52 protein-coding genes, 2 tRNA genes, 1 rRNA gene and 1 riboswitch (1 of these 56 only partly in view) are annotated in these 56149 nt (G+C 64.2%); of the genes, 32 read left to right on the top strand and 23 right to left on the bottom strand.

Features of this window, described 5'->3' with window-relative positions; translation table 11 throughout:
* The 7 genes from AC0L23_RS09045 to AC0L23_RS09015 form a co-directional block, all read right to left on the bottom strand.
* Positions 1 to 103: the 5' end (the start) of a peptidyl-alpha-hydroxyglycine alpha-amidating lyase family protein gene (locus AC0L23_RS09045; protein ID WP_018453226.1), read on the bottom strand. 875 nt of this gene lie to the left of the window's left edge; the window shows 103 of its 978 coding nt (coding positions 1-103); its start codon is at positions 101 to 103; the stop codon falls past the left edge of the window.
* 52 nt (positions 104 to 155) lie between these two features.
* Complete coding sequence (locus AC0L23_RS09040; protein ID WP_085385480.1) at positions 156 to 1943, bottom strand: flavin-containing monooxygenase; 1788 nt, start codon at positions 1941 to 1943, stop codon at positions 156 to 158.
* 253 nt (positions 1944 to 2196) lie between these two features.
* Positions 2197 to 2826, bottom strand: coding sequence for a general stress protein (locus AC0L23_RS09035; RefSeq protein WP_018453227.1), 630 nt, complete (start codon positions 2824 to 2826; stop codon positions 2197 to 2199).
* A gap of 12 nt (positions 2827 to 2838) precedes the next feature.
* Positions 2839 to 3159: a hypothetical protein gene (locus AC0L23_RS09030; protein ID WP_026232489.1), complete on the bottom strand. Its 321-nt coding sequence runs from the start codon at positions 3157 to 3159 to the stop codon at positions 2839 to 2841.
* Positions 3160 to 3338: 179 nt separating this feature from the next.
* On the bottom strand, positions 3339 to 4847 hold the full coding sequence (locus tag AC0L23_RS09025) for an acyl-CoA synthetase (protein WP_085350753.1): 1509 nt from the start codon (positions 4845 to 4847) through the stop codon (positions 3339 to 3341).
* Between the two features lie 22 nt (positions 4848 to 4869).
* Positions 4870 to 6054: an ABC transporter substrate-binding protein gene (locus AC0L23_RS09020; protein WP_085350752.1), complete on the bottom strand. Its 1185-nt coding sequence runs from the start codon at positions 6052 to 6054 to the stop codon at positions 4870 to 4872.
* Positions 6055 to 6087: 33 nt separating this feature from the next.
* Entirely contained in the window at positions 6088 to 7062 is a 975-nt protein-coding gene (locus tag AC0L23_RS09015; RefSeq protein WP_018453231.1) for an NAD(P)H-dependent flavin oxidoreductase, read from the bottom strand.
* 177 nt (positions 7063 to 7239) lie between these two features.
* On the opposite strand from AC0L23_RS09015, the gene AC0L23_RS09010 reads away from it, so the two are divergent.
* Positions 7240 to 8127, top strand: a complete 888-nt coding sequence (locus tag AC0L23_RS09010; RefSeq protein ID WP_018453232.1) for a LysR family transcriptional regulator — start codon at positions 7240 to 7242, stop codon at positions 8125 to 8127.
* Between the two features lie 98 nt (positions 8128 to 8225).
* Here AC0L23_RS09010 and AC0L23_RS09005 read toward each other — a convergent pair whose 3' ends face one another.
* A complete protein-coding gene (locus AC0L23_RS09005) occupies positions 8226 to 8879 on the bottom strand; it encodes a DNA-3-methyladenine glycosylase family protein (protein ID WP_085361089.1) in 654 nt (217 codons plus the stop codon).
* 223 nt (positions 8880 to 9102) lie between these two features.
* Here AC0L23_RS09005 and gluQRS point away from each other — a divergent pair, with 223 nt between their 5' ends.
* Complete coding sequence (gluQRS, locus tag AC0L23_RS09000; RefSeq protein ID WP_085361180.1) at positions 9103 to 9975, top strand: tRNA glutamyl-Q(34) synthetase GluQRS; 873 nt, start codon at positions 9103 to 9105, stop codon at positions 9973 to 9975.
* A 104-nt stretch (positions 9976 to 10079) separates the two neighbouring features.
* Complete coding sequence (locus tag AC0L23_RS08995; RefSeq protein ID WP_085361088.1) at positions 10080 to 11381, top strand: ATP-binding protein; 1302 nt, start codon at positions 10080 to 10082, stop codon at positions 11379 to 11381.
* Here the strand turns inward: AC0L23_RS08995 and AC0L23_RS08990 are convergent.
* Positions 11308 to 12201: a YihY/virulence factor BrkB family protein gene (locus tag AC0L23_RS08990; RefSeq protein ID WP_026232492.1), complete on the bottom strand. Its 894-nt coding sequence runs from the start codon at positions 12199 to 12201 to the stop codon at positions 11308 to 11310. The genes AC0L23_RS08995 and AC0L23_RS08990 overlap by 74 nt on opposite strands.
* 204 nt (positions 12202 to 12405) lie before the next feature.
* On the opposite strand from AC0L23_RS08990, the gene AC0L23_RS08985 reads away from it, so the two are divergent.
* The 6 genes from AC0L23_RS08985 to AC0L23_RS08960 all read left to right on the top strand — a co-directional run bounded on the left by AC0L23_RS08985 (position 12406) and on the right by AC0L23_RS08960 (position 16409).
* Entirely contained in the window at positions 12406 to 12600 is a 195-nt protein-coding gene (locus AC0L23_RS08985) for a twin transmembrane helix small protein (protein WP_018453237.1), read from the top strand.
* 1 nt (position 12601) lies between these two features.
* A complete protein-coding gene (locus AC0L23_RS08980) occupies positions 12602 to 13174 on the top strand; it encodes a cob(I)yrinic acid a,c-diamide adenosyltransferase (RefSeq protein ID WP_085350747.1) in 573 nt (190 codons plus the stop codon).
* Positions 13175 to 13298: 124 nt separating this feature from the next.
* Entirely contained in the window at positions 13299 to 14048 is a 750-nt protein-coding gene (locus tag AC0L23_RS08975; protein WP_085350746.1) for an electron transfer flavoprotein subunit beta/FixA family protein, read from the top strand.
* A complete protein-coding gene (locus AC0L23_RS08970) occupies positions 14048 to 14992 on the top strand; it encodes an electron transfer flavoprotein subunit alpha/FixB family protein (protein ID WP_473356816.1) in 945 nt (314 codons plus the stop codon). The genes AC0L23_RS08975 and AC0L23_RS08970 overlap by 1 nt, the downstream gene beginning before the upstream one ends.
* 192 nt (positions 14993 to 15184) lie before the next feature.
* The gene (locus tag AC0L23_RS08965; RefSeq protein WP_085361189.1) at positions 15185 to 16066 is read left to right on the top strand and encodes a 3-hydroxybutyryl-CoA dehydrogenase; all 882 of its coding nucleotides are present in this window, start codon (positions 15185 to 15187) and stop codon (positions 16064 to 16066) included.
* A gap of 148 nt (positions 16067 to 16214) precedes the next feature.
* Positions 16215 to 16409, top strand: a complete 195-nt coding sequence (locus AC0L23_RS08960; RefSeq protein WP_007615312.1) for a hypothetical protein — start codon at positions 16215 to 16217, stop codon at positions 16407 to 16409.
* A gap of 11 nt (positions 16410 to 16420) precedes the next feature.
* On the opposite strand, the gene tlpA is transcribed toward AC0L23_RS08960, so the two are convergent.
* Positions 16421 to 17110 carry a thiol:disulfide interchange protein TlpA gene (tlpA, locus tag AC0L23_RS08955; protein ID WP_026232493.1) on the bottom strand — a complete coding sequence of 230 codons (690 nt, stop codon included), beginning with the start codon at positions 17108 to 17110 and terminating at the stop codon, positions 16421 to 16423.
* A gap of 106 nt (positions 17111 to 17216) precedes the next feature.
* On the opposite strand from tlpA, the gene argH reads away from it, so the two are divergent.
* From argH to lysA, 3 genes are all read left to right on the top strand, one after another.
* Positions 17217 to 18614, top strand: a complete 1398-nt coding sequence (gene argH / locus AC0L23_RS08950; RefSeq protein ID WP_018453243.1) for an argininosuccinate lyase — start codon at positions 17217 to 17219, stop codon at positions 18612 to 18614.
* A 94-nt stretch (positions 18615 to 18708) separates the two neighbouring features.
* A complete protein-coding gene (gene lptM / locus AC0L23_RS08945) occupies positions 18709 to 18999 on the top strand; it encodes an LPS translocon maturation chaperone LptM (protein ID WP_007615309.1) in 291 nt (96 codons plus the stop codon).
* A gap of 23 nt (positions 19000 to 19022) precedes the next feature.
* Positions 19023 to 20288 carry a diaminopimelate decarboxylase gene (lysA, locus tag AC0L23_RS08940; protein ID WP_085361190.1) on the top strand — a complete coding sequence of 422 codons (1266 nt, stop codon included), beginning with the start codon at positions 19023 to 19025 and terminating at the stop codon, positions 20286 to 20288.
* Between the two features lie 56 nt (positions 20289 to 20344).
* Here the strand turns inward: lysA and AC0L23_RS08935 are convergent, their stop codons facing one another.
* Positions 20345 to 20863, bottom strand: coding sequence for an SRPBCC family protein (locus tag AC0L23_RS08935; RefSeq protein ID WP_026232494.1), 519 nt, complete (start codon positions 20861 to 20863; stop codon positions 20345 to 20347).
* Between the two features lie 182 nt (positions 20864 to 21045).
* On the opposite strand from AC0L23_RS08935, the gene AC0L23_RS08930 reads away from it, so the two are divergent.
* Together AC0L23_RS08930 and AC0L23_RS08925 are read left to right on the top strand one after the other, a co-directional pair.
* Positions 21046 to 21744, top strand: a complete 699-nt coding sequence (locus AC0L23_RS08930) for a winged helix-turn-helix transcriptional regulator (RefSeq protein ID WP_018453247.1) — start codon at positions 21046 to 21048, stop codon at positions 21742 to 21744.
* 131 nt (positions 21745 to 21875) lie between these two features.
* Positions 21876 to 22202: a DUF1330 domain-containing protein gene (locus AC0L23_RS08925; RefSeq protein WP_018453248.1), complete on the top strand. Its 327-nt coding sequence runs from the start codon at positions 21876 to 21878 to the stop codon at positions 22200 to 22202.
* Between the two features lie 400 nt (positions 22203 to 22602).
* Here the strand turns inward: AC0L23_RS08925 and AC0L23_RS08920 are convergent, their stop codons facing one another.
* Positions 22603 to 23499: an NAD(P)-dependent oxidoreductase gene (locus AC0L23_RS08920; RefSeq protein ID WP_085361192.1), complete on the bottom strand. Its 897-nt coding sequence runs from the start codon at positions 23497 to 23499 to the stop codon at positions 22603 to 22605.
* Positions 23500 to 23630: 131 nt separating this feature from the next.
* Positions 23631 to 24014 carry a carboxymuconolactone decarboxylase family protein gene (locus tag AC0L23_RS08915; protein WP_027514149.1) on the bottom strand — a complete coding sequence of 128 codons (384 nt, stop codon included), beginning with the start codon at positions 24012 to 24014 and terminating at the stop codon, positions 23631 to 23633.
* Between the two features lie 166 nt (positions 24015 to 24180).
* On the opposite strand from AC0L23_RS08915, the gene AC0L23_RS08910 reads away from it, so the two are divergent.
* Positions 24181 to 26115 carry a TIGR02302 family protein gene (locus tag AC0L23_RS08910; RefSeq protein WP_085361193.1) on the top strand — a complete coding sequence of 645 codons (1935 nt, stop codon included), beginning with the start codon at positions 24181 to 24183 and terminating at the stop codon, positions 26113 to 26115.
* Entirely contained in the window at positions 26103 to 27263 is a 1161-nt protein-coding gene (locus tag AC0L23_RS08905) for a DUF4175 family protein (protein WP_085361194.1), read from the top strand. The genes AC0L23_RS08910 and AC0L23_RS08905 overlap by 13 nt, the downstream gene beginning before the upstream one ends.
* A 136-nt stretch (positions 27264 to 27399) precedes the next feature.
* Here the strand turns inward: AC0L23_RS08905 and AC0L23_RS08900 are convergent, their stop codons facing one another.
* Together AC0L23_RS08900 and AC0L23_RS08895 are read right to left on the bottom strand one after the other, a co-directional pair.
* Positions 27400 to 27774 (bottom strand): response regulator, encoded by a 375-nt coding sequence (locus tag AC0L23_RS08900; protein ID WP_018453253.1) that lies wholly within the window; start codon positions 27772 to 27774, stop codon positions 27400 to 27402.
* Positions 27775 to 27833: 59 nt separating this feature from the next.
* A complete protein-coding gene (locus tag AC0L23_RS08895) occupies positions 27834 to 28715 on the bottom strand; it encodes an MJ0042-type zinc finger domain-containing protein (RefSeq protein WP_085385492.1) in 882 nt (293 codons plus the stop codon).
* Between the two features lie 191 nt (positions 28716 to 28906).
* Here AC0L23_RS08895 and ftsE point away from each other — a divergent pair, with 191 nt between their 5' ends.
* From ftsE to AC0L23_RS08875, 4 genes are all read left to right on the top strand, one after another.
* Positions 28907 to 29566, top strand: a complete 660-nt coding sequence (ftsE, locus tag AC0L23_RS08890; protein ID WP_008135325.1) for a cell division ATP-binding protein FtsE — start codon at positions 28907 to 28909, stop codon at positions 29564 to 29566.
* On the top strand, positions 29559 to 30527 hold the full coding sequence (locus tag AC0L23_RS08885) for a cell division protein FtsX (protein WP_007597308.1): 969 nt from the start codon (positions 29559 to 29561) through the stop codon (positions 30525 to 30527). The genes ftsE and AC0L23_RS08885 overlap by 8 nt, the downstream gene beginning before the upstream one ends.
* A 277-nt stretch (positions 30528 to 30804) precedes the next feature.
* The gene (locus AC0L23_RS08880) at positions 30805 to 31509 is read left to right on the top strand and encodes a YdcF family protein (protein ID WP_085361196.1); all 705 of its coding nucleotides are present in this window, start codon (positions 30805 to 30807) and stop codon (positions 31507 to 31509) included.
* A 33-nt stretch (positions 31510 to 31542) separates the two neighbouring features.
* Positions 31543 to 32316 carry a lysophospholipid acyltransferase family protein gene (locus AC0L23_RS08875; RefSeq protein ID WP_085361285.1) on the top strand — a complete coding sequence of 258 codons (774 nt, stop codon included), beginning with the start codon at positions 31543 to 31545 and terminating at the stop codon, positions 32314 to 32316.
* Here the strand turns inward: AC0L23_RS08875 and AC0L23_RS08870 are convergent.
* Positions 32313 to 32921, bottom strand: a complete 609-nt coding sequence (locus AC0L23_RS08870; protein ID WP_085385490.1) for a gamma-glutamylcyclotransferase — start codon at positions 32919 to 32921, stop codon at positions 32313 to 32315. The two genes, AC0L23_RS08875 and AC0L23_RS08870, sit on opposite strands and share 4 nt — an antisense overlap.
* Before the next feature lie 110 nt (positions 32922 to 33031).
* Here AC0L23_RS08870 and AC0L23_RS08865 point away from each other — a divergent pair, with 110 nt between their 5' ends.
* The 5 genes from AC0L23_RS08865 to AC0L23_RS08845 all read left to right on the top strand — a co-directional run bounded on the left by AC0L23_RS08865 (position 33032) and on the right by AC0L23_RS08845 (position 37875).
* Positions 33032 to 34216, top strand: coding sequence for a DUF2125 domain-containing protein (locus AC0L23_RS08865; protein ID WP_085361198.1), 1185 nt, complete (start codon positions 33032 to 33034; stop codon positions 34214 to 34216).
* A gap of 243 nt (positions 34217 to 34459) precedes the next feature.
* Entirely contained in the window at positions 34460 to 35803 is a 1344-nt protein-coding gene (locus tag AC0L23_RS08860; RefSeq protein ID WP_085361199.1) for a GDSL-type esterase/lipase family protein, read from the top strand.
* A 190-nt stretch (positions 35804 to 35993) separates the two neighbouring features.
* A complete protein-coding gene (locus tag AC0L23_RS08855; protein WP_085361200.1) occupies positions 35994 to 36221 on the top strand; it encodes a hypothetical protein in 228 nt (75 codons plus the stop codon).
* Positions 36222 to 36520: 299 nt separating this feature from the next.
* Positions 36521 to 37216 carry a hypothetical protein gene (locus tag AC0L23_RS08850; RefSeq protein WP_240543318.1) on the top strand — a complete coding sequence of 232 codons (696 nt, stop codon included), beginning with the start codon at positions 36521 to 36523 and terminating at the stop codon, positions 37214 to 37216.
* Positions 37217 to 37221: 5 nt separating this feature from the next.
* On the top strand, positions 37222 to 37875 hold the full coding sequence (locus AC0L23_RS08845; protein WP_240543319.1) for a hypothetical protein: 654 nt from the start codon (positions 37222 to 37224) through the stop codon (positions 37873 to 37875).
* Positions 37876 to 37989: 114 nt separating this feature from the next.
* Here the strand turns inward: AC0L23_RS08845 and AC0L23_RS08840 are convergent, their stop codons facing one another.
* Genes AC0L23_RS08840 through AC0L23_RS08830 form a run of 3 tightly spaced genes read right to left on the bottom strand, consistent with a single transcriptional unit; the run spans position 37990 to position 40902 of the window.
* On the bottom strand, positions 37990 to 38928 hold the full coding sequence (locus AC0L23_RS08840; RefSeq protein ID WP_018453262.1) for a prephenate/arogenate dehydrogenase family protein: 939 nt from the start codon (positions 38926 to 38928) through the stop codon (positions 37990 to 37992).
* Positions 38925 to 40019, bottom strand: coding sequence for a histidinol-phosphate transaminase (gene hisC, locus AC0L23_RS08835; protein ID WP_085361286.1), 1095 nt, complete (start codon positions 40017 to 40019; stop codon positions 38925 to 38927). Before hisC ends, AC0L23_RS08840 begins: the two co-directional genes overlap by 4 nt.
* Positions 40020 to 40053: 34 nt before the next feature.
* Positions 40054 to 40902 (bottom strand): chorismate mutase, encoded by an 849-nt coding sequence (locus tag AC0L23_RS08830; RefSeq protein WP_085361201.1) that lies wholly within the window; start codon positions 40900 to 40902, stop codon positions 40054 to 40056.
* Between the two features lie 204 nt (positions 40903 to 41106).
* A riboswitch (SAM riboswitch) is annotated at positions 41107 to 41186 on the top strand.
* A gap of 90 nt (positions 41187 to 41276) precedes the next feature.
* Here AC0L23_RS08830 and metX point away from each other — a divergent pair.
* Both metX and metW read left to right on the top strand, forming a co-directional pair.
* Complete coding sequence (metX, locus tag AC0L23_RS08825) at positions 41277 to 42479, top strand: homoserine O-acetyltransferase MetX (protein ID WP_085361202.1); 1203 nt, start codon at positions 41277 to 41279, stop codon at positions 42477 to 42479.
* A gap of 15 nt (positions 42480 to 42494) precedes the next feature.
* Positions 42495 to 43157, top strand: a complete 663-nt coding sequence (metW, locus tag AC0L23_RS08820) for a methionine biosynthesis protein MetW (RefSeq protein WP_085361203.1) — start codon at positions 42495 to 42497, stop codon at positions 43155 to 43157.
* Positions 43158 to 43208: 51 nt separating this feature from the next.
* On the opposite strand, the gene AC0L23_RS08815 is transcribed toward metW, so the two are convergent.
* Positions 43209 to 44072 carry an alpha/beta fold hydrolase gene (locus AC0L23_RS08815; RefSeq protein ID WP_085361204.1) on the bottom strand — a complete coding sequence of 288 codons (864 nt, stop codon included), beginning with the start codon at positions 44070 to 44072 and terminating at the stop codon, positions 43209 to 43211.
* Between the two features lie 199 nt (positions 44073 to 44271).
* On the opposite strand from AC0L23_RS08815, the gene AC0L23_RS08810 reads away from it, so the two are divergent.
* Positions 44272 to 45111: a TIGR02594 family protein gene (locus AC0L23_RS08810; RefSeq protein ID WP_018453268.1), complete on the top strand. Its 840-nt coding sequence runs from the start codon at positions 44272 to 44274 to the stop codon at positions 45109 to 45111.
* Between the two features lie 112 nt (positions 45112 to 45223).
* On the opposite strand, the gene AC0L23_RS08805 is transcribed toward AC0L23_RS08810, so the two are convergent.
* Positions 45224 to 46012: an MOSC domain-containing protein gene (locus AC0L23_RS08805; RefSeq protein WP_085361205.1), complete on the bottom strand. Its 789-nt coding sequence runs from the start codon at positions 46010 to 46012 to the stop codon at positions 45224 to 45226.
* A gap of 257 nt (positions 46013 to 46269) precedes the next feature.
* Between AC0L23_RS08805 and clpB the strand changes: the two genes are divergently transcribed.
* On the top strand, positions 46270 to 48909 hold the full coding sequence (gene clpB, locus AC0L23_RS08800; protein ID WP_018453270.1) for an ATP-dependent chaperone ClpB: 2640 nt from the start codon (positions 46270 to 46272) through the stop codon (positions 48907 to 48909).
* 100 nt (positions 48910 to 49009) lie between these two features.
* Here the strand turns inward: clpB and AC0L23_RS08795 are convergent, their stop codons facing one another.
* On the bottom strand, positions 49010 to 50629 hold the full coding sequence (locus AC0L23_RS08795; RefSeq protein ID WP_085350725.1) for an NHL repeat-containing protein: 1620 nt from the start codon (positions 50627 to 50629) through the stop codon (positions 49010 to 49012).
* A 159-nt stretch (positions 50630 to 50788) separates the two neighbouring features.
* A complete protein-coding gene (locus AC0L23_RS08790) occupies positions 50789 to 52852 on the bottom strand; it encodes a M23 family metallopeptidase (RefSeq protein WP_085385476.1) in 2064 nt (687 codons plus the stop codon).
* Between the two features lie 1029 nt (positions 52853 to 53881).
* Here AC0L23_RS08790 and AC0L23_RS08785 point away from each other — a divergent pair.
* From AC0L23_RS08785 to AC0L23_RS08775, 3 genes are all read left to right on the top strand, one after another.
* Positions 53882 to 55370, top strand: a 16S ribosomal RNA gene (locus tag AC0L23_RS08785).
* A 188-nt stretch (positions 55371 to 55558) separates the two neighbouring features.
* Positions 55559 to 55635 (top strand) — tRNA-Ile (locus tag AC0L23_RS08780).
* A 33-nt stretch (positions 55636 to 55668) separates the two neighbouring features.
* A tRNA-Ala gene (locus tag AC0L23_RS08775) sits at positions 55669 to 55744 on the top strand.
* Positions 55745 to 56149 lie beyond the last annotated feature (405 nt).

Below are 56149 nucleotides of genomic sequence, written 5' to 3'. Positions count from 1 at the left end.
CCGCGACCGAGGCGACGTCGGTGAGCTGCCATCCGTCCGGCAGCTTTGCGAAGTTTTCAACGACGCGGTAGCGGTGCTCGCCGGTGCCGAGAATGGCTGGCATGAATTCTCCTCTTGTTCGTTATCGTGGTGCGACACTGCTTCTACGGTGTTGTTCAAGCGGTGCTCGCCGCTGCCGCTCCAGTCTGCCCCAAAATCCCTTCCTCGATCGCCTTGATCTGCAGCGCCAGATATTTCGAGTTGATCCGGCATTGCGCGAGGCTGCCGGCGATGAACCAGAGGCCGGGCTGCCTGGTGCGCGTATACATGTTACGCAGCTCGAGGCCGTCGCCAAAGCCCCAGATCGGGCCGACCCGGTCGGCGACGGCGTCGCCGAACAGTTTCTGCACCAGATATTCCTGTGTCTTGTAACCGGTCGAGAGCACGATCAGGTCGGCCGAAAGGGTTGTGCCGTCCTTCATGCGAACGCCCTCGGTGACGAAGCTCTCGATGTCGGAAAACTGCCTGAGCTTGATCGCGCCCTCGATGACGAGGTTGGAGCAGCCGACATTGAAATAATAGCCGCCGCCACGGGTGAGATATTTGAACTGCCAGCCGGTGCCGGCCTCGCCGAAATCGAGCTTGAAGCCGACGCGCCGCAACCCGTCGAGCAGTTCCTTGTCGAGCTCCTTCGACTGCTCCGTCAGCATCACATGGGTCTTTTTCGCGAGCGGTGTCGGCATCGAGGTCGCGATCAGATCGTTGTCCTCGAGCGTGCCCTCATTGTAGGTCGCATAAGCGAGTTGGGCCGACGGCTCGATATTGGTGACGAGCGTAGGTGAACGCTGCACCAGCGTCACTTCGGCACCACTGGAGTGAAGATCCTGCGCGATGTCGTGGCCGCTATTGCCGGTGCCGATGACGATGGCGCGTTTGCCTGTCCAGGTCTCGCCGTCCTCGTAGCGGCTCGAATGCAGCAGCGTGCCCTTGAAGTTATCCAGGGTCGGAATGACAGGCACATTGGCGATGCCGCTGACGCCGGTTGCCATCACCACATGGCGCGGGTGCATGATACGCTCACTGCCGTCGGTGTGCCGCAGTGTGACGGTCCAGTGGTCTTTCGCATCGTCGTAGGCGCCGCCCTCGAATTCGGTGCCGGTCCAGAAGTTCAGCTCCATCGCCTCGACGTAAGCTTCGAACCAGTTGGCGAGCTTGTCCTTGGGGATATAGGTCGGCCAGCTCGGCGGAAACGGCATGTAGGGCAAATGATTGACCTGCACCTGGTTATGCAGGGTCAGCGCGTGGTAGCGCTTGCGCCAATTGTCCCCGATCCGCGCCTCGCGATCGACGATCAGGGTGTCGATGTTCAACTGTTTCAGCCGCGCCGCGATCGCGAGCCCGGCCTGGCCGCCGCCGACCACCAGCACGGCGGGATCGCGATCGGCGTAGTCGCGCGAGCCGTTGCGCAAGTCCAGCCAGTTCGGTCCACGGAAGTCGCGCGAATAGGCCTGGCCGCGCGGCCGCGAGGTGCCGAGCTGCTCCTCGAAGCCCTTGAGCTCGTCGAGCGCGGTGAGGAGCGTCCACGCTTTCAGGCGGTCGCCGTCGGTGGCGTCGGGCACAAGCCTGACGGTGCCGCTGCCGCGCCCCAGTGCGGTTTCGAAATTGAAGATCACCTCGATAGTGTTGGTCCCGGCACGCGTCACCCAGCGCGGTGGCGCTCGGTTCGGCGCAATCTTGAAGCTGCCCGGCGCAGCCTTTGCCGCGAGCGTTGTCAGCTCCCGCTTGATCGAGTCGCCGCCGCCGATCGTTTGCAGGTTCCAGCTTAGTGCCAGCACATCGCGCCAATAGCTGTCGGCGAGGAAAAGACGATCCAGCGCAGCGCTATCGGCTGCGCCCAGCGTTAGCTCGACCTCATCGAGCCAGGCTTGCGCGGATGCGACAATGTCCTTGGTCCTGTCCAGTATGCGCGACCTCGTGCCGTCTCCGCGGCGTTTCCTCTACGGTCGAAAGCTATACTGTTTCGCAGACGGCCAATAGCCGATTACCCGAGCAGTGAGAACATGTGGCCCTGCTTCAGCGGAATGCGCTCGTTGAGAGAGACCTGCGGCACCCTCGTGGTGTTCGAGGAGGGGCACGCGAAAGAGGCTCCACCTTGGTGGAGCCTCCCTCGCGCTCTTGGGATTCACAGCCGCTGGCGTGGCGGCGAGCGGAACATCCCTACCTCACCCGCGTGCCGGCGCCGTACAGCTCACGCTCACGGCCGACATCGTCGGGTGACAACGGCGGGCTTGCGGCATCGAAGCCGTTCCAGCCGGATTTTTGCCAGGCGGCGCTCCGTTCCTGCAGGTTCACGGCCTTCTCGTGCAGAAGGGCATCGAGACGTGTGCTGTCCTGGTCGGGTACCCGCGCCGATACCAGCGTTCCGCCGCGACGGACGCCCTCCGCGTAGCGCGACGCATCATCCTTGGAGACGCCGGCTTCGGTCAGCGCGCCAACGATGCCGCCCGTCGCCGCGCCGGCCGCGGCACCAACTGCGGTCGAAGCCAGCCATCCGGCGGCAACCACCGGTCCGAGTCCCGGAATGGCCAGCAGGCCGAGTCCGGCAAGCAGGCCGGCCGCGCTTCCGAGGCCTGCGCCGATGCCGGCACCCGTGCCGGCACCTTCGGCGCGATCGTCGACGCCGTCGCGATCACGGTCAACCTTGCCGGTGGAGGAGCCGTACCAGTTATCGGAATTGTTCGCGACGATGCTGATGTCGGAGTGCGGCACGCCCGCGGCCTCCAGACGCCTGACCGCACGTTCCGCATCCGAATAGGTGTCATAGAGTCGAGAAATAGTGGTCGTCATGTTTCATCCTCCTTACTTGGCGGGGTTCACGTTGCCCTGGAAATCGACGCTCACGTCCGCCTTGGTCCCGGCCTTGTCGGCCTTGCCGCGCCAGACGCCGTTGTCGTCCTTTTGCAGTCCGGAAACATTGGAATAACCCGCGCCCTCGATCTTCGACTTCGCCTGGCCCTCGGTGAAGCTGTTGCGGCCCGCGACCGGTGCGTTGGAGTTGTTGTGATCAGAGCTGTTGACGGCGTTGTTGCCCGGCCCGCTCTGCGCAGGCTGTGACTGTGCACTGACAGGCGCTGATCCGAGCAGCAGCAGAGCTGCGGCGAGCATGGTGAGACGAGACATTTTTTATTCTCCGGCTGTTGATTGTGCCGGTCGACAACAGGCGAGATTCGAATTGGTTGCTCTTCCATTTGCGACGGAAGCGCGCGTCTTCAATCTGCCGAATATTGGAGAGGCGCAGGAACGATTGCCACTCGTTCCCGTTTATGCGGTCCGGCACTCTCGGACGGCGTTGCCTGTCCTCACATCGTCCAATAGGGCTCCCGCAGCTTGCGCTTGAAAATCTTTCCCGTGGCCTCGCGCGGCAGCGCGTCACGGAATTCGACGTCCTTTGGCACCTTGAAATTGGCAAGCCGCCCGCGCAGGAACGATCGGACGGCGTCGGCCGAGAGCTCGGCATCCGATTCAGGCTCGACAAAGGCGCACAGCCGTTCGCCGAATTCCGCGTCGGGGATGCCGAACACGGCACAGTCGCGCACGCCGGGCATTCCGATCAGCACGTTCTCGATCTCGGCGGGATAGATGTTGACGCCGCCGGAGATCACCATGTCGCGCTTGCGATCGCACAGGAACAGATAGCCGTCCGCGTCGAGGTAACCGACGTCGCCGACGCTGACCAGGCCGTCACGGCCGGCTTCGGCCCTTGCCTGCGACCTGCCGTGATAGTCGAAATCGGGCACTGACGTCTGGCGCATGTAGATTTCGCCGACTTCGTTTGCACCGCACGGGCTGCCGTCATCGCGGAAGATCCTGACGATGCCGCCTTCGATGGGGCGGCCGACCGTGCCAGGCTTCTTCAGTGCTTCCTCGGCCGAGTGCCACACCGGGATCCCGGTCTCGGTGGAGCCGAAATATTCGTTGATGACCGGTCCCCACCAGTCGATCATGGCGCGCTTGACGTCCGGCGGGCAGGGGGCGGCGCCGTGCACGACGAAACGCAGCGACGACAGGTCGTAGCGCTGCCTGACCGCTTCGGGCAACCGCAGCAGCCGGACGAACATGGTCGGTACCATGTGAATGTGCGTGACGCGGTGGCGCTCGATCAGCGCCAGCAGCTCCTCGGCATCGAACCGCGCCTGGAGGATGATGGTGCAAGCGCTGCGGAACGCCAGCATGCCGTAGGAATGCGGCGCCGAGTGATACATCGGGCCGTTGATCAGCACGATTTGGTCTTCCCGCGGCTTGATGCCATAGGCGATCCCGCCCACGCGTTCGGAGGCGGCCGCCTGTTCGGGCTGCATCGGCATGCGCCGCACGCCCTTCGGCATGCCCGTGGTGCCGGATGTATAAATCATCGCTGCGGCCCGCCGCGGCGGCTCCTGCGCTTGCGGATGGTCGTCGCGCCAGCGGTCCCAATCGGTCAGTCCCACCGGGATCTCGGTCAGTTCCCCAGGGATCGAAAAGGTCGCTGCGAGTTCGGGCGGCGTCGCGACGACCAGGAGAAGGACATCCGCCGGTACGCCGTCACGGATCTGCGGCAGCAAATCCGCGTGGCAGACCAGGATCTTCGCCCCGCTGTCGGCCAGGATGTAACGGACCTCCTCGGCCTTCAAATGCCAGTTGATCGGCACCACCGGACTGCCCAGCGCGGCCGAGGCCGCAACCACCTCGAACAGAGCGAAATCGTTGCGCAGCATCATCGCGACCGGCGCGGCCTCGGCAAGCCCCAGGGCGCGGAAGCCGCTCATCGCCCGCCTGATCCGAGCCCGGATGTCGTCATAGCTGATCTGGCGTTCGCCGCTGATGATCATGGCGTCTCCTCATCCCGCTCGTCTAGCGATCATCCAGCACGTCGCCGAAGCCGACCCAGCTCTTGCCATTGAAGCGCCGGAGCTGAAGCTGCTGGAACGGCAGATAGTCGTCGGGGCCGGTCGTAACCGCCATTCCCGGCAGCAGCAGCGGCAGCTTCACATCCTTCAACGAGGCCGCCTGGCGCATGATGTTGTCGCGGCTGATATCATCCTTGCACCCCTTCAGCACCGTCATCAGCAGCGTGGCATAGTGATAGCCCGCGGCGTAGTTGGAGTTGGAGAGGTCCGCGGCCGGCATGTAGCGCTTCATGAAGGCGAAGTATTCCTTCACGCCGGGATCGTCGACCCATTGCGGGTCCATCGTGTCCTTCTGATTGCTCGACGAGATCAGGCCGACCGCGTTGTCGAGCCCTGCCGGTTCCAGGAAAGAGATCGACGACGCCGAGGTCGGCACGAAGAACAGCTCCGGCTTCCAGCCGATCTCGGCCACGCCCTTGACCATTTGCGAGGTGAACTTGCCGAGCACGACGCCGAACAGCACGTTGGCGCCCGAGGCCTTCAAGGTCGAGAGTTGCGAGCTGATCGTCGGCGCGCTGGTCTCGTAGCTCGCTTCCGCGATGATCATGCTTGCGGCCTTAGGCCCGAGCGCTCGCTTGAAGCCGGCGACATAGTCGCGGCCGAAATCGTCGTTCTGCGAGAGGATCGCGATCCTGGCGTCGGGCTTGGCCTGCAAAATGTATTTGGCATAGACCACGCCCTCGGATTCGTAGGCCGCCATGCCCGGCATGGTCCACGGGTTCTTCTGCGGATCGGCCCATTTGGTGGCGCCGGAGAGCACGAACAGCTGCGGCACTTTCTTGGCGTTGAGATAGCGCTGCACGGCGCTGTTGGTGGCGGTGCCGAGCGAGCCGAACATCATCAGCACCTCTTCTTGCTCCACCAGCTTGCGGGTCTGCTCGACGGTCTTCGGCGGCGAATAGGCGTCGTCCAGCGTGATGAACTTGACCTTGCGGCCGTTGATGCCGCCTTCGGCATTGACCTTCTCGAAGAACGCTTCCTGCGTCCGTCCGATCGCGCCGAAGCCGGAGGCCGGGCCGCTGTAGGGCAGGGTCTGCCCGATGCGGATCTCGTCGCTGCCTTCGGCATGGGCGCTGCCGCCGGCCAGCATCAGCAACGACATCCCGATCAGTGCGGCTGCCAGCTTCATGGTGTCCTCCCGTTTTATTGTCGGTCCGAGACGTCAGGCGCTGACGCGCATCAGGAAATCCTGTCGGGCCTGGTCGAATTCCCGTTTCATCCGGTCGACGAGCTCGGCGACCGGCGGCGCGTCGGCGATCTGGCCGATACCCTGGCCCGAGCCCCAGATGTCGCGCCACGCCTTGGACTTCATGTTGCCGCCGGAGCCGAAATTCATCTTCGTCTTGTCGGCCGCCGGCAGATTGTCCGGATCGAGCCCGGCCGCGGCGATCGAAGGCCCGAGATAGTTGCCGTGCACGCCGGTGAAGAGGTTGGTGTAGACGATGTCATGCGCGGTGTGCTGCGTCAGCGCCGACTTGTAGGCTTCGTCAGCGTTGGCTTCCTTCGTCGCGATGAAGCGCGTGCCCATATAGGCGAGGTCGGCGCCCAGCGTCAGCGCGGAGGCGATCGCGAAGCCGTCGCTGATTGCGCCCGACAGCAGGATCGCACCGTCGAACCATTGTTTGACCTCGCGTACCAGTGCGAAAGGCGAGAGCGTTCCTGCATGTCCTCCAGCGCCGGCGCAGACCAGGATCAGACCGTCGACGCCCTGCTCGGCGGCCTTGCGCGCGTGCTTGACGTTGATGACGTCGTGGAACACGAGGCCGCCGTACGAGTGTGCGGCCTCGACGAGCTCGGCGGGCGGTCGCAGCGAGGTGATGATGATGGGCGCCCTGTGCTTCACACAGGTCTCCATGTCCTTCATCAGCCGGTCGTTGGAGGCGTGGCAGATCTGGTTGACGGCGTAGGGTGCGACCTTCTTGCCGGGATTGCGCGACTTGTATTCGCCGAGTTCGTCCTCGATGCGGCTCAGCCATTCGTCGAGCTTTTCCACCGGACGGGCATTGAGTGCCGGAAACGAGCCGACCACGCCGGCCTTGCACTGGGCGATCACCAGCTCAGGGCCGGAGACGAGGAAGAGCGGCGAGCCGACCACGGGCAGCTCGAGCGAATCCTTCAAGAGAGCGGGCAGCGCCATGATGTCCTCCCGGAAACGCAGCCCGCCGGCAGGCGGATGACGAGGCGTTTCCTTCTTTGATTGTCGCGGGCGAGTTGCCGCCCATGTTTCATTTGACGTCATTATAGGGGTTGGAGTGGGGCCTCTTATCGTTCAATATTGAACGGACGACTATTCAGATTTGAACAGAGGCCGCTCATGGACTGGGACCTTTGCAAGACCTTCCTCGCGGTCGCCGATACCGGCAGCTTCACCGGCGCGGCGCGCCGGCTGCACAGCAGCCATCCCACCGTCAGCCGCAAGATTGCGGCGCTGGAAGCCCAGCTCGGCACCAGGCTGGTGGCGCGTGCCGCCGACGGCCTTGCGCTGACGGCGGATGGACGGACGCTGCGCGAGCACGCCGAGGTAATGGCGGCGGCCGCGCTGCGGGCGGAGACGGCAGTCTCGGCCGGAGGGCATAAGGCGCGCGGGACCGTCAAGCTATCGATCGGCGCAACGCTGGCCTCGCATTGGCTGATGCCGCGCCTGCCTGCGTTCCTGCGCGCGCACGATCACGTCCAGCTCGAGATCATCACCCATCCGTTTCCGGCGAGCGTGCGCCGGCGCGAGGCGGACGTGGTGTTGCGGCCCTTCGACAGCGGCGAGGAAAATCTGGTCGGCCGCAAGATCGGCCGTCTCGGCACGGGATTCTACGCCTCGCGCGGCTACGCCGGCGGGCGGTCCTTGCCGGAACGGCGCGGCGAGTGGAAGGGGCACAGCGTCATCGGTTTCGCCGATCAGACCTCCAATCTCCAGCTTGCGCGCTGGAGCGACGTCGTCACGCGTCAGGCCTGGGTGGTGATGCGCTGCTCGTCCCAGGGCGACATGCTGGCGGCGGTCCGCGCCGGACTCGGAATCTCCGCCCTGTCGTGCTTTGTCGCGGAAAGCTATCCCGATCTTGTGCGTGTCGCGCCGCAGAAGCTCGCCAGCGTGGCGGACCTGTGGCTGCTCGCCCATCCCGACCTCGTCGAACTGCCGGCGGTGCGGGCCGTCATCGACTTCGTCGCCGATTGCGCCCGGACCGATCGCGTCGGGCTGCGGGGCTAGAGCGTGTTCGAGCGAAGTGGACACCGGTTCGCGTCAAGAAAACGCGTCAAAACAAAACACTAGAGCCCCGTTCCGATTCCATCGGAACGGAACTAGCTCTAGGTTGATCCCGCGATGACGCCTTCGCGTTTTTTCACCGCGCGATAATAGCTCCACCACAGATGTGCCGCCGCTCCGCGCAGGGGGCGCCAGGGTTCGGCGAGCGGCGCCATCTGCTTCTCCGTTGGCCGCGCCTGCAAGCCGAGCCCGATGCGGATGCCTTCCTGCACGGCGAGGTCGCCGGCCGGCCAGGCGTCGCCATGGCCGAGGCAGAACAGCAGATAGACGTCCGCGGTCCAGGGTCCGATGCCGGGCAGTGCGATCAACGTGTGATGCGCGGCATCAGCGTCTTCTTCCGCGAGCACGTCGAGGTTCAGCCGTTCTGCGGTGATCTCGCGCGCGAGATGTTTCAGCGTCTTGATCTTGGCGGCGGACAGGCCGAGCCGCCCCAGCCGGTCGGTGCGGGCGCGGCGGACAGCCTCGTGGTCGAACGGATCGAACGCGGCGGACAACCGTCCCCAGATCGCCGCGGCGCTCGCAGTCGAGAGCTGTTGCCCGCAGACGATGTGGGCAAGCCCCGCAAAACCCGGCTCGCGCCGCCGCAACGCCGGCATGCCGGCAGTCGCCAGCACTGGCTTCAGGCGCGGATCGCGCTTGACCAGCGCGTGGACGGCCTCTTCGAGATCGGATTGGGTTTCGAGGTGGATGGTCATGGCAATCGTCAACTCTCTCCGGCGTCATGGCCGGGCTTCCGCCCGGCCATCCACGTCTTTCCAACGTGCATCATTGTTAGCACGGCTGGTGATCATCGCATTCTCGGGGACCTTGACACGATCGGTGCGCCGCTCCGAAGAACGTGGATGGCCGGGACACAGGCGAGCGGAAGCGACGCCATCCGTCTAGACGGCTATGCCCGGCCATGATGAGTTCCGAAGCATGTCGCCACCCGTTTTCCGATTTGCCCCCAGCCCGAATGGCTACCTGCATCTCGGCCACGCTTATTCCGCGCTGCTCAATTCCGACCGCGCGCGCGAGACCGGTGGGCGGCTGTTGCTGCGGATCGAGGACATCGACGCGACGCGTTGCCGGCCGGAATATGAGACAGCGATCTACGAAGACCTCGCCTGGCTCGGCATCGCCTGGGAGACGCCGGTGCGGCGGCAGTCGGAGCATCTCGATGCGTATCGGACGGCGCTGGACAGGCTCTCGGCGCTCGGCCTGGTCTATCCAGCCTTCGAAAGCCGCGCCGAGATCGCAAGGCTGGTTAAGGCGCGTGAAGCGGATGGGCCGTGGCCGCGCGATCCCGACGGCGTGCCGCTCTATCCCGGCGCCGCCAGATCGCTGTCCGCGGACGAGCGCGACCGCCTCATCGACACCGGTGCGCCTTACGCGCTTCGGCTCGACATGGCAGCCGCCTGCCGCCGCGCTGTGGGCCTGAGCTGGAACGAACTGGGCGAGGGGCCGGATGGTGAGCGTGGCGTCGTCCCGGCGCGGCCAGAAGCCTGGGGCGACGTCATTGTGGCCCGCAAGAAGACGCCGACGAGCTACCATCTGTCCGTTGTTGTCGACGATGCGCTCCAGGACATCAGCGAGATCGTGCGGGGCCAGGACCTGTTCCACGCCACTTCGGTCCACCGTCTGCTTCAGGTTCTGCTCCACCTGCCCGAACCCGTCTACCGCCACCATGGGCTACTTCGCGACGAGCGCGGCCGGAAGCTGTCGAAATCAACCAGCTCGACCGGCCTTCGTGAACTGCGCGCCGGCGGCGCCACGCCGGCCGGTATCCGCCGGTTGGTGGGATTAGGTTAAGTTTCTCTGGGGGTTAGCCAAACGGCGCCGTGACTCCGGGTGTTCCGCCGTGCCATGCTCGGCTGACAGCGCGGGGTTCGAAGGGGATACTTCGAAGGGGAGTTATGGCGGCGAAAACGCGCGCAGCGCGCACTACGCGGACGTCCAAGCGAGTGGCTCGGAAGCGCTCCGGGCCGACCGCCCGGTTGCGCAAGCGCAGCACCAAGCGGGTCGAGCCGGACGTCGTCCAGGCCGCGCTTGCCGCCTTTGCCCATGAGGTCCGCACCCCCCTGACCGGCATTCTCGCGATCAGCGACTTGCTCGCGACTTCGGATCTCGGCGAACGGGAAAGACGCTGGGCCGACACGATCAAGGCCGGTGCCGAGCATCTGGCGAACCTTGCCACCCTGTTCGTCGATGCCGCCAGAACCGGCAAGGGGACCGGCAAGGGCATCGGAGGTGGAAGCTCGCTGCGGCAGGATTTGTTCGACCTGCGGACCCTCGCCCGCAACGCCGGCGATTCGCTGGCCGGTCGCGCCGCGGCCAAGGGTCTCCAGGCCGAGGTCGATATCTCGGAGAAGCTGCCGGGGCTGGTGGTCGGTGATCCCGTCCGCCTGCGCGCCGCGCTCGAGAACCTGATCGACAATGCCGTGAAATTCACCGAGCACGGCGGCGTGGCGCTCACGGTCGCGCCTTGGCGTTCCGTCAAGAGCAAGGACAAGACCAAGAGCAAAGGCAAAGCAAAGGGCAAAGGCAGCGTCGGTGTCGCCTTCGCGGTGTCCGACAGCGGCATCGGCCTCACCATGGCCGAGATCAAACGGCTGTTCCGACCGTTTACCCAAGCCAATGTCACCATTGCCTCGCGCTTCGGCGGCGCCGGACTGGGCCTGTCGTCGGTGAAGCAACTGGCGCGCGCGATGGGCGGCGACATCACGGTCGCGCCTCGGCCCGGCGGTGGCGCCACCTTCACATTGACGGTGTCGGTGTGTGCCACGGGATCGGGCAAGTCCCGCAAGTCGAAGGGCGAAGCCGAGATGGATGCGGTTCCGGCGCTGCGCTTGCTCAGCGTCGAGGACAATCCGTTCGGCCGCGTTGTGCTCAACACCATCCTGACCGAACTCGGTCATCATGCCGAGTTCATCGGGCGCGGCGAGGACGCGGTGAACCGGCTCGCGCAGGGCGCCTTCGACGCGGTGCTGATGGATATGGTGCTGCCGGGCATCAATGGCGTCGAGGCGATCAGGCGGATCCGCACCATGGCGACGCCGCTGGCTCAGATCCCCATCATCGGGGTGTCAGGTCGGGGCGAAGATGAAGTCGCCTCACGCGAGGCCGGCGCCGACGCCTTTCTGGTCAAGCCTGTGTCTCCGCGGGCGCTAGCGACTGCGCTGCTTGCAGCGACACGCCGTGAGGAAGCCGCGACTTGATGATCGCGGCGTTGAGCTCGCCGCCGTAAACGAAGATCGCGGCGATGAAATACAGGAACACCAGCGCGATGATCACCGAGGCGAGCCCCGCATACATCGTCACGTAATTATTGGCGAAGCGCGCCAGATATTGCCCGAACACGATGCCCGAGATCAGCGACGCCACGATGGTGAAGACGATGCCGGGCAGGATCTGGAGGAACCGGCGCCGTCCCGCCGGCAGCCAGGTATGCAGGATCATCAGCGCCACCACCAACGCGCCAACGGTGATGCCGTAGCGCAGCCAGGTGAGGATCCTCTCGTTGGATTCAACGAACAGCGGGATGTGCGCACGCGCGGCCTCGATGAGCAGCGGCCCGAGCACGATCAGGAATGCCATGGCGAGCGCGGTGAAGGCCGCAATCAGCGTGTAGGCGATCGATTCCAGCCGTAGCCAGTACCAGGGCCGCATCTCCACGACCGCATAGGCGCGGTTCAGTGCGACCCGCAGCGCCTCGACGCCGTTGGAGGCGAAGTAGACCGACAGCACCGCGCCGATGGTGAATAGGCCGGTGCGGGTCGTGGTCAGCACGTCGTGGACTTCCCCCGAGATCGAATCCGCGACCTGCTTGGGCCAGACCTGGAGCATGAGGCTCGCAGCCTGATCGGCGAGTTCCTTGGAGCCGAAGAAGCCGGCGAGCGATGTCAGGACGATCAGGAACGGGAATAGCGCCATCAGCGTCGACAGCGCGATGTGGCTCGCGATCGCCCAGCCGTCATCGGCGAGGAACGTGTAGAACGCGTCCATTACGACAAGGTAGATGGTGCGGATTGCCTTCACGCACCACCTGCACTGCTGTTGCTGCTTCCGCTTCCCGCGCGCGGGAAACGCATTCCGACCTCTCCCCGCAGGCGGGGATAGGTCAAGAGGATAGGCAATTGGCGCAAATCCAGATTCATCCAGCTAGCTTCTGATATTATTGGCTTAAAAGCCAGATCGGGAACGCCATGGCGGACCGGCGCGGAGGGTGTTATTTACCCTCGAATGGCATCTCTCCTGAGTACTTTCATCCTGCCGATTGCGGTCGGCGCCGTGGCGTTGGTGCTGCTGCTCGGTCTCATCAACATGATGCGCGGCGGCTCGCCCAACACCTCGCAGAAGCTGATGCGCTGGCGCGTGCTGCTTCAGTTCGTGGCGATCGTCATCGCGATGGCCGCCGTGTGGGCGATGGGGCGTTAACATGGTCGTGCTCAACCGCATCTATACGAAAACCGGTGACGACGGCACGACAGCGCTCGGCTCGGGCGAGCGCCGGCCGAAATACGATCTGCGCATCGAGGCCTATGGGACGGTCGACGAGACCAATGCTGCGATCGGCGTGGTCCGGCTTCACACCGGGGATGCGCCCGAGCTCGACGCGATGCTTGGCCGCATCCAGAACGATCTGTTCGACCTCGGCGCGGACCTCGCGGTGCCCGAACGTGAGGGCAAGGCGGAGCGGCTGCGGGTGGTGGCAAGCCAGGTCGAGCGGCTCGAGCGCGACATCGACGCGCTCAACGACAAGCTGGCACCCCTGACCTCCTTCGTGCTGCCGGGCGGCACGCCAGCCGCGGCCTACCTCCATGTCGCCCGTACGATTTGCCGCAGAGCGGAACGCGTGATGGTGGAACTGGCGGCCCGGCCGGACGAACCTGTTGGTGCCGCTGGCATCCAGTATATGAACCGCCTGTCGGACTTCCTGTTCGTGGCCAGCCGCGCGGCCAACGATGACGGCGCCGGCGACGTGCTCTGGGTTCCGGGCCAGAATCGCTGACCCATTGGGCCGCGCATTTCTGGGCGCCAAAATTAGACCCCTTCGCGCGTTGACCGGGCCGGATCAGGCCTTTAGGTTCCGCGCCAGTTGATAAACCCCTCCCAGATTGAGTGAAAGAGGATCGATGAAGGTCTTGGTGCCGGTAAAGCGGGTGGTCGATTACAACGTCAAGGTCCGCGTCAAGAGCGATGGATCGGGTGTTGAACTCGCCAACGTCAAAATGTCGATGAACCCGTTCGACGAAATTGCGGTCGAAGAAGCGCTGCGCCTGAAGGAAGCCGGCAAGGCGACCGAAGTCGTGGTGGTCTCGATCGGACCGGCGCAGGCGTCGGAAACGATCCGCACCGGTCTCGCCATGGGCGCCGATCGCGGCATCCTGGTGAAGGCCGAGGGTGCGGTCGAGCCGCTCGCGGTCGCCAAGATCCTGAAGAAGATTGCGGACGAAGAGCAGCCGGGCCTCATCATTCTCGGCAAGCAGGCGATCGACGACGACAGCAATCAGACCGGCCAGATGCTGGCCGCGCTGCTCGGCTGGTCGCAGGCGACCTTCGCCTCGAAGCTCGAGGTCGAAGGCAGCGACTTCAAGGTCACCCGCGAAGTCGACGGCGGCTTGCAGACCGTGAAGCTGAAGGGACCGGCGATCGTCACCACCGATCTCCGTCTCAACGAGCCGCGCTACGCCTCGCTGCCGAACATCATGAAGGCCAAAAAGAAGCCGATTGCGGACAAGACTGCCGCCGATTATGGCATCGATCTCACCGCGCGCCTCGAGGTTCTCAAGACGACCGAGCCGGCGGGCCGCAAGGCGGGCGTCAAGGTCAAGGACGTCGCCGAGCTGGTGTCGAAACTCAAGAACGAAGCCGGGGTGCTCTGATGACGACGCTTCTGATTGCCGAACACGACAATGCGTCGCTCAAGGATGCGACCAACAAGGCCCTGACCGCGGCGGCCGCGCGCGGCGCGGACGTCGAGGTTCTGGTGGCCGGCGAGAACGCCAAGGCCGCGGCGGACGCCGCCGCAAAGCTCGCCGGTGTGAAGAAGGTGCTACTCGCCGACGGCGCGCTTTACGCGCACGATCTGGCCGAGCCACTGGCCGCGCTGATCGTCTCGCTGGCGCCGTCCTATGACGCCATCGTCGCGCCCGCGACCTCGCGCTTCAAGAACGTGATGCCGCGCGTCGCGGCCCTGCTCGACGTCATGCAGGTCTCGGAGATCACCAAGGTGATCGCCCCCGACACCTATGAGCGCCCGATCTACGCCGGCAACGCCATCCAGACGGTGAAGTCGAAGGACGCCAAGAAGGTCATCACGGTGCGCACCTCCACCTTCGCCGCAGCGGGTGAAGGCGGCAGCGCGTCGGTCGAGAGCGTCGCGGCGGCGGCCGATCCGGGCCTGTCGTCCTTTGTCGGCGAGGAGGTCGCGAAGAGTGACCGTCCCGAGCTGACCTCGGCCAAGATCATCGTCTCCGGTGGCCGCGCCATGCAGAGCCGCGAGAACTTCGCAAAGTACATCGAGCCGCTCGCCGATAAACTTGGCGCCGGTGTCGGCGCTTCGCGTGCGGCGGTGGATGCGGGCTATGCGCCGAACGACTGGCAGGTCGGCCAGACCGGCAAGGTCGTGGCCCCCGAGCTCTATGTCGCGGTCGGCATTTCCGGCGCGATCCAGCATCTGGCCGGCATGAAGGACTCCAAAGTGATCGTCGCGATCAACAAGGACGAGGACGCGCCGATCTTCCAGGTCGCTGATTACGGCCTGGTCGCCGACCTCTACCAAGCGGTTCCGGAGCTGACGGCCGAACTCGGCAAGCTCGGCAAGTAAAACGCGCTAAACACCGGCCGGAGCTATAAACTCCGGCCGGTGTTGCTTTTTGAGGCGTTTTCTTTGGCGCGGGACACGCCTTCGAAGCGATCCAATCTAGGTTTCGAGGCCGGGTTCTGATTAAATCAGACCTCCCGGCTCAGGGGGATAGGCAGGCGCGGTTGATAGCGCGCCGTTCCGGTGGATGACATTATGGCGGCAGTAATCAAGAAGGTCGGCGTGATCGGCGCGGGGCAGATGGGCAATGGCATCGCGCATGTCGCTGCGTTGGCCGGCTTCGACGTGGTGCTCAACGATATTTCGACCGACCGCCTCAAGTCAGGCATGGCCACGATCAACGGCAATTTGACGCGCCAGGTCTCCAAGAAGGCCGTCAGCGAGGACGACAAAGCCAAGGCGATGGCGCGTATCGTAGCCGGCGAGAGGCTGGACGATCTCGCGGACTGCGATCTCGTGATCGAGACCGCCGTCGAGAAGGAAGAGGTCAAGCGCAAGATTTTTCACGATCTCTGCGCTGTGTTGAAGCCCGAGGCGATCGTCGCTTCCGATACTTCCTCGATCTCGATCACGCGGCTGGCCGCCGCCACTGACCGGCCCGAACGCTTCATCGGCATTCACTTTATGAATCCGGTGCCGTTGATGGAACTGGTGGAGTTGATCCGCGGCATCGCCACCGACGACCAGACCTTCGAGGCGTCAAAGGAATTCGTAGGCAAGCTCGGCAAACAGGTCGCGGTCTCCGAGGATTTCCCGGCCTTCATCGTCAACCGCATCCTGCTGCCGATGATCAACGAGGCGATTTACACGCTGTACGAAGGCGTGGGCAACGTCGAGGCGATCGACGCGGCGATGAAGCTCGGCGCGCACCATCCGATGGGCCCGCTGGAGCTCGCTGATTTCATCGGCCTCGATACCTGCCTGTCGATCATGCAGGTGCTGCATGAGGGCCTCGCCGACTCCAAGTACCGCCCGTGCCCGCTGCTGGTGAAATACGTCGAGGCGGGCTGGCTCGGTCGCAAGACCCAGCGCGGTTTTTACGACTACCGCGGCGCCAAGCCGATTCCGACGAGATAAGGGGTTTCGTGCCGGGACATTGCGCAGCGCGTTAGCGATACGCAGCAGAGCCGGGACACGGAGAAAGCCTACCTTACGGCGACTCGCGACAATTCATGTCCCGTTAACCGCCCGCCTCTAGGTTACCGCCGGTACGAGGGTTTGCGTAATGGACATGATGGCGATGGTCAGCAGCATGCTGGCCTCTCAGCAAGGCGCGCTGCAGTCGAATATCTCGGCGACGCTGATGAAGCAGAACGCGGATGCGGAGAAATCCACCGTCCTGACGCTGCTCGGCGCCGGACAGCCCTCGCTTGCCAATGTCGGCGCTGGCGTCGGCAGCAACCTCAACGTCACCGCCTAAAACATCATCAATTAGAACGACGCTGCGGCTTTGCCCGTCGCAGCCCGGATCAGCTTGAGCGCATCCTCGCTCGCCCATTCCGCCGGCCCCGCGATCGTCGCGATCTCGCAGCCTTGAGGATCGACCAGCACCGAGGTGGGCATGCCCAAGGCCCGGCCTATCGCCTTAAGATCCTGAAAAACCTTGGCTTTCTGATCGCTGAAATAGCCGAGCCTGATGAGATTGGCCTCTTTCAGAAACGTCTTGGGCTTCTCGGGGTCGCGGGTGTCGATATTGATCGCCACCACCTCGAAATTCGGGCCCGAAAGTTTGCCCTGGAGCTCGTCCAACGCCGGCATTTCCTTGCGGCAGGGCACGCACCAGGTGGCCCAGAGGTTCACCAGCAGCGTCTTGCCGCGGAAATCCGACAGCTTCTTCGGCCTGCCGTCGGCGTCCTCGAAGGCCAGGTCCGGCAGCTTTAGCGGTGCGGTCGCCATGGTCAGCGCCGCCACCTCGCCATGGGCAAGCGGCGCGATCTTCTGTGCGGTGTTCACCGCGGCCCGGCAGGCGGGATCGCCGGAGGGGGCCCGGCCCAGGCCCAGCCCGTACAGCGCGGCAAAGCCAGCCAGGCCCCCGACCACCACGGTGGCGATGACCACGGGGATACGGCGCGTGGCCGACCGTGCTGTCCTTTGGTCGAGCCTGTCGTTGGGGTCGAGCATATCGTTTGTCATCCGGTCGCAGATATGGCTATCAGAGGCCTCTTAATACGGCTGGCAGCCGTCAGCAAACGTGCGGCGGCCACAGGCAAGGCGTGAGCAGGGGATCATGAGCAACAAGATGTGGGGCGGCCGGTTCTCGGAACGTCCCGACGAGATCATGGAAGAGATCAACGTCTCCATCGACGTCGATCGTCACCTCTTTGCCCAGGACATTGCCGCGTCCAAGGCCCACGCCGCGATGCTGGCCGCGCAGGGCATCATCACGGACTCTGATGCGAAAAATATCGGCAAGGGTCTAGACACGATTTTGTCAGAGATCGGCAAGGGCGCCTTTGAATTCAAGCGCGCGCTCGAGGACATTCACATGAATGTCGAGAGCCGCCTGTCCGAGCTGATCGGCCCTGCCGCCGGCCGCTTGCACACCGCGCGCTCGCGTAACGACCAGGTCGCGACCGATTTCCGTCTCTATGTCCGCGATGTCCTCGATGAGACCGACGCCTCGCTCGCCGCGTTCCAGCAGGCGCTGGTCGAGCGCGCGCTGGAGCACGCCGGAACGGTCATGCCGGGCTTCACGCATCTGCAGACCGCGCAGCCGGTGACCTTCGGCCACCATCTGCTCGCCTATGTCGAGATGGCCGCGCGCGATCGCGGCCGTTTCCAGGACGCGCGCAAGCGGCTGAATGAGTCCCCGCTCGGAGCTGCAGCGCTCGCCGGTACCTCGTTCCCGATCGACCGTCACGCCACGGCGAAGGCGCTCGGTTTTGACCGTCCGATGGCGAACTCGCTCGATGCGGTCTCCGATCGCGACTTCGTGCTGGAGACGCTGTCGGCGGCCTCGATCTGCGCCGTGCACATGTCGCGCTTTGCCGAGGAGATCGTGATCTGGACCTCGCCGCTGGTCGGCATGATCCGCCTCAGCGACAAGTTCACCACGGGATCCTCGATCATGCCGCAGAAGCGCAATCCTGACGCCGCCGAGCTGGTGCGCGCCAAGACCGGCCGCGTCATCGGCGCGCTCAATGGGCTGCTGATCGTCATGAAGGGCCTGCCGCTCGCCTATCAAAAGGACATGCAAGAGGACAAGCAGGGCGCCATGGAAGGCTTCGCCGCGCTGTCGCTCGCGATCCGCGCCATGACCGGCATGGTCCGAGATCTCGTGCCTGATGAAGCGAAGATGAAGCTTGCTGCAGGCGAGGGCTACGCCACCGCGACCGATCTTGCCGACTGGCTGGTGCGGACGCTGAAGATGCCGTTCCGCGAGGCCCATCACGTCACCGGCCGCATCGTCGCGAAAGCCGCCGAGGGCGGCGTGGCGCTGCACGAGCTGCCGCTGAGGGAGATGCAGGCAATCGAAGCGAAGATCACGAAAGACGTGCTTGGCGTGCTCTCGGTCGAATCGTCGGTGAAGAGCCGGACCAGTTTCGGCGGTACCGCGCCGAAGAACGTGGCATCGCAGGCCAAGGCCTGGCTGAAGCGGCTGGAAAAAGAGCGAAAATTGGGCTGAGGGGCAAAATTTCGCTTATGTTTCATGGTCATCCGGGTCTCGCCAGAGCGCGCCAATCTCTGTATGGTGCGCCGCGCGTAGTGGGGATTTCGTCGTGACGTCAAAGTTTCGCCCGGCCGGCTCGGGGTGGGCCATCATTGTCTTGAGCCTGACGGCGCTCGCGCTTGCCGGCTGTGGCCGCAAGGGCCCGCTGGATCTGCCGCCGACCGCCTCCAGCGCGTCAACGGCCAACGTCGCGCCGCCGACCGATACCGAGACCGAAGCCCAGAAGACGCCGAGCGTGTTCAACCCCACCTATGGCGCGGACGCCGCACCGGCGGCGACCAAGGGCAGGAAGAAACCGTTTATCCTCGACCCGCTCCTGGACGAAAGACCCAGCCGATAGGCTGGGGCAACTGAGCCAACGCCATGAATCATTTTGACTATCGCAACGGCGTGCTGCACGCCGAGGCGGTGAACCTGTCCGAGCTGGCTGCAACCGTCGGCACGCCGTTCTATTGCTATTCGACCGCGACGCTCGAGCGGCACTATCGCGTTTTCACTGACGCCTTCGCGGGCGAGAAGGTGCTGGTCTGCTACGCCATGAAGGCAAATTCCAACCAGTCGGTGCTGCGCACGCTGGCCAGGCTCGGCGCCGGCGCGGACGTGGTGTCCGGCGGCGAATTGAAGCGCGCGCTGGCCGCCGGCATTCCAGCAAGCAAGATCCTGTTCTCCGGCGTCGGCAAGACGGAAGCCGAGCTGCGCGCTGCGCTGGCGGCCGACATCCTCTGCCTCAATGTCGAATCCGAGCCCGAGCTCGAGCTGCTGTCGCGCCTTGCGACCGAGACCGGGAAGACCGCGCGGATCTCGATCCGTGTCAATCCTGACGTCGATGCCGGCACGCATGCGAAGATTTCGACCGGCAAGTCCGAGAACAAGTTCGGCATCCCGATCGCGCATGCCCGCGAGGTCTATGCCCGCGCCGCGAAGCTGCCGGGCATCGAGGTCACAGGCACCGACGTGCATATCGGCAGCCAGATCACCGACCTCTCCAAGATGGAGATCGCGTTCCGCATCCTCTCCGAATTCGTGCAGACGCTGCGTGCCGACGGCCACAACATCTCGCATGTCGATTTCGGCGGCGGTCTCGGCATTCCCTATTACATGGACCGCGAGGCGCCGCCGGCGCCCGACGCCTATGCCGCGATGGTCAAGCGCGTCAGCCACAATCTCGGCTGCACGCTGATGTTCGAACCGGGCCGCCTGATCGTCGGCAATGCCGGCATCCTGGTCGCCAAGGTGATCTATGTGAAGCACGGTGACGGCAAGAATTTCGTCATCATCGACGCCGCCATGAACGATCTGATCCGCCCGACGCTGTACGAGGCCCATCACGACATTCTGCCGGTGACGCAGCCTGCGACGGGGGCCGCGACCATCATGGCCGACGTCGTCGGCCCGGTCTGCGAGACCGGCGACTATCTCGCACTCGATCGCACGCTACCGACGCCAAAGCCCGGCGACCTCATCGCCATCATGACCGCCGGCGCCTACGGCGCAGTGCAGGCCGGCACCTACAATACGCGGCCGCTGGTGCCCGAAGTGCTGGTGAAGGGCGACCAGTACGCGGTCGTGCGTCCGCGCATCGAGGTCGAGCAATTGATCGCGATGGATACGCCGGCGCCGTGGCTATGAGGCTGTGATTGTCCACGATGAGCGCAGCTAGCGCTGCGCCCATCGCTGCATTGACCCTACTTCTTGAACCGGTCCCTGATTGCGGCGAGGCCGGAATCATAGACGCCGCCGAGGGCATCGACCGCTTCCTTCTCCCGCCCCGGGTCGGGCGTGTAGATGCCGGTCCATGTCACCACCGATGCGCCTTCACCCTTTGCCGTGACCTTGATGGTCGACTTGTACTGGCTCACCGGCAGTGGGCTCGACAGGAACGCGTAGGAATAGCTGTAGTCTTTGTCGTTCCGCGCAGTCTGCGTCTCCACGAACGAGGCCTTGCCGTCCCTGGTGACGAGCGTCCGGGTTGGCGGCGACTTGCCGTCCGCAATGCACTGCCCCACCGGCGGCAGCCAATCCTTGATCGCGCAGAACGGCCCGATGACGGACCACACCTCGGCCGCAGCACTGCTGACCTCGATGCTCCTCGTCAGATTGGCTGCGGACGCCGGCATGACGCCGACGCCCAGGCCGAGGGTGCAAATCGCGGCGCTGCGAACCGAAACGAGCAATCTGGAAGCCGTTGAATCGTATTTCTTCATGGTAATCTCCTGTGTCCGGCGGGCCGCGATTGCGGCGGCCGGCTTGCCAATGCCGGTCGAATAGACGCTCACCACGGTCCGCGGCCAGTTCAGAGAATGAATCGCTGCTGATACAGAAACTGAACTAGGAAGCCGCGCGCCGCGGCCCTAAGGTTGCGCCTTCGCTTGTCACGGAGGCCCGCATGACCATCGGCAGCTACAGGCAGTTCTGTCCGGTCGCGATGGCGGCCGAGATATTGTGCACGCGCTGGACCGTCGTGCTGCTACGTGAACTCGTCGCCGGCTCGACCCGGTTCAACGAGTTGCGCCGCGGCGTTCCCCGCATGTCGCCTGCGCTGCTTTCCCAGCGCCTCAAGGAACTCGAAGCTGCAGGCATCATCATCCGCCAGCCGTCGGCTTCCGAGCGCGGCGTGATCGAGTATCAGCTGACCGCTTCCGGACGCGAACTCGGCCCCATCGTCGAGGCGTTCGGCATCTGGGGCCAGCGCCGCATCGAGTCGGATCTGTCGCTTCAGCATCTCGATGTCCAGCTGTTGATGTGGGACATGCGGCGGAATTTGAACACGACGCCGATGCCGACCCGCCGCAGCGTGCTGCAGTTCGCGTATCCGGAATTACCTTCGACGCAGCGATTGTGGTGGCTGATCGTCGATCCCGACGACAGTGTCGACCTCTGCTCGATTGATCCCGGTTTCGATGTTGACCTTTACGTGTCGGTTGATCTGCGCACCATGACGGCGATCTGGATGGGACTCGATTCCGTGCGGGCGGCCGCCGCAAGCCGGCGGATGCTGCTCACCGGCGATCGGCAGCTTGCCGCGGCCATGCAAAGTTGGCTCGGCCTTAGCCCGTTCGCCAAGGAACGCAAGCTGGCGAGCTGATCCAGGGCGGCGCAATTCAGTATTTGTATCGCCCCGCTACAGTTCCCGTACTGGCAAGTCCGCGCCGTGTTCTGGCACCAAGTGATGCCCGCCCTTCAACGCGGAGCTGAACTCGAGCCAGGAGACACGACATGACAGCGTATCTGATCGCGGACATCAAAGTGACTGACGGAAAGTGGGTGCCGGACTACGCCGCGTCCGTCCACGAGCTGGTGCACAAGCATGGCGGCAAGTATCTTTCCCGCAGCGGCAATGTGAAAACTCTTGAAGGTGCCCCTCTCGACACATCGCTGATCGCGATCATGTCTTTTCCCACGGCGAAAGCGGCGGAGTCCTTCGTTACTGATCCCGCCTACGGCCGATTCGCGGCAGCGCGCAGGGGCGGCAGCGAGAGCCGCTTCCAGTTGATCGACGATACGGACTTGGCCGGCACGATCCCCTATCTCGCCAAGGCTTGAACTGCGTCTTCGTCAAAAACCCGGCCGCAGGCGCAGACGTGCCCGGCCAACACAGGAGATCGAATGAACGATTCACTCGCCGGCGCCGGCCTGCTTCGCATGCTTTTCGTAGCTTGCAGCGTGGCCTTCGTGCTCGGACTCTCCGGCGTCGCGTCGGCCCGGGTCACACGGTGCGACATTACGTGGGTCAGCTGCAACAATACCTCTGCGAAATGCTCGAGCGAGAGACGGTGCATGCGCAGGTGCGACGAGAAGTATATCAAATGCAGCGGGGGCTCGGCCTCCCTGCAACTGGAGCAGCCGACCGACCTTCCGGAACTTGGCAGACGCCGCTCGTAGCAGATCGTTCCAAGGAGGACAGCGCAGCGCCGGTCGTCGGCGCTGCGTTCTCATGTTGGCCCTAGCTGGGTGGCCTGCCGCCAACCAAAACGCCCGCTTTCCTCTCGATCGGCTTGATCGCCGCGGTGAAATCGGACTCGGCGCCTTCCGCGCTGATGACCGTCTCCCACAACCGGCCGACCGCATCCGCGACTTCCATCGACAGGCCGAGCTGCTTCATCTCCTCCAGCGCCAGCCGCACGTCCTTCACCATCAGTCCCGTGGTGAAGCCGAAGTCGAAACTGCGCGGCAGCACCGAGCGCGGAAATTTGTCGCGACTGGCGGTGTTCATGCCGGAGCCGGCATTGATGACGTCGATCATCACGGCGGGATCGAGTCCGGCCTTGACGCCCATCACTACCGCTTCGGAGGTCGCCACGATTGCGGTGGCCGACAAGAAGTTGTTGGCGAGCTTCATGGTCTGCGCCGCGCCGGGCTTCTCGCCGATAAAGAAAACCTTTCCGATGATCTCGAGCGCGGGCTTGAGCAGCTCGAACTCCGTCTTCGGCCCCGAGACCATCACCGCGAGCGTGCCTTTCTCGGCGCCGCCGACGCCGCCGGAGACGGGGCAGTCGATCTGCACGATGCCATGCTTGGCGAGCAGGCCGTGAATCTTCACCGCCATCGCCGAGCCGACGGTGGAGAGATCGATGAAGCGTTTGACGCTGCTCCCCTCGATCACGCCGTTCGGCCCCGTCGCAACCGCAAGCGAAGCCTGCAGCGAAGGCAGGCTCGCCATGACCGTCTCGACCTGGTCGGCGACCTGCTTCGGCGACGTCGCCGCAGTGGCGCCGCGCGCCACCAACTTGTCAACGACCTCCTGGCGCGCGTCGAACACGACGAGCCGGTTGCCGGCCTCGATCAGCCGTCGCGCCATCGGGAAACCCATGTTTCCGAGGCCGATGAATCCGATGTCCATGGTGTTTCCTTCCCGTTGTCATTGCGAGGAGCGAAGCGACGAAGCAATCCAGACTGTCGCCGCGGAGGGTTCTGGATTGCTTCGCTCCGCTCGCGATGACGAAGCGATAGAGTTAAGAGCGTTAGTCTAGCTCACGCCTTGCCGTCGATCTCGGCGAACACCTCGCGCGCGATCCGAAAACTGTCGACCGCGGCCGGCATGCCACCATAGATTGCGACCTGCATCAGGATCTCGCGGATCTCGTCGCGGCTGACGCCGTTGGTGAGTGCGCCCTTCAGATGCGCGCGGAATTCGTGCTGTCGATTGAGGATCGCGATCATCGCGATGTTGAGCATGCTGCGGGTCTTGCGCGGCAGCTCCTCGCGGCCCCACACGGTGCCCCAGCAATATTCGTTGAGCATCTCCTGGAACGGACGGTTGAAATCGTCGACGCTCTTCAGGGCGTTGTTGACGTAGGCCTCGCCCAGCACCGCTTTGCGGACTTCCAGGCCCTTGTCGTGCATCTTCTTGTCCATGGCGTTTCCTTCTTTTTCCTTGGATGGCGGCGCGGAAATTACGGGGTTGCGGCGGGCCAGTCACGTCCTCGTGTTATGCGGGAAAAGGGGTGTCTCCCGTGCAGGAACGGATGCCTCAGTGCTGCCGTTGTGGTACGCTTCTCTACCGGGCAACCTGGAGAGTTGATTGAACGGCGTCACCCCCGACCCGTCAGACCCGATCCGCGATGGCGACGCTCTGTCGCGGTTGAAGCTGGCGCAAGCCCTGCAGCGGGCCACTTATGCCATCGCGTGGGAGCGTGCCTGGCCAAATTTGGCGCGGCTTCTCACCGTCATCGGTCTGTTCCTGGTGGTGTCCTGGGCCGGCCTCTGGCTGGCGCTGCCGTCCATTGCCCGCGCCATCGGTCTTGTCGTTTTCGCCGGGGTCGCGACTGCCGTCCTGTTCCCGTTGAGTCGCTTCCGCTGGCCGAGCCGCGAGGAGGCGCTGGGCCGACTCGACCGCGGCTCCGGCATCCGTCACCGGCCGGCCACCACGCTGACGGACACGCTGAGCTCGCAGGACCCGGTTGCGCAGGCATTGTGGCGGGCGCAGCGCGAGCGCACGCTGGCTTCGATCAAGCGCATCCGCGCCGGTCTGCCGAAGCCCCGGCTCGCTTTGCATGATCCATGGGCGCTGCGCGCGCTGGTCATGGTGATGCTGGTTGCGACCTTTTTCGCCGCTGGCGACGAGCGTGCGATGCGGCTCGGGGCCGCCTTCCACTGGAACGGCGTGCTGGCCCCGACGAATGTTCGTGTGGATGCCTGGGTCACGCCGCCGCTCTACACCGGCAAGCCGCCGGTCATCCTGTCGGCCGCGAACAAGGAGGCCGCCGCGCTGCCGGCCAGCGGCCCGCTTGCCGTTCCCGCAGGTTCGACGCTGATCGTGCGCTCCTCCGGCGGCAGCCTGGATGTTGTCGTCTCCGGCGGCCTCAAGGACGTCGCGCCCACCGAAGCGGCGCCCAAGGGCACCAACGAGAAGCATTTTACCATCAGCGGCGATGGCACCGCGCATGTCCGCGCGCCCTCCGGCCAGCCGCAATGGGCGTTTGCGGCAACGCCGGACCGTGCGCCGACGATCGCGCTGGCCAAGGATCCCGAGCGCCAAGCCCGTGGCGGACTCCAGCTCACCTACAAGGTCGAGGACGATTACGGCGTCACCGGCGCCGACGCGCAAATCGGCCTGCGTCCCGCCGATGCCAAAGATGGCAGCAAGGAGGCCGACACCAAGGCCACCGCGCGGCCGCTATTCCAACCTCCGCAGTTCCCGCTCGTGCTCCCGAATGCGCGCACCCGCAACGGCGTCGGCCAGACGGTGAAGGACCTCAGCGAGGATCCTTATGCCGGCGCCGATGTCACGCTGACCCTCACTGCCAAGGACGAGGCTGGCAACGAGGCCAGGAGCGAGCCCTTCAACATGCGCCTGCCCGAGCGGCTGTTCACCAATTCGCTCGCGCGCGCGCTGGTCGAACAGCGCCGCATCCTCGCGCTCGACGCCAACAAGAATTCGGATGTCTACGCCGCGCTCGACGCGCTGATGATCGCGCCCGAATTGTTCACGCCGGATGCGGGCTGCTATCTCGGCCTGCGCAGCCTGGCGCAGCAGCTGGAGGCCGCCCGCACCGACGACGCGCTGCGCGAGGTGGTGGGAAGCATGTGGGCGTTCGCGGTCACCATCGAGGACGACGGTGTCGCCGGCAGCGTCAACGCCGCGCTGCGCTCGGCGCAGGATGCGCTCAAGCGGGCGCTCGAACGCGGCGCCAGCGAAGACGAGATCAAGGCGCTGACGCAAAAGCTTCGCGAGGCGATGGCCGGCAAGGTGCGCGATCTCGCCCGGCGCGCCGAGCAGAATCCGCTTGGCCCGCGGCAGCCTTTCCCGGCAGAGGTTCAGCTCATCCTCGACAAGTCCGTCGAGCTGAAACAAAAGACCCAGAACGCCACGCCCGAGCAGCTCGAAGAGCTGGCGAAGCAGCAGGACGCGCTGCGCGAGCAGCTTCAGGCCTATCGGAAGTCGGCGAGCAGCCGGGCGAAGGCGGGCAACGACGGGGCCAACCAGTCGACGCGAGACCGTAAATGCGGAAGCTAGCACGCGTGCCAGTCTTGAAGGCGATCTCGATCGCCTGCCTCGCCTTCCTGTTGGGAGGCGTCTCGCCCGTGGCTGCCCAGCAGGATCAGGATGTCGATGCCCTGCTCGATGGCGCTGAAAAGGCGATGCAGGATTCCGGCGACAGCCTCAGGCAGAAGGAATCCGGCAAGAGCCTGAACAATCAATCCGATGCGATTCAGAAGCTCGAGGACTACAAGCGTGCGACGGAAAAGAGCCAATCCTCCAATCGCGATCGTTCCGTCATCACGCAGCGCGACCTGGACGAATTGCTGAAGCAAATCGAGAAGGCGGCGCGCGAAGGCAATAAAGAAGCGGCCCAGCGCATGCTCGAACAGCTCGCGCAGATCATGGAAAATCTCCAGATGGCGCAGCCCGGGCAATCCGGCGACAGCGACATGGAGCAGGCGCTCAACGAACTCAGCGACATGATCCGCAAGCAGCAGCAATTGCGCGACAAGACTTTCAAGCAGGGGCAGGATTCCCGGCGTGAGCGCTCGCGCGGCAAGCAGCAGGGCGACCAGTCGATGTCGGATCTCCAGCAGGATCAGCAGTCGCTGCGCGACCGCCTGAAGAAGCTGCAGGACGAGCTCGCCAAGCGCGGCCTCACGCAGAAGGGGCAAAAGGGCCAGAAGAGCCAGGGCCAGAAGGGGCAAAAGGGTCAGCAGGGCGAGCAGGGACAGCCGGGCCAGGATGGCGATCAGGACGGTGACCAGGGCGATGACGACGGCAGTCTGGACGCCGCCGACGGGGCCATGGGCGATGCCGGCTCGCAGCTCGGCGAAGGCAATTCGGATGGTGCCGTGGACTCGCAGGGGAAAGCTCTCGAGGCCTTGCGCAAGGGCGCGCAGAAGATGGCCGAGGCGATGCAGCAGGGCGATGGCGACGGGCAGGGCGATGGCCCCGGCAACCGGCCCGGTCGTCAGCAGAGCGGCGGCAATCAGACCGATCCGCTCGGTCGCCCACTTCACGGCCGCGATCTGAGCGACGACTACACGGTCAAGATCCCCGGCGAGATCGACGCCCAGCGCGTCCGCCGCATCCTCGAGGAGCTCCGCCGCCGCTTGGGGGACAGCTCGCGCCCGCAGATCGAGCTCGATTACATCGAGCGGCTGCTGAAGGATTTTTGAGTTCTCTGTCATCGCCCGGCTTGACCGGGCGATCCAGTACTCCGAGACGGTTGTGATTCAATCGAGAGGCTGCGGCGTACTGGATGCCCCGGTCAAGCCGGGGCATGACAGCGGAATACGTGGCGCCCCGACGCCGCTACCCCTTCTTCGCCGCCAGCGCGTCCGCCACCGCCGTGCGGATGTCGGCGACCGAGAACGGCTTGGTCACGACGTCATGCACCAGCGCATTGAGGTTCGAGGCGCGCTCGCGCTGGTCGGCAAAGCCGGTCATCAGCAGAATGGTCAAATCGGGGAAATCGCGTGCGACAGAAAGCGCCAGCGCGATGCCGTCCATCACCGGCATCTGGATGTCGGTGAGCAGCAGGTCGAACCTGCCGTCCGCGCGCGTGAGGATCTCCAGCGCCTCGGCGCCGTCTTGCGCGGTGACGATCTCGTGGCCGTCCATGGCGATGGCGCGCGCCACCAGCTGGCGCATCGAATCCTCGTCGTCGGCGATCAGGATCTTGGACATGAGACCAACCTTGGGATCAATCTCGCCACCAACTTTGCCTGCGAGACCTGCGAAATCGATTATACGCTGCCGCCGGCGATGTCGCGCCGGTTGAAGAAGCGAACGTCGATATTGCGGCCCTCCGGCGGCGGCGAGGCCAGGCGCGAGCGGAAGAAGGCGCGCTCGCCGGGCTGTAGCACGGTCTGTTCCAGAACGGCGTTCCAGGCGTAGATTTCCGCGCCTTGCGCGTCGCGCACTGCGAAGCGCAAGCGGGGAATGTCGAGCGGCTTCTTGCCCTGTCCCACGATCACGCCCTCGATCACCAGCACCTGCTTACCGTCTACTGTCTCGCTGGAGAGCTTGACGTCCTTGAAGGCGAGTGCGCGCAGGTTAACTTCGAGGCCAACCATCCTGTAGAAGGCTGCCGTCTGCGGCAGCAGCCGCACCATGTCTCCGCGCCAGATCACCAGCGCCAGGACCAGCGCGCCCATGGCGGCGCAGGCGGTCGGCAGGCCGAAATGGGATTTTCGCGGGGCCGCCGTGGCCACCGGACGGCGCACTCGCGCGCCGCGGCGACGGCCGAACAGGCCACGGAACCAGGACTGGTGCTGTTCGCCGCCGACTTCCTCCTCAACGGATCGGGCGGCCGCGGACCATTCGTCCTCGGTGTCGGCGGCTTCCTGGTCCGGCCAGTCGCTGGCGATCGAGGGGCTGTCAACGACAGGCGCGTCAGCGGCTCCGTCGTCCTGGGCATAGGAGTTCCATTGCTCGGCGAGATCGGCCTGGTCGTCGGCCCGGCTGGCCGCGGCCATGGCCGGCACAGATGCCTCCTCGATGGCATCCTCGGCATGGGCGACCCACGTTTCCTTGCAACGGGAACAGCGCACGGTCCGGCCGTTCGCCCCAAGGCTCGCGGGCTTGATGGCGTAGGATGTCGTACAATGAGGGCAGACGATATGCATGGACGAGCCTTGATGCATGGACAAGTCTTGACCGTGACACGGTCGTGGAGAACCGAGACGGAAAGATGCTACCAATTATGCTACAGGACGACCGTTAACGAACCGGAAACCATAACGGCCGCAAAACCCGCGGATCGCGTGTGGCGGAGCACAGCCGTGCGGCCCGCGGCCTCTCTCGAACGGAGCTGAGCTTGGTTCGGTTCGAAAATGTCGGATTGCGTTACGGCCTGGGGCCCGAGGTCCTGCGCGACCTCAACTTCCAGATCCCGGCGCATTCCTTCCAGTTCCTCACCGGCCCGTCCGGCGCCGGCAAGACCTCGTTGCTGCGCCTGTTGTTCCTCTCGCATCGCCCGACGCGGGGGCTCGTCAATTTGTTCGGTCACGACATCTCGCAGCTCGGCAAGGACGAGATCGCAGACTTGCGCAAGCGCATCGGCATCGTGCTCCAGGATTTCCGCCTGCTCGATCACATGACGACCTATGAAAACGTGGCGCTGCCGTTCCGCGTGATGGGCCGCAGCGAATCGAGCTACCGCAAGGAGGTCATCGATCTCCTGAAATGGGTTGGGCTCGGCGAGCGCATGGACGCGCTGCCGCCGATCCTGTCCGGCGGCGAAAAGCAGCGCGCGGCAATCGCGCGCGCCGTGATCTCGCGGCCGCAGCTGCTGCTGGCCGACGAGCCAACCGGCAGCGTCGATCCGACGCTCGGTCGCCGCCTGCTGCGGCTGTTCATCGAGCTCAACAAGTCAGGCACCGCCGTCATCATCGCCACCCACGATATCGCCCTGATGGACCAGTACGAGGCGCGACGCTTCGTGCTGCACCAGGGACGGCTGCACGTCTATGAATAGGCCCGACGAGCGCGGCGTGCTGGTCGATCTCGGGCAGGAGGGGCCGCCGCTTCCGGCCCGGGCGCGCAATATGTCGCCGATCGTGCCGCGCGCCTCGATCCACGGCCGCGCGCTGGTCGCCGTTGTCGCCATCATGACCTTCCTGGCCTCGATGACGACCGGCACGGTGCTGCTGGTGAGCGCCTCCGCCGCCGAATGGCAGTCGGATGTCGCGAGCGAGATCACCATTCAGGTCCGGCCGCAGACGGGCCGCGATCTCGAACGCGACACCGCGGCGGTGACCGAGGCCATGCGCGCGCAAGCCGGCATCGTCGAGGTCAAGCCGTTCACGAAGGACGAGAGCGGCAAGCTGCTCGAGCCCTGGCTCGGCACCGGGCTGTCGATGGACGATCTGCCGGTCCCGCGCATGATCATCGCGCGCGTGCAGCCCGGCACGGCGCTCGATCTCGGCGCCTTGCGCGCCCGCGTGACCCAGGTGGCGCCAAGCGCCAGCGTCGACGATCACCGCGCCTGGATCGAGCGCATGCGCTCGATGACCAACGCCACCGTGCTCGCCGGTCTCGGCATCCTCGCGCTCGTCATCGTCGCCACCATCATCTCGGTGTCGTTCGCAACCCGCGGCGCCATGGCGGCGAACCGTCCGATCGTCGAGGTGCTGCATTTCGTCGGCGCCGGCGACCGCTACATCGCCAACCGCTTCCTGCGTCATTTCCTCAGGCTGGGGCTGGAGGGCGGCGTGATCGGCGGCGGCGCCGCCATGCTGGTGTTCGGCTTCTCCGAGTCGATTGCAGGCTGGTTTTCGGGCACTCCCGTCGGCGACCAGTTCGCCGCGCTGCTCGGCACCTTCTCGCTGCGGCCGTCCGGCTACATCGTGCTCGCGGTGCAGGCCGTGCTGATCGGCGCCATCACCGCGGTCGCCTCGCGCCAGACGCTGTTCGCGACGCTGAATGATGTCGATTGAGATGGTTTTCTTCCTTCTCCCCTTGTGGGAGAAGGTGGCGCGAAGCGCCGGATGAGGGGTTCTATCCACGTGCACGAACGTCGAGGCGAGTTCGCGGAGACATACCCCTCACCCGTCTCGCCGCTATCGCGGCGAGCCACCCTCTCCCACAAGGGGAGAGGGGAAATCTGGTTCGCGGCCCCAGCGCTTCGCCACATAGTTTGAGGCCGACAAACCGGACTCCACTTCGCCTCAAAACGTCCTAAAATCACCTCTGGGAAGGGATCACCGACATCGCATGAGCGCGCCGACCGACGATCGATCGCCGAAACTGCCGCGCGGCTGGCTGCGCGCGGCCGTGATGTCGACGATTGCGCTCGCCTTCGTCGGCGCGGCGGCGGGCTTTATTGCGTTTCTGTCGCAATTGCGCGGCGCCGAGATCGCGCCGGACCGCAAGGCGGACGGCATCGTGGTGCTCACCGGCGGCTCCTCGCGGGTGTCGGATGCGATGGAGCTGCTCGCTGCCGGCTACGGCAGGAGGCTCCTGATCTCCGGCGTACACCCGGCCTCGACGGCGAGCGACATCTCCCGGACGCTGCCGGAGAACCAGTCTTTCATGCGTTGCTGCGTCGATCTCGACCGCACGGCGGTCTCGACCCGTGGCAATGCCGCGGAAGCGCGGCGCTGGGCCGCGGGACGCGGCTTCAAATCGCTGATCGTGGTCACCTCGAACTATCATATGCCGCGCGCGCTGGTGGAATTCTCGCATGCGATGCCGGAGGCGACACTGATCCCGTTCGTGGTGGTCGGCGACAAATGGCGCGAGGAGCCGTGGTGGACCTCGGCGTCCACTTTGCGGCTGCTGCTGTCGGAATATGTCAAGTATATCGCGGCCGAGGTCAGGGTGCGGCTGGAGGATTTCGGGATTGACCTTTCGCCCGAGATGTCGGAGCAGCCTTCCGGGCTGCAGGCGAAGCGGCCCGCCACCGCACAGGCCAATTGATCGGCAACTGATCGGCAATTGATCGGATCCTCGATGTTCTTGATTTTCCTGCGATCGCTCGTGTTCAACGTGCTGTTCTACACCGTGCTGGTGTGCCTCGCGATCGTGGCGCTGCCGACCTTCGCATTGCCGCCGCGCGCCATGCTCACGGTCGCGCAATGGTGGGCAAAGGCGACGCTGTTTCTGATGCGGGCTGTCTGCAACATCAAGGTGGAATTCCGCGGCCTCGAAAAGATCCCGAGGGGACCATTGGTCGTTGTGGCGAAGCACCAGTCGTTCTGGGAGACGTTCGTCTTGCCGGGCTTCTTCGACCGTCCGATTTTCATCCTCAAGCGTCAGCTCATGCAGATCCCGGTGTTCGGCCAGTTCCTGGTCAAGACCGGGATGATCGCGATCGACCGCAATGCCGGCGTCAAGGCGCTGCTGGACATGACGCGGCGGGCGCGGGAGGCGGTGCGCAGCGGCGGGCAGCTCGTGATCTTTCCCGAAGGCACGCGTCGCGCCCCGGGCGCGCCACCGGACTACAAGAGCGGCTTCGCGCAGATCTATTCGTCCTGCGGCGCGCCGTGCCTGCCGATCGCGCTCAATTCCGGCCTGTTCTGGCCGCGCCGCACCTTCATGCGCTATCCCGGCACGCTGGTGGTGGAATTCCTCGATCCGCTGCCGCCGGGCTTGCCCAAGGACGAGTATCTCTCCCGTGTGCAAACGGTGATCGAAGACGCGACCGGTCGCCTCGTCGAAGCGGGCCGCAAGGAGCAGGAGCAGCTGATCGGCTCGGCGCCGAGCTATGCGCCGTTGGAGAGCTAGCGGTTTTCCCGATCGTCCGCCGGAGCCTCGTGCGGAGAATGCGCATCACCATGCAGCATCATGGCAAGCTGATGCAGCTGCGCATCGCGAAAGCCTTCGGCTTCGATCGCCTTCACCGTCGCAGTCACGTAGTCGCGGTTGGCGCCGGACTGGCCGTGGCCCTGGAGCACGTGGCGATGCTGGTCGGTGAGCGACAGCCGACCGGCATATTGCACATGGCCGCGGTCGACGACATAGGCGAGCGCGGAGACGCGCTGCCGCGCATCGTTCTCCAGCCACACCGAGCGCATGACTTCGCGATAGACCGACGTCACCTGCTCGCGCGCGCGCAGATAGGCGACGACGTCGGCGCGGTTCTTTTCGGCGACGCGGAAGGCGATGCCGCGGCAGGCGCCGCCGCGGTCGAGGCCGAGCACCAGACCCGGCTTCTCCGGCGTGCCACGGTGGACGAAGGAATAGACACAGAGCGCGCGGTGCTCGCCGACCAGCCGCGCGGGGACGCGCTCCTCGAATTCGAAACCCGGCCGCCACATCAGCGAGCCGTAGCCGAACACCCAGAGGTCGCCTTTGGCTGTGGTGACGGAGGGGAGGGTGATTTCCGACATTTCGGGCACGGCTACCAGAACCGCGCCCCCAAGCGAAGCGAATTCTCCGCCTTTCGGAGCACGCCAACCTCGCTTACATTTGACAAAATCAGGGGTCAAAGGGTCGCCGCATGTCCGATATGACCGTTGCCGCACGCCGGCGCTCCCGCTGGGGCCTTTTCATCGCCCCTGTCATCCTCCTGATCCTCGCGGTGGCGTGGAGCTGCTTCTGGTTCTATGCGGCGTCGCAGGCCGAAATCGCCGCCGATGCCTGGCGCGCGCAGGAGGCCAAATCCGGCCGCGTCTATGATTGCGCCAAGCGCTCGATCGCGGGCTTCCCCTTCCGCTTCGAGGTCCAGTGTTCGGGCGCCAGCGTCGCCCTGGTGTCGCAGAACGCCAGCAAGACGCCGTTCACGGCGAAGCTCGACAACATCCTGGTCGTCGCCCAGGTCTACGATCCCAAGCGCGTCATCGCGGAATTTACCGCACCCGCGACGCTCACTGACGGCGTCACGCAGAGCACCTTCGTGGTGAACTGGAGCAAGGGGCGCAGCAGCGTGGTCGGCCTGCCCGCCGTGCCGGAGCGCGCCTCCATCGTGTTCGAGGAGCCGACGGTCAATCGTGTCGACGGCAGCGTGCAGGTGCCGCTCGCGCGCGCGAAACAGGTCGAGCTGCATGGACGCCTCGCGGATGGATCGCCGTCCGACCATCCCGTGATCGAGACCGTGCTCCAGATCGCGCAGGGCAGTATCCAGGGCGTTCATCCGCTGCTCGCCGAGCCGTTCGAGGCCGACACGCGGGCGAAGATCACCGGACTGTCCGACCTCACGCCAAAGCCGTGGCCGCAGCGCTTCCGCGAGATCCAGGCCGCCGGCGGCCATATCGAGATCGTACAGTCCCGGATCCAGCAGGGCGAGATGATCGCGGTTGCGGCCGGCACGCTCGGGCTCTCGGCCAACGGCCGTCTCGATGGCGAATTGCAGATGACGGTGACGGGTCTCGAGCGCGTGATCCCCGCGCTCGGCATCGAGAAGATGCTGGAGGAGGGGGTGCCGCAGGCAACCCTCGACCGCGTCGCGCCCGGCGTGAAGTCGCAGGACCTCAACAATCTGTTCGGTGCGCTCGACCGCGCCGTTCCCGGCCTCGGCAAGGTCATCAAGCAGAACGCCAATGCCGGCGTTGCCGCCGGCATCAATTCGATCGGCACCGAGAGCACGCTGGAAGGCAAGAAGGCTCGCAGCTTCCCGCTGAAGTTCGTCGACGGCGCCGTGCTGCTCGGCCCGGTCAAGGTCGGCCAGATCCCGCCGCTGTATTAAGGTCGTGAATTCATAAACCTGCCGGGCGGACAGCTCGGTCCGTCTGATGCGTTCGAAACTGTGAACAGATCGCTTCTGCGAAGAGCTTCTTGTCGGCGCCGGTGACGCAACCTGCGAGGTTCTCTCCTGCGTCGGGCGAGGAGTGCGTCAGCGCGTCTGGACAGGTAGCGTTCTGCCGCCCTATTGAAGACCAACTGACGGCTCTAAGGTCGCGGCCAAATTATCTGGGGTTCGGGGGAAACAATGCGCGCGTTGAATTGTCTCGTGGCAGCATCGCTGCTCGTTGCCTCGCTTCAGACCGCAACCGCCAAGGATAGCGAACATTGGGTGGTGTCCTGGACGGGCGCGGTTCAGGGCCCATACCCCGTCGGCAATCCGTCAGCCCAGCCCGAACAGAAATTCGCGTTTCCCGAGCCTGCGGCCGGTGCGCGGGACCAGACCTTTCGCCTGATCGTGCGGCCGGATATCTGGGGCCGTCAGGCCCGCATCCGGCTCAGCAACGCCTTCGGCACCAAACCCGTCACGTTTGACGGCGTTTACGTCGGCCTGCAGTCGGGCAGTGCCGCGTTGATCCGCGGCTCCAACATTCCGGTTACGTTCGCCGGCACGGCTTCCGTTACGGTGTCGCCGGGGAATTCGGTCTGGAGCGATGCGATCGCGCTGCCGTTTGCAAAGCGGCCCGATGACCTCGCCGGCCGCCGGCTTGCGGTCAGTTTTCATGTCGCCGGCCAGAGCGGTCCGATGACCTGGCACGCCAAAGCGCTGACCACCTCCTATGTCAGTGCGCCCGGCGCCGGCGCGAAGGGCGCCCTGGAAGACGAGGCTTCCTTCCCCTATGCGACTGCGTCATGGTTCTTCCTCGATGCGATCGAGATGACTGCGCCTGCCGATGCCTTCGCCATCATGGCGTTTGGGGATTCGATTACCGACGGGACCGCCTCAACCATGAATGGCGAGGATCGCTGGCCCAACGTGCTGTCGCGTCGCCTGAAGGCGGTCTACGGCAACAAGGTTGCCGTAGTGAATGGCGGCATCGGTGGCAACCAAATCGCAGGCCCGGCCGAATATGGTCCCGACAAACCGTACGCGGGCGGCCCCGCTTCGGGCCAGCGGCTCGAGCGTGACGTGCTGTCGCTGTCCGGCATATCGAGCCTGATCTGGCTGGAAGGTATCAACGATTTCAGCAAGAACGGCAATTTTACCGCCGACCAAGTCATCGCCGCGATGAAGGATGGCGTCGCGAGGCTACGTGCGAAATGGCCGCAAGCCCGGATCATCGGCGCCACCGTCGTTTCGGCATTGGGTAGCACCAGCGCGGCACATGGTTTTCCCGAGCAGGATGACAAGCGCAAGGCGCTCAACGCATTCATCCGTAGCTCGGGGACATTCGACGGTGTAATCGATTTTGATCGGGCGACGCTCGATCCGGCCTCGGGTGGCCTCAAGCCGGAGTTCGTTCCCGAAAGCACGACTGGTGGCGCCGGCGACAAGCTTCATCCCAACCGCACCGGATATCTGGCGATGGGACAGGCCATCGACCTCGAGCTGTTCAAGCCGGGAAAGATTAGTCGTAGCGCGAAGCAGTAGGATGGATTCAGAGTCTCCTCTCTCCATTCATCGCCCTCAGCTGTCGTAACTCCCTCCATGCGGGTTACGAGCTGAACTCACGGCCGCTTCGCCGGATCGTGATGACCGGCCGGGAATGCCGAGCCGCAAACTCCGCTCTCTCTCCATGTCGGCCGCACGATGATGCGGTCGCCCAGGCAGGAGAGATATCATGACCAAGTCCAGGCTGTTCATTGCCGGTATCGCCATCTCGACCACGCTCGCGACGCCCGCGTTCGCGCAGTGGCAATGGCAGTCGCAGGAGCCGGCAGCATACGCCTCGATGTATCCGAACGGTGATCGCAACGTCTCGAATCCCACGACGCGGGAGACGATGGCCTTCGTCCCCTCGCCGAAATCACCGCGCCCAACGGTGATGCGCGCGACCAAGGGCAAATAGCCGCCATCCACCACTTGGCCGTCGCGAACTGGGCCCGGTCATGTCCCGGCCGGGCCCAATGCGCGTTGCCTTGAACGAGGCCTTGAAAAGTTGCCTTGGACAATCGCGACAGTCGCGCGTGCGGATCGACAGCCAACGAAAATATTCCAAACAGGATCGTCAGGAAAACGTGATGCAGAAGATGCACGGCGCCGCGAATAACCGCAGCCGCATTCAAATCACTCCACACCAGGGAAGCATGCATGCGCCGGAGATGGCGCGCGGAATCCAATCCGCTTCCCAAATGGAGGAAGCTTCAAGTGCGGATCATCAATTGCGGACTGATGCTGGGTATTCTCGCTGCCTGTTCAGGGCAGGCGCATGCCGACGACAATGTCACAACTGAAATCCACTCGCTGAAGGCGAAGCTGAAGGAGCTCCAGCAGCGCGTGGACTCCGAGGCGCGCAAGACGCGACAGGGTGAAGCGCAGGCGAAGGCCGTTCAGTTACCAGCAAGTTACAAGGCGCTCGCCGCCGATCCATGTGCGGCCGGCAAGGTCTGCTACAAGGGCGTGACGTTGACCTTCGGTGGCTGGGTCGATCTCACCGGCGTCTACCGCTCGCGCAATCTCGCTTCCGATACCGGCTCGGTCTACAACTTCATCCCCTATCAGCAGAGCCGCAACTTCAACATCCCGGAAACGCGCTTCTCGGCACGTCAGAGCAGGTTCTCGGTGCTGGCCGAGGGCAATGCCGATGCCGACACGCACCTCGCGGGTTATGGCGAGATCGATTTCGAAGGTGCGGCTCAGACGGCGAGCTCGGTTGCGACCAACTCGTTCAATCCGCGCATGCGGCAGCTCAGCCTGGAACTGGACCGCAGCGATCTCGGTCTTCACTTCCTCGCCGGGCAATCCTGGTCGCTGAACGCGCCGACCAAGTCCGGCATCGATCCTCGTGGCGTCGATGCGCCCGGCGTGATCGACTTCGAATCCGTTCCGGGATTTCTTGCCTGAATCAGGTGCCCGACGTCACGGTCAAGGCCGCCTGGGACCCAAGGCTCGGGCCCTATAAGTTGCATGTCGAGGGGTGGGCGCTCTACCGCCAGCTGTTCGACCGTTTCAACAACGCCAACCACCCCTACGACACCGGAAGCTTCGGCGGACACATCTTCGTCGAGCTGATTCCGAAAACCCTCGATCTTCAGCTCTATGGCTCGCACGGCGTGCTGGGCCGCTTCACGGCAACACCGTTCGCCGACGCGGCGGTGGCGCAGGACGGCACCATCCTCCCGCTGACGATCACGGCGGCCGCCGTCGGCCTGATCTGGCACGCGACTCCCAGCCTCGATGTCTACTCCTATGCAGGCCTCGAAAAGGCCAAGGCGAATTTCGCCAATGTTGGAACGGTGCCGTTCGGCTACGGCAATCCGCTCTACAACAACACCGGCTGCTTCACCGAAAACTCGGCGGGCGCGACCTGCAACGGCAACACCAGGGAGGTTCGGCAGATCACGGCCGGGATCTACGACACCATCTACCAAGGCAATTTCGGGACGCTCAAAGCCGGCCTGCAATATTCCTACACGCAACGGTTCGCGTTCGCCGGCGTCGGCGGCGCGCCGAAGACCGACGACAACGTCGTCATGACGCAGATCCGGTACTACCCATTCTAGTCACGGAGCCACGCAGGCTCGTAGCCCGGATGGAGCGAAGCGCGATCCGGGAATCCTGCCTCAAGCGACGGAAGTCCCGGATTACGCTTGCGCTCCATCCGGGCCACTTCGGTGCTACGGCTTGTTGCCGAGCTGCGCATGCGGCCGGCCGAAATCGGGCGCGGCCGAATCCTGGCCGATTTCGACAATGCCGCGGCGGATGGCGCGGGTGCGGGTGAAGTGGTCGAACAGCGCCTCGCCATCGCCGCGGCGGATCGCGCGGGTGAGCTTTGCCAGATCCTCAGTGAAGGTGCCGAGCATCTCCAGCACGGCTTCCTTGTTGGCGAGGAAGACGTCGCGCCACATCGTCGGATCGGAGGCGGCGATGCGCGTGAAGTCGCGAAAGCCGCCGGCGGAGAACTTGATGACCTCTGACTCCGTCACCTGCGCCAGCTCGTCGGCGGTGCCGACGATGGTGTAGGCGATCAGATGCGGCAGATGGCTGGTGATCGCGAGCACGAGATCATGATGATCCGGCGTCATGATCTCGACCTTGGCACCCATCGCCGCCCAGAACGCGCGCAGGCGATCGGTGGCAGCCGCATCAACGCCCTCCGGCGGGGTGAGGATGCACCAGCGGTTGATGAAGAGCTCGGCGAAGCCGGAATCGGGACCCGAATGCTCGGTGCCTGCGACGGGATGCGCCGGCACGAAATGGACGCCTTCCGGCAGGTGCGGCGCCATATCCCTGACGATGGCGCCCTTGACCGAGCCGACGTCGGAGATGATCGCGCCGGGTTTGAGATGCGCGGAGATCTCCTGCGCCACCGGGCCGCAGGCGCCGACGGGAATGCAGAGGATGACGAGATCGGCGTCCTTCACGGCTTCCGCATTGGTCGCGACGACCTGATCGACGATGCCGAGCTCCATCACGCGTGCGCGCGTCTTCTCCGAGCGCGCGGTGGTGACGATCTCGGAAGCCAGGCCCTGGAGCTTCGCGGCGCGTGCGATCGAGCCCCCGATCAGGCCGAAGCCGATCAGCGCAACGCGCTGGAAGTGCGGGGTCGCGCTCATCGTCCGGCCATGAAGTCGCGCAGGCCCTCGACGACGAGGCGGTTGGCCTCCTCGGTGCCGATGGTCATGCGTAGCGAATGCGGCAGGCCGTAGTTCTTCAAGCCGCGCAGCACCAGCCCGCGCTTGGTGAGGAAGGCGTCGGCTGCGTCCGAGGTCTTGCCCTCGGTCGGGAAGTGGATCAGCACGAAATTGGCGACGCTCGGCGTCACCTTCAGCCCGAGCTTGCCGATCTCCTCGGCGAGCCAGTCGCGCCAGGTCTCGGTGAACTGCTTCGACATGGCCTGGTGCGCTGTGTCCTCGATCGCGGCAACGGCGGCGTACATGGCCGGCGTCGACACGTTGAAGGGACCCCGGATGCGGTTGACCGCATCGATGATGTGCTCGGGGCCGAACATCCAGCCGATGCGCAGCGCCGCAAGTCCATGGATCTTGGAGAAGGTGTGGGTCACCACCGTGTTTTCGGTGGTCGCGACCAGCTCGATCCCCATCTCGTAATCGTTGCGCGAGACGTAGTCGCAATAGGCTGCGTCCAGCACCAGCAGCACGTGCGAGGGCAGGCCGGCGCGCAGGCGCTTGACCTCGTCGAACGGCACATAGGTGCCGGTCGGATTGTTGGGGTTGGCGAGCCAGACCAGCTTTGTCTTCGGCGTCACCGCCTTGAGGATGGCGTCGACATCGCAGGTGAGGTTCTTCTCGGCCGCGATGACATTCTTCGCGCCGACCGCCATGGTCGCGATCGGATAGACTAGAAAGCCGTGCGTGGTCGAGATCGCCTCGTCACCGTGGCTGAGATAGGTGTGGGCGAGCAGGTTGAGGATCTCGTCCGAGCCGGCGCCGCAGATGATGCGGTTGGGATCGAGCCCGAAGGTGCGCCCGATTGCTTCGCGCAGCACGCGCGAGGTTCCTTCCGGATAGTCTTCCAGATGATCCGCCACCTGCTTGAACGCCTCGCTCGCCTTCGGCGAGGGCCCGAACGGCGTCTCGTTGGCCGAGAGCTTGAACACCTTGCGGCCGGGCTCTGCCACCGGGGTCTTGCCGGGCGTATAGGGCGCAATATCGAGAATGCCGGGATTCGGCACGGGGCGGGACATCTTCAACTCCGGACTGGCTTAAGCGGTTCGCGACTTACGATTTCGACCCGGTCGGGGGCACCGTATAGCGCGTTGCGTGGCTGCCGACGAGGGCCGTGGAGCGCACCGAGGCCCCCGCTTCGATCAGGGCAGCCTTGATCTTGTCGATGCTGCTTGTCGCGGTGACCGAGACCAGCAGCGCGGCGCCGTCGAAGGCGGTGTCGGGCACCGCCACGATCTCGGCGAGCGGCGACAGGGCGCGCGCGACCTCCGCATTCCACCCAGAGACGCGCACGCTGAAGGTCTCGACCTCCGTCACCAGCGCGCTGTCGGCGACGCGCGAGACCGCGAACACGGGCAACGCCGCCGGATGGTCGGCGCGCTCGACGAAGGGCAGCCGCGCGATGATCTTTGGCGCGCCGGCTTCTTCCAGCTCCAGCCACCATGGTGTGCGGCTGGAGGTCGCCGAGACCAGCGCCAGGTCGCCCTTGGACTTCGCGACGGCCTCGACCGCCGCCTGCGCGCTGAAATGCGCGACGTAAGGCACGGTGAAGCCGAAATGGAATCGCGCGGAATCGCGCATGGCCGGCTCGCTCGCCGAGATGTCGGCGTGGACCGAGAACGGGGCCTGGACATAGGTGAAGGTCGCGATGATGACGCGCCAGATGCTCTCGACGGTGTCGAGCGGCAGGATGCCGCGATGACGCTGCACGAGGTCGCGCATCATGGAGGCCTCGCGTGCCGGGCGGAACGCCGAGCCGACCTCCTGGGTCTGCTTCACCTGGATCAGGCGGTCGATGATGTCGCCGCGTTGCATCAGCAGGCGATGCATGCCTTCGTCGATCGCGTCGATCTCCTTACGCAATTCCTGGAGTGATGGTGGCGCGGGCGGACGTTGGGACATGTCTGACGGGTGCTGCTGAGAGGCGTTCCAATGCGGATCAGTCGAGCCGTCACCGCTGTGATGGATATCCTGATTAGGCAGTCGGGGCTGCGAAAGCAAAGAGAAATGCAAAGAGAAATCGGGCCCTTTCCGCCCGTGGCGCGACAGGCGAATTTGGTTGATCCGGGCCGTGACTTGACGAAAACCGTCCAAGACGGTAGTTTTTACCCGTTCCGTGGTCATTTGAGCCGGCCGGCTTGCAGCCACGTTAAAAAACTCGCTAAACAGGCCGGGGACGCTTTCGATCCCGGCCGAACCTATCGTTCAGGCCGGGTTTTTCATGGCCTGATGTCAATGCGGTCACTTCTACGATCGCAAACGAGGTCGATGGTCAGATGGTTGGCGTCCAGTCCATTCCGAGTCCCGCGATCACCGCCGACGAGCGGTCGCACGAGGTGGATCATCCGAGTTCGCACGTCGCGCAGTTCGGCTCGGAGCAGCCGCTGCGGCTCGACTGCGGGGTCGATCTCAGCCCGTTCCAGATCGCCTACCAGACCTACGGCGAGCTGAATGCCGATCGCTCCAACGCGATCCTGATCTGCCATGCGCTGACCGGCGACCAGCACGTCGCCAACGTGCACCCTGTCACCGGCAAGCCCGGCTGGTGGGAGACCTTGGTCGGCCCCGGCCGGCCGCTCGATCCCAACGAATATTTTATCATCTGCTCCAACGTGATCGGCGGCTGCATGGGCTCGACCGGCCCGGCCTCGATCAATCCCGCGACCGGCAAGGTTTGGGGGCTCGATTTCCCCGTCATCACCATCCCCGACATGGTGCGCGCGCAGGCGATGCTGATCGACCGGCTCGGCATCGACACGCTGTTCGCGGTCGTCGGCGGCTCGATGGGCGGCATGCAAGTGCTGCAATGGACTGCGGCGTATCCGAGTCGCGTGTTCTCCGCGCTGGCGATTGCCTGCTCGACACGACACTCGGCGCAGAACATCGCGTTCCACGAGCTTGGCCGCCAGGCGGTGATGGCCGACCCCGACTGGCACCATGGCGGCTATGCCGATCGAGGCATCCATCCGCATCGTGGCCTCGCTGTCGCCCGGATGGCGGCGCACATCACCTATCTCTCCGACGCCGCGCTGCATCGAAAATTCGGGCGGCGCATGCAGGACCGCGAGCTGCCGACTTTCTCTTTCGACGCCGACTTCCAGGTTGAGTCGTATCTGCGCTACCAGGGCTCGTCCTTCGTCGAGCGCTTCGACGCCAACTCCTATCTCTATCTGACCCGCGCGATGGACTATTTCGACATCGCCGCCGACCATGGTGGCGTGCTGGCGAAGGCGTTCGCGGGAATCCAGACCCGCTTCTGCGTGGTCTCCTTCACCAGCGACTGGCTGTTCCCGACCTCGGAATCGCGCGCGCTGGTGCACGCGCTGAATGCGTCGAGCGCGCGGGTGTCGTTCGCCGAAATCGAGACCGATCGCGGTCACGACGCGTTCCTGCTCGACGTGCCCGAGTTCTTCGACATCGCCCGTGCCTTCCTGCAATCGGCGGGCAAGGCGCGCGGGCTTACCGCCAGGAATGCTTAACAAGGACGACTAGGCATGTCTGTACAGGAAACGTTGCCGCTCGGCGGCGTTGTGGCCGGGCAACCCGGTGATTTTCGCGCGGACCATGTGCTGGTGGCCGAGATGGTCAAGCCGGGCTCGAAGGTGCTCGACGTCGGCTGCGGCGAGGGCGACCTGCTCCAACTGCTGGAAACCCGCGGCGTCGACGGCCGCGGCATCGAGCTGTCGCGCGAGGGCGTCAACCGCTGCGTCGCCAAGGGTCTTGCGGTGGTGCAGGGCGATGCCGACACCGACCTCGTGAATTATCCGGATGACGCCTTCGACTACGTGATCCTGTCGCAGACGTTGCAGGCGACGCGGCAGCCGAAAGTGGTGCTGGAGAATTTGCTGCGCATCGGCCGCCGCGCCATCGTGTCGTTCCCGAATTTCGGCTTCTGGAAGATGCGGCTCCAGCTCCTGATCGGCGGCCACATGCCGCGCACGGAGAACCTGCCCGCAAGCTGGTATGACACCGCCAACATCCATTTCTGCACTATCAAGGATTTCGTCGAGCTCTGCGACGCGATCGACGTCAAGATGGAACGTGCCGAGGCGCTCGACCTCTACGGCCGTCCGCTGCGGCTGCGGATGCCCTGGTGGGTGTGGAATCTGTTCGGCGAGCAGGGCGTGTTTCTGCTGACGCGGGGCGGCAGGAAGTAGGCCGGCCCGTTACCCCATCTACGCGACCCAGTACCTGGTGACGCCTTCGCGCTAATGCGCCGCCAGTGACCTCGGGTCGCGCACCGGCCATCTTCCCGCTTCCACCAGCGTGACGAACCGTTCCACCATTTCGTTGAACAGCGCTGGCTCTTCGAGATTGAGGACGTGGCCGGACTTTGGAAACATGGCGAGCCCTGCCGCCGGCAGATGCTTCTTCAGGAACAGGCTTGCGCCCACGCACGGATCGTCCTCGTCGCCGCAGATGATGAGTGCCGGCGTCGTGGCCGCTCTGATCGCGTCCGTCATCGTAAAGATCGAGGGACGGCCGGCCTGGAAGCCGCGCATCGTCCGCGCTGATCCCTTGGCGTCGTGCCGCGCCAGGGCGGCATAGAAATCGGCGTGACCGCGCGGGTCCTTCACCAGGAAGGGAATCCGGCTCGGCGCCTCGCGCGTGACTTTTGCGACTTCGGCTGAGCCGAGCATCTCGAATTGCTCCGCGTTGGCGCGGCACTGCTGGCGCCAGGCGTCGAGGTTCTCGATCTCCGAGCCCGAGCCGACGCCGGCGAGCGTCATCGACAGCGCACGTTGGGGCGCGTTGAGCCCGATCTGGAGCGACGAATAGGCGCCCATCGAGAGGCCGACGAAGTGCGCGCGATCGATCTTCAGATGATCGAGCACCGCGAGCGCATCGGTGTAGAAATGCGTGTAGCCGTAGACCTCGCCATCAGGCACGTCCGATGGCGTGTAGCCGCGTGCGGAATAGGTGATGCAGCGATGGCCGCGCGAGAAGTAGCGCATCTGCGGCTCCCAATTGGTGTAGTCGGCCGCGAATTCGTGCAGAAAAATAATCGGCGTGCCCGTGCCCGCTTCTTCGAAATAGAGTCGACAATTGTCCTTCGTGAGGGCGTGAGGCATCCGGTTTTCTCCCTGAGGTGGCTGCGGCTTTGGAATGCCGTCCTGCGGTCAGCGCATACGATGGTAGCACTTATTAATCATCGTCCAAATTCTTAGGGGCCGCGTCTTGTTCTCGCCACATCAGGATACTGATACAGCCCGCGGATGTCGGCCACCGCACGGGCCGACGGGGAAGTGGGGTGTCAACGAAGGATGAAGAATGTTCGAGTTGTTTGCGTCTCGCCTGTCGCGCTGTGTCGTCGCGCTGGCTGTTTTCTTCGCGGCGTTCGCCGCCTTCACTTCTCCGGCGTCAGCACGACCTCATCGTCATAGCGCAGAGCGGCACGCTTACGCGCATCACGCCAGCAGACATCATCATTACCGGCATGCACGCGGCTCGCGCTTCGAGCGCGGCGCGGCGCAATTGCAGGCGAACGGCTTCGGCAACACCTTCGCCAGCTATGATCCGAACGCCAATAGCGGCGGCATCGCCATAAGCGGCAGCGCTGGAACGGCTATGAGCGGCAGTGGTGGAATGGCCATGAGCGGCAGCCGTGGAATGGCCATGAGCGGCAACGCTGGAATGGTTACCAGCGGTGAGATGACCACGCGCGCCAGCCGTCGAATTATGAGGCGTGGAGGTGGGATAGCCACTAACGCGAATGACGGCGGCATGGCCAATAGCGCGACGAGCGGCGGCGGCTTCGGCGGTGGGTCGGGCCTCGTGTCCGAGGCACGCCGCTATGTCGGCGGCAATCCGACCGGTCGCGGTAGCCTGTGGTGCGCGCGCTTCATGAACATGGTGCTCGAAAAGACCGGTCATCGTGGCACCGGCTCCGACATGGCGAATTCGTTCGCGCATTACGGCACGCGCGTGTCCGGTCCGCAGGTCGGCGCCATCGCAGTGATGTCGCGTGGTGGCCGGGGCGGTCATGTCGGCATCATCACCGGTGTCGACGCGCAGGGCAATCCGATCATGATCTCCGGCAACAACGGCAACCGCGTTCGCGAAGCACCGGTCTCGCGCGGCCGGATCTATGCGTATGTGATGCCGAACTGACGGCCGTCATTGCGAGGAGCGAAGCGACGAAGCAATCCAGACTGTCTCCGCGGGCGCATTCCTGGATTGCTTCGCTTCGCTCGCAATGGCGGAGCGGGGCCAGCGCGCAGCGTCACACCAGCTTCGGCTGTTCCAATGCAACCGCGTCGCCCACGCCGATGTCGCCTTCAGCGATCACCTCGGCATAGATGCCGCAGTCCATGTGGCCGAGATTGCTCGAGAGCGTGGCGGGGATTTCGAGATCGCGCTTGGCGGTATCAGGGTCGACATTGGTGGCCGGGCAGCGCTTGATGCGCTTGACCACTTGCAGCCGGGCCTGTCCGATCGCGAGCGTCTGGCCGACGAGGTCGAGCTCGGACCAGGCCGGCCAGCCCTTCACGTAGAGATTGGCGCGGAAGCGTAGCGGGTGGACGGCGGCGCCGCCGAGCATGGTCTCGAGCGCGCGGACGCTGTCGAGATTGATGATGGACACGACCTTGCGGGCGACGTCGGAAAAGCTGTGGTCGCGGCCGGACAGGATCTTGGGCGGGCCCTTCAGCTCCGGCTGAAATTTTTCCCTGAAATAGTCCTCGATGGCGGCGCGCCCGGCGGCGGTCTCGAGATCGCCGCTGGCGACGATCTGGCCGTCCTTGCGGATGGTCAGGCAATTGGTCGCGTCCTCGAACCGGCTGTCGAGCGAAGCTAGCCGCTCATTCCGCGCCAGCATCAGGAACTGGATCTTCGGCTTCCACTGCGGTGCTTCCGGATCGAAGCCGCTCGGGCCGTTCTCGATGGCGTAGCGGCGGTCGGCGGGCAGGGTCTGGCCGGCTCGCAGGGAGACGCGGGGCAGGGCCTCCGGCGTCAGGCCCTTGATCGGGTAGCGGTAGAGCCCGGTGATCTCGGCGGTCTGGCTGATTGTCATTGCGCTGGGTGTCATGCCGCTACTTAGGGGATTCGGCCCACCGGCGCCAAGCGGGCGGATCCGCGCACGAAATTGTGAACTCGCCTCTTCCGGTCCGAGGCCTCGCTTCCCACATCTGGGTCAGGCCGGCGCCAGCGCCGGCTGATAACGACCGTTGCCGGTTGAGAAACGTCAATGCGGTAATCGGAAACCCAATGAAGATGCCGTTTGGAGTGCCTTTGAGGGCTCCAGGGGCAGGCCGAGGGAAAGACCACGAAATGAACATCGAAAAATATACCGAACGCTCCAGAGGCTTCGTCCAGTCCGCGCAGTCGCTTGCGGTGCGCGAAGGGCACCAGCAGTTTTCGACCCTGCACGTCCTGAAGGTGCTGCTGGACGACAATGAAGGCCTCGCTGCCGGCCTGATCGACCGCGCCGGCGGCAATTCCCGCGCAATCCTGAAGGCGACCGAGGACGCCCTGAACAAGGTGCCGAAGGTCTCTGGCGGCGGAGCCGGCCAGATCTATCTGGCGCCCGAACTCGCGCGCACCTTCGACGCCGCCGAAAAGGCTGGCGAGAAGGCCGGCGACAGCTTTGTCACCGTCGAGCGGCTGCTGCTCGGCCTGGCGCTGGAGAAGACCAGCGAGGCGGGCGCGATCCTGGCCAAGGGCGGCGTCACCCCGCAAAACCTCAACGCGGCGATCGAAGCGCTGCGCAAGGGCCGAACGGCGGACTCCGCCACGGCCGAGAACGCGTATGACGCGCTGAAGAAATATGCCCGCGACCTCACTCAGGCGGCGCGCGACGGCAAGCTCGACCCGGTCATCGGCCGCGACGAGGAGATCCGCCGCACGATCCAGGTGCTGTCGCGCCGGACCAAGAACAATCCCGTCCTGATCGGCGAACCCGGCGTCGGCAAGACCGCCATCGCCGAGGGCTTGGCGCTGCGCATCGTCAACGGTGACGTGCCGGAGAGCCTGAAGGACAAGAAGCTGCTGTCGCTCGACCTCGGCTCGCTGATTGCAGGTGCAAAATATCGCGGCGAGTTCGAGGAGCGGCTGAAGGCCGTGCTGCAGGAGGTGACCGGGAGCGATGGTAATTTCGTCCTGTTCATCGACGAGATGCACACGCTGATCGGCGCTGGTAAGGGCGATGGCGCGATGGACGCGTCCAATTTGCTCAAGCCTGCGCTCGCCCGCGGCGAGCTGCACTGCATCGGCGCCACCACGCTCGACGAGTACCAGAAGCACGTCGAAAAGGACGCGGCGCTGGCGCGGCGATTCCAGCCGATCTTCGTCAGCGAGCCCTCGGTCGAGGATACGATCTCCATTCTGCGCGGGCTGAAGGACAAATACGAGCAGCACCACGGCGTGCGGATCACCGATTCCGCGCTGGTCGCCGCCACGACCCTGTCCAACCGCTACATCACCGACCGCTTCCTGCCGGACAAGGCCATCGACCTCATGGACGAGGCGGCCGCGCGGCTCAAGATGCAGGTCGATTCCAAGCCGGAAGAGCTGGATTCGATGGATCGGGAAATCATCCGGCTGAAGATCGAACAGGAAGCGTTGAAGAAAGAAAGCGATGCCGGGTCGAAGAGCCGCCTGCAGACGCTGGAGAAGGAGCTGGCCGATCTCGAGGAGAAGTCCGCGGCGCTCACCGCACGCTGGAGCGCGGAGAAGAACAAGCTCTCCGACGCTCAGAAACTGAAGGCCGAGCTCGACGGCTTGCGGGTTGAACTTGCCAACGCACAACGGCGCGGTGAATTCCAGAAGGCCGGCGAGCTGGCCTATGGCCGGATCCCCGAATTGGAAAAGCAGCTTGCGGAGATCGAGGCCAAGGAGAACTCCGGCGAGATGATGGAGGAGGCGGTCACCGCCAACCACATCGCGCAGGTGGTCTCGCGCTGGACCGGCGTGCCCGTCGACAAGATGCTCGAAGGCGAGAAAGACAAGCTCCTGCGGATGGAGGACTCGCTCGGCAAGCGCGTCGTCGGCCAGGCCGAGGCCGTGCGTGCGGTCGCGACCGCCGTTCGCCGTTCGCGCGCGGGGCTGCAGGACCCGAACCGGCCGACCGGCTCGTTCATGTTCCTCGGGCCCACCGGCGTCGGCAAGACCGAGCTGACGAAAGCGCTCGCCGAGTATCTGTTCAACGACGAGACCGCGATGGTCCGCCTCGACATGTCCGAGTACATGGAGAAGCACTCGGTCTCGCGGCTGATCGGCGCGCCTCCGGGCTATGTCGGTTATGACGAGGGCGGTGCGCTCACCGAAGCGGTGCGGCGCCGGCCCTACCAGGTCGTGCTGTTCGACGAGATCGAGAAGGCGCATCCCGACGTGTTCAACGTGCTGTTGCAGGTGCTCGACGACGGCCGCCTCACCGACGGCCAGGGCCGCACCGTCGACTTCCGCAACACGCTGATCATCATGACCTCGAACCTCGGTTCGGAGTTTCTGGTGAACCAGCCGGAGGGCGAGGATACCTCGGCCGTGCGCGAGCAGGTGATGGGCATGGTGCGGGCGCACTTCAGGCCAGAGTTCTTGAACCGCGTCGATGAGATCATCCTGTTCCATCGCTTGCAGAGGAGCGAGATGGGCCGGATCGTCGAGATCCAGTTCGCACGGCTGCAAAAGCTTTTGATCGATCGCAAGATCGTGCTGACGCTCGACGCTGCGGGCCGCGACTGGCTCGCCGCCAAGGGCTGGGATCCCGCCTACGGCGCACGGCCGCTGAAGCGCGTGATCCAGCGTCACGTCCAGGATCCGCTCGCCGAGATGATCCTGGCCGGCGACGTCAAGGACGGCGACAACGTTGCGATCTCCTCCGAAGGCAACGTGCTGACCTTCAACGGCAAGGCGCCGCAGACCGCGGAGATCGCCCAGTTCGAGGCGCCGGTGTCGAAGCGGAAGCTGAACTGATCGTCGGCATTCGAAGCCTGAAGCAACAAGCCGCCCCGGAGATGTCAACCTCTCCGGGGCGGTTTGTTTTGCGGGTTGTTGGCGAACTTACTGCGGCGACCTATTTCTTCGTGAGCTTGTAGATCGCGTTCTCGATGTCAGAAGAGAAATAGATCGTGCCGGATTCCCCGATGCCGACGCCTGTCGGAATGTGCGTCGGCAGTCCTCCGGGTGCACCCACGAGGCCGATTGGAAGATTGGCCGCGATCTCGGTAACCGTGCCGGTCTCCGGCACGATTTCGATCAACCGTTTGGCGCCGACCTCCGCTACGATCAGCTTGCCGTCTCTGGCGCGGGCGATGCCTTCGGGCATTTTCAGGTCCTTGGCGACGACTGTCTTTTCGCCGTTGCTCTCGATCATCGAGATCACGCCGGAAAAGGCTTCGGTGAGATAGACCTCGCCACGCGATCCAGCGACGAGCCCGACCGGGCCCTCGAGGCCGCCGATCAGTGTGGTGCGATCCTTGCCGTGCTCGCCGCTGACGCGGACCAGCGATTTGGTGCCGAACTCGGCCACCAGGATGCTGCCGTCCGCGAGCACGAGCGCGTCGTGCGGCGCCTTGAAGCCGTGCAGCATGTCGCGGGTGGCCCCGGTCTTGCCGTCGATCACCTGCACCGTGCCGGTGAACCAGCTCGATAGGACCACATCGTTGCCCTTCGCCGTTGCGCTCATCGGATATTCGAGCGTGACGCCGGCGGCGTGCATGCGCGCCTTCTCGGTGACCTCGCCGGTCGCGCCGTCCACCGTGCGATAGGCGAACACGTCGGCGACGTGGATCGTATCCTTGCCGTTCTCTGACGTGACGCCGATGCCGCCGGGCAAGGCGAGCTTGCCGATGATCACCTGCCGCGCCTGGCCGGTCGCCGGATCGACCTCCTGGATGCCGTTATCGGCCATGTTGGAGACGTAGATTCGGTCCTTGTCGTCGATCGCGAGATTGTCCAGCGACGGCTTCAATTGTGCGACCATGGTCTTGGCGCCCGACTTGGGATCGACCCGAACGAGCTGGCCGAGCGCGGTGTCGACTACCCAGAGATCGCCCTTGGAATCGAAGTTCACCGCGGCCGGGACCTTGAAGCCGTCCGCGACGACGGTCAGCTCGGCCTTGTCGACGTCGACCTTTGCGACCTGTCCCTTGAACCAGAGCGGACCGTAGAGCTTGTCGTCGGGACCGAACTCGAAGCCGTTGAGGCCGCCCATCTTCTCCATGATCTGGCGCGGCGGTTTGACGCCCTCGACGTCGATCTCATAGAGCGTGTCGCCGAGGAAGACGGTGGTGGCGTACAGCCTGCCGTCCTTGCGGAAGGCGAGCGAGTTGATGCCGGGAAGGCCTGAAGCGAGTTTCTTGATCGGGCCGTCGCCCTTGCGCGAATAAAGATCGCCGGCCAGGAATCCGGTCCAGGCCATGGTGCCGTCGGGGGCGAATGCGATGTCGTCGGCCATTCCGATCGGGGCGGGGATTGCAACCTTCGCGCTACCGCCGGGGATGTCGACCTCGTAGAGCGCCGCGCCCGCGACGCTGCCGGCAAACAGATGGCCGGCCTTGTCGATCGCAAGCCCGTGCACGCCGTGGAACGCCGAGCCCGGAACGAGCTTGGTGACCTCCCAGTTTTCGGCCGAAACACTGGTAGCGGAGACGACCGCAGCGACGAAGGCTGCGCAGGCGAGCCTGTTCTTCATGGCGAGACCTCCCGCTTTTTTGGAAAGTATTCGCTCCTCATGCCGCTTTGGCAAACGAAACTTGACGTTGTGATGCGGCCAAGCCGGGCCCCGCGCGACGTCGTCAAATCCGGATCGTACTTGAATATGTCCGGCCGATCTCGGCCCGGTTCGCCGGCTTTACCTGTTGGTGACCTGCAACGGACCGCCGGTGGCGTCCGACATCCGGGCGATGGCACCGGCGCGGCCGCTCATCATGCCGTCGAGCCGGTCGCGCTCCTTCTCGAAGCCGGCCAGCATCGGGCCTTCCAACGAGCGGCCGCGCGGCAGTTTCACACGCAGCGGATCGACGAAGCGGCCGTTGACCAGGATTTCGTAGTGGACGTGCGGGCCGGTCGACGCGCCGGTCGAACCGACGAAGCCGATCACCTGGCCCTGCCGCACCTTCTTGCCGGGCTCCATGCCCTTGGCGAAGGCCGACATATGGCCATAAGCGGTCTCGTAGCCGTTGTTGTGCTTGATGCGGATGTATTTGCCGTAGCCGCCCTCGGGGCCGGCCTTCTCGATCACGCCATTGCCGGAGGCGAAGATCGGCGTGCCGTAGGAGGTGGCCCAGTCGACGCCGGTATGCATCTTCACATAGCCGAGGATGGGGTGACGGCGGCCGCCGAAGCCGGAGCGCATGATGGCGTTGTTGACGGGCTTGCGCACCAGGAACTTCTTCGCGCTCTTGCCGGTCTCGTCATAGTAATCGACGACGCCGTCATCGGGGCTCTGGTAGCGGTAGTATTTCTTGGTCTCGCCGCCGAGCGTCAGCGAAGCGAACAGCACGTCGTTCTTTTCGCTCGCGGTCACGCCTTCGTCTTCGCCGGCGTAGAACACGTCGAATGAATCGCCCGGCGCCACCTTGCGCTGGAAATCGACGTCGTAGGAATAGATCTTGATCATGTCGTCGATGACGGGCATCGGCACTTTGTTGCGCATCGCGGTCTCGTAGATGCTCTGGTAGAGCCGCACGCCCGTGCCGTCATCATCGTCATCGTCGTCGCTGTTGGCGTTCGCCGCCGCGTCGGCGACGGTGTTCATGCTGGAGACGTCGACCGCGACGTATTTGCCGAGATCGGACAGCGCCGCGATCGCCTCGACCATGGTCTCGTTGGCGATGACGACGCGGTAGGGCTGCAGGCGGGCGCCGGGGCTTGCGGGCGCCATCAGGATCCGCAGCTTCTCGCCTTCCTTCAGGCCGCCGTCGCGGCCGCGCGGCCCAAGCGTCGCGGTGATCGCCTTGATCTCCTCGGCCGTGGCGCCGAGATCGCGCAGCACGCCGGCGACGCTGTCGCCCTTCTTGACCACGTGGACGCGTTCGCCGTTGGGATTTCCGCCGGTGATCTGCTCTTTGGTCTTCGGCAGCAGCGTGACGTTTTCCGGCACCACGCGCGTCTCGAAGCCGGCATAGGGATCGGACGGCGACACTTCGGTGGCGTAGGCGCTTCTGATATCGGACGGGCCGGTCGCGCCGGAGACGTCGGCCGCAGCATTGGAGAGCGCGGCGTAGCGCACCCCGCCATTGCCGCGCCAGTTGGCGGCATCGCGGACCCGCATCAGGATGTCGTCGAGCGCCACCACTGCGGAAATCTTGGCTTTCGGCAGCACCTGGGAGAGGTCCTTGGTGACGAACGAGACCTCGGCGTCGGGTTCGACGGCTTCCGGATTGTTGGGATCCTCGGATGCCGCCTTCGGATCGGATCCGACATCTGTGAGAAGGCGCTGGGCGTTGAATGGCGGGATCTTCGCCGACAGATCGCTCGTCGTCATCGACAGATTGCCGGCAATCCGGATGAAGGGACGCACCCGCATCACGTCGCGGTTGCCGACGCGGGCGACGGTCGAGACGCGCACGATGTTGCGCGAGGCCGTGGATTCGCTCGGCGGCGGCAGGCGGTCGCTCTTGTGCAGCGTGGCGGTGCGGTCGGCTGCGCCGAATGCGCCGCGCAGCGCGCCTTCGACGCGCTCCGGCACCTTGGCGAAGGTCATCTCGCCGTCGAGCGAAGCGAAAACGGCGCCGCCGATCAGGGCTGCGCCGCAAAGTCCGGTTAGAATCGTCCCGCTGAACCATTGCACCGAGACGCGGCGGCGATCGATGACGGCGGCTTCCGAACCATCGACGGACAGCGGCGGCTCGTGGCCGAGATCGATGATCCCGGTCTCACGCCCGTAAGCGCCGCGTGACGTCCTATGGTTCAACCCAAGTCCCCCAATCAACGATCCGAGAGCCCGATTTCGAGCAGCCCCGTTTCGAGCAACCCTGTTTCGAGCCCCTCCTTGAGCCGCCCTCTTCGGGGCGTCTCTGGAAAAGGCAAGCCGCATAGGCGTCCGCGGTCAGAAGGCCCAGATGTCGGACCGGCCGAATTTACGAACAGCTAAGCGGAAAAAGATCTCTCGATGTGTCTCGAATGTCTGAAGAAGGCCGCTTCATCGTATGATCGCCTTCCTCTGACCCCACACAAACCGCCGGCAGCCCCCACTGGCATCCCTGCGATTCAAGCTTTGTCTGTACCAGAACGCCGGGGGATTGTGGCTCAAGTACGGCGCCTAATATGGAAAAGTTTCCCGAACGGCCGGGCGTCAGGGGCCTTCCAGGGACGAGCGATCCAAGTCGCGTCCAAGTCGCCTCATGCCGCCTCCGGAGCCCTCTCGAGCCCAAACTTTTTTGAGTTTTTTCTCCGCGCCGGCGCGATCCAGCCGCTCAGCGACTTTCTAACCTGCTGTAATCGCGTGGATTTTTCGAACAATCCACCGTGCGACGATTTTCTGACAATGGTCGTTGACAACCCCGATGGGCGGGGCCTATAACCCGACCACTGAGCGCGGCGCCGCCGGGTCACTGACCAAGGCGAGCGAACGCGCCACTGATGCTCCTCACCTTGTTGAGTGACACAACAGTCGACGTAAGTCGATTGGAGTTCATCCATCGTCGGTAAGGGTGTCGGAACCCTTCCTCTCTGGAAGGTTGGGGCCTCCTGGTCCCGGGCTGTTTGACAAGTGAAGATGAAGAAAGAGAAACGTGGACGGCGGAGTCCTTGCGCCTCTCGGATACTGAAGAGCTTCGGCTTTTGAGTTCTGAGAGGGGACGAAAGACTTCGGCGGTACACGTTTTAAGGTTACACCATCGTTGCCAGCGATGTGAATCGCGGGCAGCTCATCGACTTCGGTCGATGAAAAATGGTGGGACCTCGTCAAAACGTTGTGATCAGCCGGTTCAAAGTTCAAGTCCAACTTGAGAGTTTGATCCTGGCTCAGAGCGAACGCTGGCGGCAGGCTTAACACATGCAAGTCGAGCGGGCGTAGCAATACGTCAGCGGCAGACGGGTGAGTAACGCGTGGGAACATACCTTTTGGTTCGGAACAACACAGGGAAACTTGTGCTAATACCGGATAAGCCCTTACGGGGAAAGATTTATCGCCGAAAGATTGGCCCGCGTCTGATTAGCTAGTTGGTGAGGTAATGGCTCACCAAGGCGACGATCAGTAGCTGGTCTGAGAGGATGATCAGCCACATTGGGACTGAGACACGGCCCAAACTCCTACGGGAGGCAGCAGTGGGGAATATTGGACAATGGGCGCAAGCCTGATCCAGCCATGCCGCGTGAGTGATGAAGGCCCTAGGGTTGTAAAGCTCTTTTGTGCGGGAAGATAATGACGGTACCGCAAGAATAAGCCCCGGCTAACTTCGTGCCAGCAGCCGCGGTAATACGAAGGGGGCTAGCGTTGCTCGGAATCACTGGGCGTAAAGGGTGCGTAGGCGGGTCTTTAAGTCAGGGGTGAAATCCTGGAGCTCAACTCCAGAACTGCCTTTGATACTGAGGATCTTGAGTTCGGGAGAGGTGAGTGGAACTGCGAGTGTAGAGGTGAAATTCGTAGATATTCGCAAGAACACCAGTGGCGAAGGCGGCTCACTGGCCCGATACTGACGCTGAGGCACGAAAGCGTGGGGAGCAAACAGGATTAGATACCCTGGTAGTCCACGCCGTAAACGATGAATGCCAGCCGTTAGTGGGTTTACTCACTAGTGGCGCAGCTAACGCTTTAAGCATTCCGCCTGGGGAGTACGGTCGCAAGATTAAAACTCAAAGGAATTGACGGGGGCCCGCACAAGCGGTGGAGCATGTGGTTTAATTCGACGCAACGCGCAGAACCTTACCAGCCCTTGACATGTCCAGGACCGGTCGCAGAGATGTGACCTTCTCTTCGGAGCCTGGAACACAGGTGCTGCATGGCTGTCGTCAGCTCGTGTCGTGAGATGTTGGGTTAAGTCCCGCAACGAGCGCAACCCCCGTCCTTAGTTGCTACCATTTAGTTGAGCACTCTAAGGAGACTGCCGGTGATAAGCCGCGAGGAAGGTGGGGATGACGTCAAGTCCTCATGGCCCTTACGGGCTGGGCTACACACGTGCTACAATGGCGGTGACAATGGGACGCTAAGGGGCAACCCTTCGCAAATCTCAAAAAGCCGTCTCAGTTCGGATTGGGCTCTGCAACTCGAGCCCATGAAGTTGGAATCGCTAGTAATCGTGGATCAGCACGCCACGGTGAATACGTTCCCGGGCCTTGTACACACCGCCCGTCACACCATGGGAGTTGGTTTTACCTGAAGACGGTGCGCTAACCCGCAAGGGAGGCAGCCGGCCACGGTAGGGTCAGCGACTGGGGTGAAGTCGTAACAAGGTAGCCGTAGGGGAACCTGCGGCTGGATCACCTCCTTTCTAAGGATGGTTCTTCAGAAGCTTGCTTCTATCGAACCGTTTTAGAAACATCAGTGGCCAACGGTCGTCAGGATCGTTGAGCTGCATTGGCGGGATTTCGCCGTCTTCGTTTCTCTTTCTTCGCGGACGAACACGCGCTGGGGCTGCAACCTTGCAGAATCCCTGGTCCTTGACTGGATATGCGTTAGGGGCTTGTAGCTCAGTTGGTTAGAGCGCGCGCTTGATAAGCGTGAGGTCGGAAGTTCAAGTCTTCCCAGGCCCACCACACTCATCGAGTGAGCATTCGTCTTCTGGTTACGGGGCCATAGCTCAGCTGGGAGAGCGCGTGCTTTGCAAGCATGAGGTCGTCGGTTCGATCCCGTCTGGCTCCACCAGATGGTTTGATCACCGGCTGCTCATACCGTCGTCCGCGAAACATCACTTCGCACTTACTAGTCCGGATGGACAGTAAGCTGCGTGATTTCTGACATCGTAAAGAGGAGATCGATCCGAGTTGGATCGGGCAACAAGTAATTGTTGCGCGATACTTCATTATCTCCGGATCATTTCGGCGCTCGTGCGTCTTCCATTGTAGCTCACAAGGCTGCTTTGAAAGACTAGCGAGTTGTAAATGATCCTTTTAGCGAAGCTTGACCGCCTCGCTATCGGAACGATCTTACGAAGCAAGCTGGTCTTTCTAATCATTGTCCGGCTGCAGATAGCGTTCATCGAGGGCGCGTGCCGCAAGGTAGTTCTGCAGACAACATTCTGCCGAGTGTGTGGACATTGATAATGAGAGC

It is taken from the genome of Bradyrhizobium sp. MI1.4, assembly GCF_055811315.1.
This window is presented reverse-complemented; position numbering and strand designations above follow the sequence as displayed.

Coding starts and splice junctions, on each gene's coding strand:
- AC0L23_RS09035 (WP_018453227.1), bottom strand. CDS start 2,826: ATGACGACCACTATTTCTCGACTCTATGACACCTATTCGGATGCGGAA.
- AC0L23_RS09030 (WP_026232489.1), bottom strand. CDS start 3,159: ATGTCTCGTCTCACCATGCTCGCCGCAGCTCTGCTGCTGCTCGGATCA.
- AC0L23_RS09025 (WP_085350753.1), bottom strand. CDS start 4,847: ATGATCATCAGCGGCGAACGCCAGATCAGCTATGACGACATCCGGGCT.
- AC0L23_RS09020 (WP_085350752.1), bottom strand. CDS start 6,054: ATGAAGCTGGCAGCCGCACTGATCGGGATGTCGTTGCTGATGCTGGCC.
- AC0L23_RS09015 (WP_018453231.1), bottom strand. CDS start 7,062: ATGGCGCTGCCCGCTCTCTTGAAGGATTCGCTCGAGCTGCCCGTGGTC.
- AC0L23_RS09010 (WP_018453232.1), top strand. CDS start 7,240: ATGGACTGGGACCTTTGCAAGACCTTCCTCGCGGTCGCCGATACCGGC.
- AC0L23_RS09005 (WP_085361089.1), bottom strand. CDS start 8,879: ATGACCATCCACCTCGAAACCCAATCCGATCTCGAAGAGGCCGTCCAC.
- gluQRS (WP_085361180.1), top strand. CDS start 9,103: ATGTCGCCACCCGTTTTCCGATTTGCCCCCAGCCCGAATGGCTACCTG.
- AC0L23_RS08995 (WP_085361088.1), top strand. CDS start 10,080: ATGGCGGCGAAAACGCGCGCAGCGCGCACTACGCGGACGTCCAAGCGA.
- AC0L23_RS08985 (WP_018453237.1), top strand. CDS start 12,406: ATGGCATCTCTCCTGAGTACTTTCATCCTGCCGATTGCGGTCGGCGCC.
- AC0L23_RS08980 (WP_085350747.1), top strand. CDS start 12,602: ATGGTCGTGCTCAACCGCATCTATACGAAAACCGGTGACGACGGCACG.
- AC0L23_RS08975 (WP_085350746.1), top strand. CDS start 13,299: ATGAAGGTCTTGGTGCCGGTAAAGCGGGTGGTCGATTACAACGTCAAG.
- AC0L23_RS08970 (WP_473356816.1), top strand. CDS start 14,048: ATGACGACGCTTCTGATTGCCGAACACGACAATGCGTCGCTCAAGGAT.
- AC0L23_RS08965 (WP_085361189.1), top strand. CDS start 15,185: ATGGCGGCAGTAATCAAGAAGGTCGGCGTGATCGGCGCGGGGCAGATG.
- AC0L23_RS08960 (WP_007615312.1), top strand. CDS start 16,215: ATGGACATGATGGCGATGGTCAGCAGCATGCTGGCCTCTCAGCAAGGC.
- tlpA (WP_026232493.1), bottom strand. CDS start 17,110: ATGCTCGACCCCAACGACAGGCTCGACCAAAGGACAGCACGGTCGGCC.
- argH (WP_018453243.1), top strand. CDS start 17,217: ATGAGCAACAAGATGTGGGGCGGCCGGTTCTCGGAACGTCCCGACGAG.
- lysA (WP_085361190.1), top strand. CDS start 19,023: ATGAATCATTTTGACTATCGCAACGGCGTGCTGCACGCCGAGGCGGTG.
- AC0L23_RS08935 (WP_026232494.1), bottom strand. CDS start 20,863: ATGAAGAAATACGATTCAACGGCTTCCAGATTGCTCGTTTCGGTTCGC.
- AC0L23_RS08930 (WP_018453247.1), top strand. CDS start 21,046: ATGACCATCGGCAGCTACAGGCAGTTCTGTCCGGTCGCGATGGCGGCC.
- AC0L23_RS08925 (WP_018453248.1), top strand. CDS start 21,876: ATGACAGCGTATCTGATCGCGGACATCAAAGTGACTGACGGAAAGTGG.
- AC0L23_RS08920 (WP_085361192.1), bottom strand. CDS start 23,499: ATGGACATCGGATTCATCGGCCTCGGAAACATGGGTTTCCCGATGGCG.
- AC0L23_RS08915 (WP_027514149.1), bottom strand. CDS start 24,014: ATGGACAAGAAGATGCACGACAAGGGCCTGGAAGTCCGCAAAGCGGTG.
- AC0L23_RS08905 (WP_085361194.1), top strand. CDS start 26,103: ATGCGGAAGCTAGCACGCGTGCCAGTCTTGAAGGCGATCTCGATCGCC.
- AC0L23_RS08900 (WP_018453253.1), bottom strand. CDS start 27,774: ATGTCCAAGATCCTGATCGCCGACGACGAGGATTCGATGCGCCAGCTG.
- AC0L23_RS08895 (WP_085385492.1), bottom strand. CDS start 28,715: ATGCATATCGTCTGCCCTCATTGTACGACATCCTACGCCATCAAGCCC.
- AC0L23_RS08885 (WP_007597308.1), top strand. CDS start 29,559: ATGAATAGGCCCGACGAGCGCGGCGTGCTGGTCGATCTCGGGCAGGAG.
- AC0L23_RS08880 (WP_085361196.1), top strand. CDS start 30,805: ATGAGCGCGCCGACCGACGATCGATCGCCGAAACTGCCGCGCGGCTGG.
- AC0L23_RS08875 (WP_085361285.1), top strand. CDS start 31,543: ATGTTCTTGATTTTCCTGCGATCGCTCGTGTTCAACGTGCTGTTCTAC.
- AC0L23_RS08870 (WP_085385490.1), bottom strand. CDS start 32,921: ATGTCGGAAATCACCCTCCCCTCCGTCACCACAGCCAAAGGCGACCTC.
- AC0L23_RS08865 (WP_085361198.1), top strand. CDS start 33,032: ATGTCCGATATGACCGTTGCCGCACGCCGGCGCTCCCGCTGGGGCCTT.
- AC0L23_RS08860 (WP_085361199.1), top strand. CDS start 34,460: ATGCGCGCGTTGAATTGTCTCGTGGCAGCATCGCTGCTCGTTGCCTCG.
- AC0L23_RS08855 (WP_085361200.1), top strand. CDS start 35,994: ATGACCAAGTCCAGGCTGTTCATTGCCGGTATCGCCATCTCGACCACG.
- AC0L23_RS08840 (WP_018453262.1), bottom strand. CDS start 38,928: ATGAGCGCGACCCCGCACTTCCAGCGCGTTGCGCTGATCGGCTTCGGC.
- hisC (WP_085361286.1), bottom strand. CDS start 40,019: ATGTCCCGCCCCGTGCCGAATCCCGGCATTCTCGATATTGCGCCCTAT.
- AC0L23_RS08830 (WP_085361201.1), bottom strand. CDS start 40,902: ATGTCCCAACGTCCGCCCGCGCCACCATCACTCCAGGAATTGCGTAAG.
- metX (WP_085361202.1), top strand. CDS start 41,277: ATGGTTGGCGTCCAGTCCATTCCGAGTCCCGCGATCACCGCCGACGAG.
- metW (WP_085361203.1), top strand. CDS start 42,495: ATGTCTGTACAGGAAACGTTGCCGCTCGGCGGCGTTGTGGCCGGGCAA.
- AC0L23_RS08815 (WP_085361204.1), bottom strand. CDS start 44,072: ATGCCTCACGCCCTCACGAAGGACAATTGTCGACTCTATTTCGAAGAA.
- AC0L23_RS08810 (WP_018453268.1), top strand. CDS start 44,272: ATGTTCGAGTTGTTTGCGTCTCGCCTGTCGCGCTGTGTCGTCGCGCTG.
- AC0L23_RS08805 (WP_085361205.1), bottom strand. CDS start 46,012: ATGACAATCAGCCAGACCGCCGAGATCACCGGGCTCTACCGCTACCCG.
- clpB (WP_018453270.1), top strand. CDS start 46,270: ATGAACATCGAAAAATATACCGAACGCTCCAGAGGCTTCGTCCAGTCC.
- AC0L23_RS08795 (WP_085350725.1), bottom strand. CDS start 50,629: ATGAAGAACAGGCTCGCCTGCGCAGCCTTCGTCGCTGCGGTCGTCTCC.